Raw genomic sequence first — 45,427 nt, forward strand, 5'->3', positions numbered from 1 at the left:
CCGACGCCGTCCGCGTGGTCCGCGAGTCGGGCCTGCCCCACCGCACCGACGCGATGTTCACCTCGATCGAGGGCGACTGGGACGAGGTGATGGCCGTCGTCAAGCGTGCCGTCGCCGTCGTCGAGGAGCGCGCGCCCCGCGTCTCGGTCGTCCTCAAGGCGGACATCCGCCCCGGCGTGACGGACGGTCTCACCTCCAAGGTCGAGACGGTGGAGCGGCACCTGTCGGCATGACCCAGGGCGCCCCGCACCCGGAACCCCGGTCCACCGGACCGGGGTTCTTTCATGCCCGGACGGTGACGGTGGGAGAGGTGACGGAACCTCAGGGACCAAAGACCACCCGCCCGCCCGCCGCCGCACCCCTTCGGCCCCGCCCCGCTCGACGTGTCGTGGAAACTCCACTTATGTGTGGGTACCAGCCACCACGATCACCGGACTCGTTGAACCACGGGAGGGCGATGTGCGGCCCGCGGGCTACGACTACGACACCTACAGCCGTCTCGCCGGACCCCTGACCGAGCCGTCCGGCACCGGCTACCGGGTGCAGTACACCAAGCTCCTCTCGCGCGGGCCGCACCGAATAAGCGCCATCCTGCTGACGACCCTCGCCCCGGTCCTCACCGGCGCGCTCCTCGTCTACCTCGTGTGGCCCACCCACTGGGTGGGACGCGAGGGCGGCGCGCCCTGGCCGGCCGCCCTCGACACCACGATGCTCGTCGCCATCGGCCTGATCGAACTCTTCATGGTCGTCAACGTCATGAGCATCGCCCACGCGACGATGGCCGCCCGCGACCCCGTGCCCGTCCGTCCCGCGCACGGGACCCGGGTTGCCTTCCTCACCACCTACGTCCCGGGAAAGGAACCCCTCGCCACGGTCCGCGCCACCCTCGAAGCCGCGGCCGGGCTCACCCACACCGGCCCCCTCGACGTCTGGCTGCTCGACGAGGGCGACGACGACCAGGCCAGAGCCCTCTGCGCCGAACTCGGCGTCCGGCACTTCACGCGGTTCGGCGTGCCCGAGTGGAACCGCCCCGAGGGAAGCCACAGGGCCCGCACCAAACACGGCAACTACAACGCGTGGCTCGACCTCTACGGGCACGCCTACGATTTCTTCGCCTCCGTCGACACCGACCATGTCCCGCTGCCCGGATTCCTCGAGCGCATGATGGGCTACTTCCGGGACCCCGACGTCGCGTTCGTCGTCGGCCCCCAGGTGTACGGGAACTACGAGAACCCCGTCACCAAGGCCGCCGAGTCCCAGCAGTTCCTCTTCCACGCCCTCATCCAGCGCGCCGGGAACCGCTACGGCTCACCCATGTTCGTCGGCACCAACAACGTCGTCCGGATCGCCGCGCTCAAGCAGATCGGCGGGCTGTACGACTCCATCACCGAGGACATGGCCACCGGGTTCGAGGTGCACCGGCACCGCAACCCCCGCACCGGCCGGCACTGGCGGTCCGTCTACACCCCGGACGTGCTCGCCGTCGGCGAGGGCCCCTCCACCTGGACCGACTTCTTCACCCAGCAGACGCGCTGGTCCCGCGGCACCTACGAGACCCTGATCAAGCAGTACGGGACGGCGCTGTTCACCATGCCCCCCGGCCGGCTCCTCTCGTACACGCTGATGCTCCTCTACTACCCGATGACGGCCGTCAACTGGCTCCTGGGCATGCTGAGCTGCTTCCTGTTCCTGTGGTTCGGGGCGTCCGGGACACAGGTCACCGCGTCCGTGTGGCTGATGCTCTACAGCGACGCCGCCGCCCTGCAGATCTGCCTCTACCTGTGGAACCGGCGGCACAACGTCTCGCCGCACGAACCCGAGGGATCCGGCGGCCTGGCCGGCATGGCGATGTCGGCCCTGTCGGCCCCCATCTATCTGAAGGCGCTGGGCGAGGCGATCGTCCGGCGCCCCAGCCGCTTCGTCGTCACCCCGAAGGGCCACGACGCGAGCCCCGACCGGCTCGGGACCTTCCGCGTCCATCTCGGCTGGGCCGCGCTGCTCGCCGTCTCGCTCGGCGCCTCGGCCGTCCTCGGCCACACCGACGCGGCCGCGCGGACCTGGGCGCTGCCGGCCATGTGCATCTCCCTCGCCCCGGTCGCGGTCTGGATCCGCACCCGCGTCGGGGAACGCCGCCCCCAGCCCCCGGCGCCCGCTCCCGTCCGGGTTCCCGACCGCCGGGAATCGGTGGCGGCCACGCCCGTCACGGTCACCGGCTCCACGACAGGAGGCACCTAGGCCATGGCCCACCGGCCCTCGAAGAAGACGAGGAAGACGCTGCTCGGCATCACGGGCCTCGCCGTCCTCGCGGCACTCAACGCCCCGGCCGCGCTCGGCTTCGCCGGTGAGACGTACCACGAGTACAAGATCTCCCGGCCCGCCTACACGGCGAAGTACGGCTCCTGGAGCGGTGTCGACATCCCCGCGCGCTACCGCACCAACGCGATCCACGCGGCCCTGCTGCACACCGGGAAGGTGCTCATCGTCGCCGGGTCGGGCAACGAGCAGAAGAAGTTCGACCAGGGGACCTTCGACACGATCCTGTGGGACCCGAGGACGGACACCTTCAAGAGGATCCCCACGCCGGACGACTTCTTCTGCTCCGGACACGCCCAGCTCCCCGACGGCAGTCTGCTCGTGGCCGGAGGCACCGCCCGCTACGAGAAGCTGGACGGCGAGGTCGTACGGGCCGGCGGCGGCATGCGGGTGAAGAACGAGAACCCCGACAGGACGATCGTCCTCAAGAAGGGCACCGTCTTCCGCTCACCGGCCGGTGTCGACTACGTCAGCCAGGCCGACGTGACGGTCCCGCAGGCCGGGCGGAACCAGATCATCACCTACGACCGCAAGGGCGCCATGCAGCCCTGGCGGACCGAGGTCACCGCCGGGGAGGCCCGCGTCTTCGTCGAGGCCGAGGAGAAGGGACCGGACTCCGTCACCGACCGGCAGGCCCAGTACGAGATCGTCGGCCTGCGAGGAGAGGACGCCCGCAACACGTACGGCCTGTCGGAGAAGATCACCCTGGAGAAGCAGGACTTCCAGGGCATCAGGGCCGCCTACGAGTTCGACCCGAAGGCCGAGCGGTACATCCCCGTCGACCCGATGGACAAGGCCCGCTGGTACCCGACCCTCGTGGGGCTCGACGACGGACGCGTCCTCGCCGTCTCCGGCCTCGACGACGTCGGGGTCATCGACCCCGGCGACACCGAGATCTACGACCCGGTGACGAGGAAGTGGGGCCCCGGACCCCACCGTTACTTCCCCACCTACCCGGCCCTCTTCCTCACCCGGGGCGGCAAACTCTTCTACCCGGCCTCCAACGCCGGGTACGGACCCGCCGACCAGGGCCGCGAGCCGGGCCTGTGGGATCCGCGCACCAACACCTTCCAGAAGGTGCCCGGCCTGCGGGACGGCGACCGGACGGAGACCTCCGCGTCGGTCCTGCTCCCGCCCGCCCAGGACCAGAAGGTGATGATCCTCGGCGGCGGAGGCGTCGGCGAGTCCCGGAAGTCCACCGCCCGCACCGCCGTCGTCGACCTCAAGAAGGACAGCCCGGTCTTCGAGGACGGCCCCGACCTGCCCCAGGGCACCCGCTATCTGAACAGCGTGATCATGCCGGACGACACCGTCTTCACCACCAACGGCTCCCGGGACTACCGCGGCCGCGGCGCCAGCAACATCCTCAAGGCGCAGTTCTACGATCCCCGCACCAATACCTTCCGCGAGGCCGCGTCCCCGCGCGTGGGCCGCAACTACCACTCCGAGGCGCTGCTCCTGCCCGACGGCCGGGTCGCCACCTTCGGCTCGGACCCGCTCTTCGACGATCGGCGGAACACCAAACTGGGCCACTTCGAACAGCGCATGGAGGTCTTCACCCCGCCGGCCCTGCACCGCGACGGCGCCGGCCGTCCGGTGCTCGGAGCGGGCCCCGAGGAACTCGACGCGCAGCACCGGGCGACCTTCGCCACCGGCCACCCCGAACGGGTCGTCAAGGCCCGGCTGATGCGGCCGAGCGCCGTCACCCACACCACGGACGTCGAACAGCGGTCCATCGAGCTGGGGCTCACGAAGACGGCGGGCTCGGTCACCGTCGACGTACCGACGGATCCGGCGCTGGTGCCGCCGGGCTGGTACATGCTCTTCGTGACGGACGCGCGGGGCACGCCTTCCGAGGCGAAGTGGATCCACGTCAGGTGACGCCGGACGGGGAGTGCGGGACCGTCGCGGCCGTCAGCCGGTGGAGCCGCGCGTCAGCTCCAGCGCGTACTCCGGCCACCACCGGCCGGCCGCCGGGCCGCCCCCGCACTCCCCGTCCGACTCGCCGGGCCGCTTGATCCACAGGTAGGCGTCGAGGACGGGCTCGCCGGTGGCCGTGGTCGGCCGGGTGCCCAGCGCCCGGCCCGGCGGGTTGCACCACACCCCCTCCAGCGGGCCGTTGCCGTTGCGGCTGGTGTCGACGACGAAGTGCTTGCCGCCGAGCCGTGCGGAGAGGCGGAGGCCGTACTCCCTGCTGACCTTGTCCGTCTCGAAGTTGGACACGTTGAGCGCGAAGCCGTCGGCGTGCGCGATGCCCGCGCGTTCCAGGGGCTCGACCAGCTTCTCCGCGTCGGGGATCCAGGACGGGTTCCCTGCGTCCAGGTACACCTTGGTGCGCGGCCGGCCCTTCAGCCGGACGACCGCCTCGCTCAGCAGCCGCTCGCGCTCGTCGTGGTACTCGGCGGGAGTGCAGCCGTCCACGATGTGGGCGACCGCGTCCGGCTCCAGGACCACCAGGGCCCGGCCGCCACCGAGGGCGTCGGCGAACGCGCCGATCCACCGGCGGTAGGCGTCCGCGTCCGCCGCCCCGCCCGCCGAGTGCCGGCCGCAGTCCCGGTGCGGGATGTCGTACGCGACGAAGAGCGCCGTCCGCCCTTCCCGGGCCGCGGACGCGGTCGCCGACCGGACCGCCGGACCCGGGTCGAGTTCGCCCGCAGGCCACAGGGCGACGGGCTCGTCCGCGATCCGTTCCAGCAGCGTGGCGTCCTCGGCCCGGCCCTGCCGGCGCCACAGCTCGATCTGCCGGGCCGCCGGGCCCCGCGGGTCGACCCAGAAGGGTGAGCGGGCGGCGGGGCCCGACCGCCGCGAGGCGCCACCGGTGACCGGGACCCGGCCGGCCTCGGGCCCGGGCGTGCAGCCCGCCGTGAGCGCGAGCACTGCGATGACCGCGAAAGCGTGGATCAGCCGGGGCATGCTGCTCCCTTGCGCGAAGGTGACGACTGGTCACCAATCGTGGCACAACGGGTCATTACGGCGGGGGAGGTCGCGTGGCGCGGTGGGCACCCGCGACCCCCGTCCCGCCGACGGCCCTTCCGTCAGTCGCCGCCCGAGGCCAGCGCGATCCCGAGCGGGGTCCGCTCGTACAGCACCTGGTGCCCGTACCTGCGCGAGACGAGCAGGCCCGCGTCGCGCAGGGCGGTGAGATGCGCGGAGACCGACGACGGAGCCAGCCGCAGACGGTGCGCGAGCGAGGTCGTCCCGGCCGGTTCGTCGAGCGCGCTGAGCACGCCGGCCCGGCCGCGCCCGAGGAGTCGTACGAGCGCCTCGGGGGTGCGGTCCGCCGGCTCGGTCCACAGACCGCCGATGCCGCGCGCGGGGTAGACGAGCGTCGCCTGCCACGGAGCCTCGAAGCCGCTGATCACGTCCGGCCAGGAGAACACGCTCGGCATGAGGACCAGACCCTGGCCGGCCAGGTGCCGTTCGTGGCGGCCCCCGACCTCGACGGTCAGCGTGTGCGAGCGCCAGCCGAAACGCCGGTCGATCTCCGGCAGGAGCCCGCCCAGGCCGACCTCGGCGAGCCGCCGGGAGTGGAAGGCGACGTCGGCGTCCAGCAGGGCCCGCAGCCGCGGCCAGTCCGGTTCGACAAGGGTGTGCCAGGCCTGTTCCAGCAGGTCCGTCAGATCCCGCACCATGCGGGCCGGGTCGGCCAGCAGGGCCCGGCCGCGCGGAGAGTCCAGGGCGCCGGGGGTGTCGGCGAGTGATCGCGCGCTCTCCTCGCGGGCCACGTCCGGGTCGGCCGCGCGGATGGCGGCGATCTCCTCCTCGAAGCTCGCCGCCGGGCCCAGCGGGGGCGGTCCGAGCCAGTCGGGGGAGTAGCCGCGCTGCGGCATCAACAGCCACAGCGGGGTGAGGTCGAGTCCGGCGGCCGCCGCGCGCATGCGGCGCAGCCAGGGTGCGTGATAGCCGTGCCGCGCGGGCCGGTTGAGCGTGCGGACCGCCTCCTGCGTCTCCCACAGCGGCGACACCGCGAACCGGCAGTTGAGGAGGTCGTCCTCCCCGAAGTGCAGCAGTGACGGCATGAACGACCCCAGAAGATTCGGCTGACGCCGAAACTTTACGCGGCCGGGGCGGGGCCGGGCACGCTGTCGCCCATGCCGGAAGCAGAGACGAAGGGCACGACGACCGTGCCCACCGCGGCGCGGGCCGCCCAGGGAAACACCGCGCCGCCCGCCACGGGGAACCCGACGACACCGAGGGAGGACGTCACGGAGAAGTCCGCCGAACTCGCCTCGGAGGGCGGTGCGGAGAAATTCGCCGGGCCCGCCTCGGAGGGCGCCGTCGGGCCGGTGACGCCCCCGGCGGAGCGTGACCCGGCCCCGGCCCCGTCCCAGGCCCCGGCTCCGGCTCCGGGGGCGGCGCGGACCGGGTACGGTCCCGTGTTCGCCGTGCCCGAGTTCCGCGCCGTCTTCGTGGCACACGCGTTCTCGCTGCTCGGGCTCGTCGTCAGCGAGATCGCGCTCTCCGTCCTCGTCTACGGGCTGACGGGCTCCCCGCTGCTCAGCGCCCTGACCTTCGCGCTCGGTTTTCTGCCCTACCTGATCGGCGGGACCCTCCTCGCGGGGGTCGCGGACCGCTTCCCGGCCCGCCGGGTCCTGGTCGTGTGCGATCTGGTGTGCGCGGGCTGCGTGGCCGTCATGGTGCTGCCGGGCGCGCCCGTCGCGGTGCTGCTCGTGATGCGGGCCGCGCTCGCCCTGGTCGCCCCGGTCTTCCAGGGGACGCGGACGGCGACCCTCGCGGACGTCCTCGGCGACGGGGAACTGTTCGTGCTCGGCCGCTCCCTGCTGCGGATCCTGTCGCAGAGCGCGCTGCTCGCCGGCTTCGGGACCGGCGGCCTGCTGCTCACCGTCGTCTCCCCGCGCCACGCGCTCCTCGTCACGGTGTGCACCTTCCTCGCCTCGGCGGTCCTGCTGCGCTTCGGCACCCGCCGTCGGCCCGCGCGGGCGGACCGCGGGCAGGCGCTCGTGCGCGACTCCCTGCGCGGTGCCCGGCAGGTGCTGGCCGACCGGCGGATCCTCGTGCTGCTCCTGCTGTTCTGGGTGCCGTCGATGTTCGTGGTCGCGCCGGAGGCACTGGCGGCGCCGTACGCGGAGGAGCTCGGGGCCGGTACGGCCGGACTGGGCCTGCTGATGTGCGCACTGCCCGTCGGCACGATCGCGGGGGAGCTGTTCGCCGGTTCCCGGCTGCGGCCGGCGACCCGGGGCCGGCTCACGCTCCCGCTGGTCTGCGTCACGCTGCTGCCCTACGCCGCGTACGCGCTGCGGCCCGGTCTCGGCTGGACCCTGGTCCTGCTGGTGCTCGCCGGCGCCGGATCCGCGTACACCCTCGGCCTGGACCAGTGGTTCGTGCGGGCGGTGCCGGACGAACTGCTCGGGCGGGCCATGACGTTGAACACGGCCGGGCTGATGACCCTCCAGGGCGTGGGGATGGCCCTGTCGGGTGTGGTGGCGGAGTTCGCCGGCGTGCGGGCGACGATCGTGGGCGCGGGCGTTCTGGGCACCGCGGCCTGCGCGGCCCTGGCGATGGCGGCCCACCGCACGGACCCCGACGCGAAGCACCACGAGGAGACCCCCGGGGACAACGGAGAACGCTGAACGGGCCCAGGGGCCCCGCCCCGTCCGTCCACGGCCTCGCCGCCGAAGCCGAACCGCCGTGGCGATGCCCGGACGCGCCCCGTCCGTCCGTCCACGGCCTCGCCGCCGAAGCCGAACCGCCGTAGCGATGCCCGGACGCGCCCCGCCCGTCCGGCCGCGCCCCCGCCCGTCGCGGCCGGGGCGGGCAGGCCGGCTCCGCGGTCGCACGCGGCCCGGATTCGCCCCTGACCCCGTTCTCGCAGGGGCGGAGACCGAAAATTGAGACGGGGCTGACCACGATGTGACCGGCCGGTAAGGTCGTCGGCGTGCCGAAGCCGCTCAGCCTTGCCTTCGATCCCATCGCCCGCGCCGACGAACACTGGCGCCAGCGTTGGGGTGCCGTGCCGTCCATGTCCGCGATCACCTCGATCATGCGCGCGCACCAGATTCTGCTCGCCGAGGTGGACGCGGTCGTCAAGCCGTACGGGCTGACCTTCGCGCGCTACGAGGCGCTGGTGCTCCTCACCTTCTCCAAGGCGGGCGAGCTGCCGATGTCCAAGATCGGTGAGCGGCTCATGGTGCATCCGACGTCCGTCACGAACACGGTGGACCGGCTGGTGCGTTCCGGGCTCGTCGACAAGCGGCCGAACCCGAACGACGGCCGGGGCACCCTCGCCTCCATCACGGACAAGGGCCGTGAGGTCTGCGACGCGGCCACCCGGGACCTGATGGCGATGGACTTCGGGCTCGGGGCGTACGACGCCGAGGAGTGCGCGGAGATCTTCGCGATGCTGCGGCCGCTGCGCGTCGCCGCCCGCGACTTCGACGAGGCGTAGCCACCGCCGGCCGGCCGCGGGGGCACGGCGTCGGCGCCGGGCGGGCCGCGAGGACACGGCCTCGGTGACGGGCGCGGGGAGCCCGGGGCGACATGGCGCGGGGGCGCGTGAAGATCGGCGGAAAAGGGTGGTTACCCTCGTGCCATGAAGAAGAGCGTGTTGACCCGGTACCGCGTCATGGCCTACGTCACCGGCGTGCTGCTGGTCCTGCTGTGCCTCAGCATGATCGCCAAGTACGCCATGGGCCTGGACGGGGCCGCGGACTTCACCCGCGTCGTCGCCATCGCGCACGGCTGGCTGTACGTCGTCTACCTGATCTTCGCCTTCGACCTGGGTTCCAAGGCGAAGTGGCCGGTCGGCAAGCAGCTCTGGGTGCTGCTGGCGGGCACGATTCCCACGGCCGCCTTCTTCGTGGAGCGTGGCATCAGCCGAGAGCTGGAGTCCAAGGTCGCGGACGGTACTCCCGCGGTCGTCGAGGCCTGACCCACACCGCCGTACACACACGTACGGCGGTTTGCCATCGACATTTACTAGGACGTCCTAGTAAATTCGAGGGTATGGACGCTCACGCCATCGAGGAAGGCCGCCGACGCTGGCAGGCCCGCTACGACGCGTCGCGCAAGCGCGACGCCGACTTCACCACGCTCTCCGGTGATCCCGTGGAGCCGGTGTACGGTCCCCGGCCCGGGGACAACTACGAGGGCTTCGAGCGGATCGGCTGGCCCGGGGAGTACCCCTTCACGCGCGGCCTGTACGCGACCGGCTACCGGGGACGTACATGGACCATCCGGCAGTTCGCCGGGTTCGGCAACGCCGAGCAGACCAACGAGCGGTACAAGATGATCCTCGCCAACGGCGGCGGGGGCCTCTCGGTGGCCTTCGACATGCCGACGCTGATGGGCCGCGACTCGGACGACCCCCGTTCGCTCGGCGAGGTCGGGCACTGCGGTGTCGCGATCGACTCGGCGGCCGACATGGAGGTCCTCTTCCAGGACATCCCGCTCGGTGACGTCACCACGTCGATGACGATCAGCGGTCCCGCCGTGCCGGTCTTCTGCATGTACCTGGTCGCCGCCGAGCGCCAGGGCATCGACCCCGGCGTGCTGAACGGCACGCTCCAGACCGACATCTTCAAGGAGTACATCGCGCAGAAGGAGTGGCTCTTCCAGCCCGAGCCGCACCTGCGCCTCATCGGCGACCTGATGGAGCACTGCGCCGAGAAGATCCCCGCGTACAAGCCGCTGTCCGTCTCCGGCTACCACATCCGTGAGGCCGGCTCCACGGCCGCGCAGGAGCTCGCCTACACCCTGGCGGACGGCTTCGGGTACGTGGAACTGGGCCTGTCCCGCGGGCTCGACGTGAACGTCTTCGCCCCCGGTCTCTCGTTCTTCTTCGACGCGCACCTCGACTTCTTCGAGGAGATCGCCAAGTTCCGCGCGGCCCGCCGGATCTGGGCCCGCTGGATGCGCGACGTGTACGGCGCCACCTCCGAGAAGGCGCAGTGGCTGCGTTTCCACACGCAGACCGCCGGCGTCTCGCTGACGGCCCAGCAGCCGTACAACAACGTCGTACGCACCGCCGTGGAGGCGCTCGCTGCGGTCCTCGGCGGCACGAACTCGCTGCACACCAACGCCCTGGACGAGACGCTGGCCCTGCCCTCCGCGCAGGCCGCGGAGATCGCCCTGCGCACGCAGCAGGTGCTCATGGAGGAGACCGGCGTCGCCAACGTCGCCGACCCGCTGGGCGGTTCCTGGTACGTCGAGCAGCTCACCGACCGGATCGAGGCCGACGCCGAGAAGATCTTCGAGCAGATCAGGGAGCGCGGGCTGCGGGCGCACCCGGACGGCAAGCACCCCATCGGTCCCATCACCTCCGGCATCCTGCGCGGGATCGAGGACGGCTGGTTCACCGGCGAGATCGCCGAGTCGGCGTTCCAGTACCAGCGGTCGGTCGAGAAGGGCGACAAGCGGGTCGTCGGCGTCAACGTCCACCACGGGTCCGTGACCGGCGACCTGGAGATCCTCCGGGTCAGCCACGAGGTGGAGCGCGAGCAGGTGCGGGTGCTGGCCTCGCGCAAGGGGGAGCGTGACGAGGCGGCCGTGCGTGGGGCGCTGGACGCCATGCTCGCGGCGGCGCGTGACGGGTCCAACATGATCGCCCCCATGCTGGACGCGGTCCGTGCGGAGGCGACTCTGGGCGAGATCTGCGGAGTCCTGCGCGACGAGTGGGGCATCTACACGGAACCGGCGGGCTTCTGACCCACCCCGGGCAGCCCGGCACCCCTGCCTGCCCGGCTGCCCGGCGTCCCTGCCTGCCCGGCGTCCGGCCCGGCCCGGGGCTCCGGGCCCTAGCGGCACCAGCTAGGCCGCCCGGCGCGAGGCAGACCTCTCCTCGCCCCCTCCGCCCCTACCCGACCCGTACCCGGGGGCTCCGCCCCCGGACCCCCGCTCCTCAATCGCCGGAGGGGCTGAAATCTCGCACCCGCAGCCGAAATCCGACGCGAGGGGACGTGCCGGTACATCGATGCCCGTCGCCACCGACGGTCACGTCTTCGTCCAACGGCGACGGGCTGATGCACCGGCACGGCCCCGACCCACCCACCGGACCCGGTCAGACCCCGGCTGTCGGGTCGTCGGCCGCCGCTCCGGTCAGGCCGAACAGCAGGACCCGGGTGAACGAGCGCACCCACTCCTCGTCCGCGGGCTCCGCGCTGACCAGGGTGCGATGGACGACCGCTCCGGCGACCACGTCGAAGATCAGGGCCGCGGTGCGGTCGGCGGCGGCCGGGTCCGACTCCGGGGGCAGCTCACCGCGCGCCTGGGCACGGGCACGGCCCTCCATGACCAGACGCTTCTGCCGGTCGACGATCGACGTGCGGATGCGCTCCCGCAGCGGCTCGTCCCGGGTGGACTCCGCGACCACGGCCATCAGCGCCGTCTTCGCCTCCGGGCGGTCCAGGATCGCCGCGAACTGGAGCACCACACCCTCGATGTCGGCGGCCAGACTGCCCCGGTCGGGGAGCTCCAGCTCGTCGAAGAGCTCGGCCACCGCGTCGACGACCAGCTCGTTCTTGCCCGCCCAGCGACGGTAGAGCGTCGTCTTGGCGACCCCCGCGAGCGTCGCCACGTACCCCAACGTCAGTTTGGACCAGCCCAGTTCGACCAGGGCCGTGCGCGTCGCCTCCAGGATCGCGGCGTCCGCGGCCGCGCTGCGGGGGCGGCCCGTACGGGAGGCATGGGAGCGACATTGCATGGCAGTGACCATAACCGGCCGCATCACCGGCGATATCCGGCGGTTCTGTGAAGCCGTGAGGGAGATCACCGGAAGACGGCGCGCGGGCGTGCGTCCGTACAGTTACGCTACGACTCGTAGCGAAAGCTCGACCGCGGCGACAACCGCACAGGCGCCAGGTGGGGACCCGGCGCCGAACAGGCCTGACACAGCCTGGCTTTCACGACGCTTTTCACACGTGCGCGAGGAAGGGGGAGGATGTACTCATGCAGCCACGGAACATGTCCATGAGCGGAGTCGTCGACCTCGCCGCGGTGAAGGCGGCCCAGGAGGCCAAGTCGAAGGCGGAGCAGGCGCGCGCCGACGCGGCCAGGCAGGGCGGAGGCGGGGCCGTGACTCCCGCGAGCCTCGTCATCGACGTAGACGAGGCAGGATTCGAGCAGGACGTCCTGCAGCGCTCCACCGAAGTGCCCGTCGTCATCGACTTCTGGGCCGAGTGGTGCGAGCCCTGCAAGCAGCTCAGCCCGCTCCTGGAGCGGCTGGCCGTCGAGTACGACGGCCGCTTCGTGCTCGCCAAGATCGACGTCGACGCCAACCAGATGCTGATGCAGCAGTTCGGGGTTCAGGGGATCCCGGCCGTTTTCGCGGTGGTGGCCGGACAGGCCCTGCCGCTCTTCCAGGGGGCGGCGGCCGAGGCCCAGATCCGCGGGACCCTCGACCAGCTCGTCCAGGTGGCCGAGCAGCGCTTCGGCCTGACCGGTCTGACGGTCGACCCGGACGGCGCGCCGGGCGCGTCCCCGGTGGCCCAGGAGGTGCCGGCCGGACCGTACGACGCGCTCCTCGAGGCCGCCGTACAGGCGCTGGACGCGGGCGACTTCGGCGGTGCCGTCCAGGCGTACAAGAACGTGCTGGCCGACGACCCGGGCAACACCGAGGCCAAACTGGGCCTGGCCCAGGCCGAGTTGCTCCAGAGGGTGCAGGGTCTTGACCCGCAGAAGGTGCGCGGCGACGCCGCGGCGAAGCCCGGTGACGTGACGGCGCAGATCGCGGGGGCCGACCTGGACCTCGTCGGCGGCCACGTGGAGGACGCCTTCGGGCGGCTCATCGACACCGTGCGCGTCACGGCGGGTGACGACCGGGACGCCGTACGCCTGCGGCTGCTGGAGCTCTTCGAGGTCGTCGGTGCCGACGACCCCCGTGTGGTGGCCGCGCGCAGGGCCCTCGCCAGGGCGCTGTTCTGACCAGTCCGTAAACGCCAGGGCTTGTGATGCCCGGGTGAAAGATTGGCCGACAGGGACGGATGTGGCCGCGCTTTACCAAAACTTGGTAAACGCGGCCGCTGTTACTCGTAGTAAGTCCAAGGCGCTGAACTGTCTGTTTCCGTCCGGAATTTGACCACTGTGTCACCCCGGGCGGGACCACCCTGAGTCGCCGCCCGATACCGACGGGTCGTTCTTCGGTTATCCCGCCGTTACTAGCGAGTAACGAACCCCCTTGTGCACGCGGCGAGAATGCACCACGATCGGCGACGCTCGGTCCATTCCCCGCACCCCGACAGCCAATCGGGCCGGCGGACTTTCTGGGTCCCCACCGAGTAGAACCGACAGCAGTGCGATCGGTTCTTGGACAGGGGGGTCTTCGCCGTCAGGCGGAGCCTGTCCAGCAGGTTGTGCGTGATGTGTTCAGGCGCGACCAGTGGTTGTCGCTCGGGGGTGATCGCCGGTGATTCGGGTGCATTCGCACCATCGGGTACAGGCGCTCTCCTTCCCGAGGACGTAGCACTTCTCCCATCCCTGCCCGGCTGAGCCGCCGCAACGTGGCAGTCAGGGCCAGGAGATGTACGTCCGAGAAGGAGGAAAAATTATGTCCCAGGTGCGTGGCGGGACCAGATGGAAGCGGTTCGCCGTCGTCATGGTGCCCAGCGTGGCAGCCACGGCAGCGATAGGTGTCGCCCTCGCGCAGGGTGCTCTCGCCGCATCGTTCAGTGTCTCCGGTCAGTCCTTCAAGGTGTCCGCGGACAAGCTTGAAGGTACGGGCTTCTCGCAGTACGGAGCTCTCGACCAGGGCACCGGCCTCGACGGCAAGGCGGCACTGCACCCCGTCGCGGTGTCGGCGTTCAAGAGCGCCGACATCACCAGCATGTGTCAGTCGGTCGTCACCCCGAACATCCCGCTGCTCGGTTCCGTCAGCCTCGTGCTGAAGGCCGGTGGCGGCGGTACGCCGGTTCACGCCGACAACCTCTACATCGATGTCGAGGACCTCGGCGCCGACGCGACGTTCAAGAACATCGACATCGGTGTTGCCGCCAAGGACGCCAACAAGGGTCCGGGCATGAAGGGCGGCGGCGAGCAGGCCAACCCCTACGGGTTCGCCCAGCAGGCCGAGTCGGCCACGCTGACCGACGTGAAGCAGACGGCGTGGGCGACCACCGCCGGCACGTTCAAGCTCAGCGGTCTGAAGATGTCGGTGTCCGCGGGCACCCACGAGTGCTACTGAGCACCCCATAGGGGTGGGCGAGGAGGCTCCGGCCGCTTCGCCCGCCCCGCCGCTCCGCCCGTCGTACGCGGAGCACTCAACGCGTACTTCTCACAGCAATGCCGTTCCAGGGAGCTGTTTCCATGAGCGCCGAGACTCCTGCCGCGCCCGGCCAGAACGATGAGCACTACCTTCAGGTGTTCCGGCGGCATTTCCGCGAGTGGAGGGGCGATCGCCCGTTCTGGGCGGGTCTGTACATCGTGTTCGGTGGCTTTCCCATCGCCTACTTCCCGTACGCGCACCTGCACCTCGGTCACTTGACGCTGGCGATGTCCACCACCGCCGGAGCCGGTTCCCTGATCATCGGCGTGCTCCTCGTCGTGCTCGGGATCAGCCTCTGGTTCCAGAAGCACGTGCGGACCTTCGCGGGTGTCGCCGCGATCCTCCTCGCCCTGGTGTCCATCCCGGTGGCCAACCTGGGCGGCTTCCTGATCGGCTTCCTGTTCGCCCTGCTCGGCGGCGCCATGGCGGTCTCCTGGGTTCCCGGTGAACCAGAGGAGGGCTACGCCGTGTCGAAGTCCCTCGACGAGCAGGACGCGCCGCAGGACGCGCCGGCCGAGCCCGTCGGGTACGAGGCGGCGGACGACGCGGCCGACCCGAACGATCTGTCAGGAACGAGCCCGAACACCGGGGCGAACGGGAGGCACAGTGCCGGCTGACGAGGTGACCCATGGGACCGACGTGGAGGCGTCCCGTGTGAGAACCGGGCCGCGCCACGCGGCCCCGAGGAAGCCGCTGTTCACCAGGTTCCAGATGCCCGCCGGCAAGGTGATAGCCATAGCGGCGATGCCGACGGCGGTCCTCATGGGCATGGGCTTCACCCCGACGCTCGCCCAGGCCGACGACCACTCCACCTCCAAGAGCCTCACGGCCGAGGAGTACCAGGCCTGCGTCGAGGCCGTCACGGGTGACGAGGCGTCGCCCTCCGCCTCGGCGAGCCCGAGCCCGTCCTCGGACGAGGCCACGCCGTCCCCCTCCGCGTCGTCGGACGCCACGGACAAGGAGACGTCCTCTTCGTCGGATTCAGGTTCCGACGACAAGGCCGAGCCCTCCGCGACCCCGTCGGCCTCCGCGAGCGCGCAGGAGAAGGCGCCGGACAAGGCCGCGGACAGCAGCGCGTCCACGCCGACCCCCTCGGCTTCGGAGAGCAGCAAGAACCCGCTCGACCCGCTGGGTGTCGGCGACGCCATCAAGGACATCCTCACGCCCGACGAGACGGCGAGCTCCACCCCGGCGCCGTCCGCCTCGCCGAGCGCGAGCGCCGGCTCGGACACGTCGGACGACAAGAGCACCGCGGACACCGTCAAGGACACGACCGACAAGGTCACCGAGACGGTGGACGACACGGCGAAGACGGTCACGGACACCGCGTCCAAGGCCGCCTCGGACGCCACCGAGAAGGCCGAGGACACGGCCGCCGCGGTCACCGAGTCGCCCAGCCCCTCCGCGAGCGCCACCACGGACGCGGCGGACTGCCCGGTCGCCACCGACGACGAGGGCGGCGTGGACAACCAGGTCGCCCTGCCGACCGACCCCTGGTACCTCAACGCCAGTTCGCTGCTCCTCAAGGGCGCGGACTACCAGGGCATAGTCAAGGTGAAGACCGCCGACGGCACCGTCAAGAAGGTGCTGAAGTACGTCATATCCGACGGCACCGACATCGGCGACCTGCACCAGACGGTGAACGACAAGCAGTCCGGCAAGACCTACCACGTGCAGGCCGCGTCGGGTTCGACGTCCACCATCCGCGACGGTAAGACGATCATGTACACGGAGAGCATCTCCGGGAACCTGCTCGGGCTCATCCCGGTCACGTTCGATCCGGACAACCCTCCGCCGCTGAACATCCCGCTGATCTACTTCACCAAGGTGAAGGTCGTTCAGGCCGGCCAGTTCGGCGGAACCCTGCACGTACCCGGACTCCACCAGTACACGACCGGCTGAGTCGTCCAGAGCCCGTCCGGGAGCCGCACAAACGCTGAGGGCGCCCCCTGCGAACAGGGGGCGCCCTCAGCGGCGTTCGACGGGCGGATGTCAGGCGTGGTTGACCTCGCCCAGGTGGTGCACCCGGACCATGTTGGTGGTGCCGGGGACGCCGGGGGGCGAACCGGCGGTCATCACGACGACGTCGCCCTCGTTGAACCGCTTGAGCTTCTGCAGCTCGCGGTCGACCAGGTCGACCATCTCGTCGGTGCTGTTGACGAACGGCACGACGTGCGACTCGACGCCCCAGCTCAGCGTGAGCTGGTTGCGGGTGCCCTCGTCCGTGGTGAAGGCCAGGATCGGCTGGGCGGCGCGGTAGCGCGAGAGCCGGCGGGCGGTGTCACCGGACTTGGTGAAGGCCACCAGGCCCTTGCCGCCGAGGAAGTCGGCGATCTCGCAGGCGGCGCGGGCGACCGAACCGCCCTGCGTGCGCGGCTTCTTGCCCGGGACCAGCGGCTGCAGGCCCTTGGAGAGAAGCTCCTCCTCGGCCGCGGCGACGATCTTCGACATCGTCTTCACGGTCTCGACCGGGTACGCGCCCACGCTGGACTCGGCCGACAGCATGACCGCGTCCGCGCCGTCCAGGATCGCGTTGGCCACGTCGGAGGCCTCGGCGCGCGTCGGACGGGAGTTGGTGATCATCGACTCCATCATCTGGGTCGCCACGATCACCGGCTTGGCGTTGCGGCGGCACAGCTCCACGAGGCGCTTCTGGACCATCGGGACCCGCTCCAGCGGGTATTCGACGGCCAGGTCGCCACGGGCCACCATGACGGCGTCGAACGCCGCGACGACGCCCTCCATGTTGTCGACCGCCTGCGGCTTCTCCACCTTGGCGATGACGGGGACGCGGCGGCCCTCCTCGTCCATCACCTTGTGGACGTCGTTCACGTCGTTGGCGTCGCGTACGAAGGACAGGGCGACCATGTCGCAGCCCATCCGCAGCGCGAAGCGCAGGTCCTCGACGTCCTTCTCCGACAGCGCGGGCACGTTCACGGCCGCGCCGGGCAGGTTGATGCCCTTGTGGTCGGAGATCACGCCGCCCTCGATGACGACCGTCTTGACCCGCGGACCGTCGATCTCGACGACGCGCAGCTCGACGTTGCCGTCGTTGATGAGGATCTGGTCGCCCTTGGAGACGTCACCGGGCAGACCCTTGTAGGTCGTGCCGCAGATGTGCTTGTCACCCGGCACGTCCTCGGCCGTGATGACGAACTCGTCGCCACGCTCCAGCTCGACGGGGCCTTCGGCGAAGGTCTCCAGGCGGATCTTGGGGCCCTGCAGGTCGGCCAGGACACCGATGGCGATGCCGGTCTCGGCCGAGGCGGCCCGGACACGGTCGTACCGGCCCTGGTGCTCGGAGTGCGAGCCGTGGCTGAAATTGAAACGGGCCACGTTCATGCCGGCCTGGATCAGCGCGACAAGCTTTTCGTGGGAGTCGACCGCGGGGCCGAGAGTACAGACGATTTTCGAACGGCGCATGGGGCGATCCTATCGGTTTGTTTCGCATCGGAATATTCCGTCTGGCGGAAGATACAAATGGGCGGGCGGGTGCTCAGGCGTGGCTTTCCGGCCCGCTCAGGCGTTGCCCTTTCCGACCAGTGCGTACGTCTGTGTGGCGATCTCCAGTTCCTCGTCCGTCGGCACGACGGCCACCGCGACGCGCGCGTACGGCGGTGAGATGAGCCGGGGCTCACCGCCGCGTACGGCGTTCAGCTCGCCGTCGACCGCCAGTCCCAGTTCCTCCAGGCCCCTGATCGCGGCCTCGCGCACCGGGGCGGCGTTCTCGCCCACTCCGGCGGTGAAGGCGACGGCGTCCACGCGGCCGAGAACCGCGTAGTAGGCGCCGATGTATTTCTTCAGCCGGTGGATGTAGATGTCGAAGGCGAGCCGGGCCTTTTCGTCTCCTTCGTCGACACGGCGGCGGATCTCCCGCATGTCGTTGTCGCCGCACAGACCGATCAGACCGCTCTTCTTGTTGAGAAGAGTGTCGATCTCGTCCGTGGACATGTTGCCAACGCGCTCCAAATGGAAGATGACGGCCGGGTCCACGTCGCCGGACCGCGTTCCCATCACCAGCCCCTCCAGCGGGGTCAGCCCCATCGAGGTGTCCACGCACCGCCCGCCCCTGACCGCGGACGCCGAGGCCCCGTTGCCGAGGTGCAGCACGATGACGTTGACCTCCTCGGGTGCCTTGCCGAGGAGTTCGGCGGTCGTCCGGGAGACGTAGGCGTGCGAGGTGCCGTGGAAGCCGTACCGGCGGATGCGGTGCTCGTCCGCCGTCGCCACGTCGATCGCGTACCGCGCGGCCGCCTCCGGCATCGTCGTGTGGAACGCGGTGTCGAAGATCGCGACCTGCGGGAGGTCGGGGCGCAGCGCCATCGCGGTGCGGATGCCGGTGAGGTTCGCCGGGTTGTGCAGGGGGGCGACCGGGATCAGCCGCTCGATCTCCGCGAGGACCTCCGCGTCGATGACCGTCGGCTCGGTGAACGTCCGCCCGCCGTGCACCACCCGGTGGCCGATGGCGGCCAGTTCGGCGGAGTCCAGGCCGAGTCCGTCCACCGCCAGTTCCTCGGCCATCGCCTTCAGCGCGGCCTCGTGGTCGGCGAACGTGTCGGCCCTCTCGCGGGTCTCGCCCGTCGATCCGGTGGTGTGCCGCAGCAGGGAGGTTCCCTCGCCGATGCGTTCCACCAGCCCGACGGCCAGGCGGGTGCCGTCGCGCATGTCGAGCAACTGGTACTTCACCGACGACGAGCCGGAGTTGAGGACGAGGACCCGCACGGCCGGCGGTGCGGCGGGCTCCTCGGGCACGGCGGCCTCGGGGGACGGGTGGGCGCTCACTGACGGGCAGCCTTCTGGTCGGAGGTCTGGGACTGGATCGCCGTGATGGCGACCGTGTTGACGATGTCCTGGACGAGGGCGCCGCGGGACAGGTCGTTGACGGGCTTGCGCAGACCCTGGAGCACCGGGCCGACGGCGATCGCGCCGGCCGAACGCTGCACGGCCTTGTACGTGTTGTTGCCGGTGTTGAGGTCGGGGAAGATCAGCACGGACGCCTGCCCGGCGACCTCCGACTCCGGCAGCTTGGTCGCCGCCACCGACGGTTCGACGGCGGCGTCGTACTGGATCGGCCCCTCGATCCGCAGGTCGCCGCGGCGGGCGCGCACCAGCTCGGTCGCCGCGCGCACCTTGTCGACGTCGGCGCCCGAACCCGAGGTGCCCGTGGAGTACGACAGCATCGCGATCCGCGGTTCGACGCCGAACTGCTCCGCGGTGGCGGCCGAGGAGATGGCGATGTCGCAGAGCTGCTCGGCGTCCGGGTCGGGGTTCACCGCGCAGTCGCCGTAGACCAGGACCTTGTCGGCCAGGCACATGAAGAAGACGGACGAGACGATCCTCGACTCCGGCTTCGTCTTGATGATCTCGAAGGCGGGCCGGATCGTCGCCGCCGTCGAGTGCACGGCCCCCGACACCATCCCGTCGGCCAGGCCTTCCTCCACCATCAGCGTCCCGAAGTAGTTCACGTCCGCGACCACGTCGTAGGCCAGTTCCACCGTGACGCCCTTGTGGGCCCGCAGTCCGGCGTACTTCTCGGCGAAGGAGTCCCGCAGCGGCGACGTCTGAGGGTCGATCAGCTGGGTGGCGCTGACGTCGATGCCGAGGTCGGCGGCCTTCTTGCGGATCTGGTCGACCGGCCCGAGCAGGGTCAGATCGCACACACCCCGGCGCAGCAGCACCTCGGCGGCGTGCAGGACGCGCTCCTCGGTGCCCTCGGGCAGCACGACGCGGCGCCGGTCGGAGCGGGCCTGCTCCAGGAGCTGGTGCTCGAACATCATCGGGGTGAGGCGGTCGCTGCTGGGCGCGGAGACCCGCTTCAGCAGGTCGACGGTGTCCACATGCCGCTCGAACAGACCGAGCGCGGTCTCCGCCTTGCGGGGCGTGGCCGCGTTCAGCTTGCCCTCCAGGGCGAAGAGCGCCTCGGCGGTGGGGAAGGAGTTCCCGGCCACCGAGACGACCGGGGTGCCGGGCGCGAGACGGGCCGCGAGCGTGAGGATCTCGGTGGTCGGCTTCTCGTCCAGGGTGAGCAGGATGCCGGCTATGGGCGGGGTGCCCGCGCTGTGCGCCGCGAGCGAGCCGATCACCAGGTCGGCCCGGTCCCCCGGGGTGACCACGAGGCATCCCGGGGTCAGGGCCGCCAGGAAGTTCGGCAGCATCGCTCCGCCGAAGACGAAGCCGAGGGCGTCACGGGCGAGCCCCGCGTCGTCGCCGAGGAGCACCTTGCCGCCGAGCGCGTGGGTGATCTGCGCGACCGTGGGCGCGGAGAGCGCGGGCTCGTCCGGAAGCACGTAACAGGGCACCGGCAGACGGGAGTCGAGCCGCTCCGCGATCTGCGCCCGGTCCTCGGGGGCCACCCGGTTCACCACCATGGCCAGGACGTCGCACCCCAGCCCGTCGTACGCGCGGTAGGCGTTGCGCGTCTCGGCGCGCACCGACTCGGCGCTCTGGCCCCGGCCGCCGACGACCGGGAGCACGGACGCGGCGAACTCGTTCGCAAGCCGGGCGTTGAGCGCCAGCTCATCGGGGAGCTGGGTGGCGGCGAAGTCGGTGCCGAGGACGAGGACGACGTCGTAGTCGCGGGCGACCAGGTGGAACCGGTCGACGAGCGTGGACACCAGCTCGTCGGTACCCTGCTCGGCCTGGAGCGCGGACGCCTCCCGGTAGTCCATGCCGTACACCGTCGCCGGGTCCTGCACCAGCCGGTAGCGGGCCCGCAGGAGTTCGAAGAGCCGGTCCGGACCGTCGTGCACGAGCGGGCGGAACACCCCCACCCGGTCGACCTGGCGGGTCAGCAGTTCCATGACCCCCAGTTCGACGACCTGACGGCCGTCACCTCGGTCGATCCCGGTCACGTACACGCTGCGCGTCACGCGTGCTCTCCATCCGTTTCGTCGCCAGGCGGGTTTCTGGGCTCGGAAAAAGGGCCCACCAACGTGAGCAGAACCCTCTTGACAATACCTCCGGCGCTGGCTAAGGCGCCCGCCAGGGGAAACGTGCCGGTCAGGCGGGAGCGGCGTCCGGGGCGCGGGTGCGGCGGTGGACGGAATCGGCGAGGCATCCCGGGCCGTGAAACAATCGAAACGGCTCACACGGACCAGCAGGGAGCAGGAGACACAGCACGATGCGCATCGGAGTTCTCACCGCAGGCGGCGACTGCCCTGGCCTGAACGCAGTGATCCGGTCGGTCGTGCACCGAGCGGTCACCAACTTCGGGGACGAGGTCATCGGCTTCGAGGACGGCTACGCCGGGCTCCTCGACGGCCACTACCGCACCCTCGACCTCAACGCCGTCAGCGGCATCCTCGCCCGCGGCGGCACCATCCTCGGCTCCTCCCGGCTGCAGCGGGACCGGCTCCGCGAGGCCTGTGACAACGCCCAGGACATGGCCCGCGAGTTCGGCATCGACGCGCTCATCCCGATCGGCGGCGAGGGCACGCTCACGGCGGCCCGGATGCTGTCGGACGCGGGTCTCCCGGTGGTCGGCGTGCCGAAGACCATCGACAACGACATCTCCGCGACGGACCGCACCTTCGGCTTCGACACCGCCGTCGGTGTCGCCACGGAGGCCATGGACCGGCTGAAGACGACGGCCGAGTCCCACCAGCGGGTGATGGTCGTCGAGGTCATGGGCCGGCACGCGGGCTGGATCGCGCTGGAGTCCGGCATGGCGGCCGGCGCCCACGGCATCTGCCTGCCGGAGCGCCCCTTCGACCCGTCCGACCTGGTCGCGATGGTCGAGGAGCGCTTCTCGCGCGGCAAGCGGTTCGCCGTCATCTGCGTCGCCGAGGGCGCCCACCCCGCCGAGGGCACGATGGACTACGGCCACGGCGAGATCGACCAGTTCGGCCACGAACGCTTCCAGGGCATCGGCACGGCTCTCGCGTACGAGCTGGAGCGCCGCCTCGGCAAGGAGGCCAAGCCGGTCATCCTCGGCCATGTCCAGCGCGGCGGCTCGCCGACCGCGTACGACCGCGTGCTCGCCACGCGCTTCGGCTGGCACGCCGTCGAGGCCGCGCACCGGGGCGACTTCGGCAAGATGACCGCGCTGCGCGGCACGGACATCGAGATGGTGCCGCTCGCGGACGCGACCACGGAACTGAAGACCGTGCCGAAGGACCGGATGGACGAGGCCGAGTCGGTCTTCTAGGCCCCGGGCCCGCGGACGGAGACCGGACAACGGCCCCGCGGGCGGACGGCGGTCCGACGCCCTGGCCGGGTGTCGGACCACGGCCCCGCCCGGGGCCGCGGTCCGGGACCCGGCCGGAGCCGGGGACCTCAGTACGTACTGGCGCGGACGGCTGTCCAGAAATGGTCGACGACCCGGTCGAGGAAGTCCTGGCCGGACTCGCCGGAACCGATGGCGGCCGGACCGGCGCCCCAGTTCAGGGTGGCGGCCATCCGCCCCTGGTAGTCCGTGTGCAGTTCCTCCAGCACGGTCTCCAGGAGACCGCGGTCCAGCGGCACCAGCTTCCCGACCGGGCGCACGTAGGCCCCCCAGCGCGTCGTCACGGCGCTGCGCAGCAGATCGGCGAGCCGCCCGTCACGGCCCGTCACGGTGACGAAGTCGGGCAGCGAGAGGTCGAGGGCCTTGGCGAGCGCGGTCGACTGCCGTTCGTTGCCACGCCAGTTGCCGGACTCCTCCATGCGCTCGTAGGCGAGGAGATCGATCCCGACGGCGTGCGCCACGTCCTCCGGCGCGAGATCGCGGGCGACGCGGTGTTCGCGCAAGGTGCGCGGCGCGCCTGTGAGTTCACCCGCCGAACACCACAACACGCCTGCTAGGGCGGTGAGTTCGGGGCTGCTCGGGCGGGCGATGCCGCGTTCCCAGGCGATGACCAGATCCGGTGTGGCGTACGGCAGTCCGTACGAGGCCCTCAGGCCGTACGCGACATGCTCGGGCCCCATTCCGAGTGCGGCCCGCAGTCTTCGGGCGGCCGGGGCGTTGAAGGGCGGGGTGGGCTGTTGGGCTTGCGGTCGGTGCACGCGCACAAGCTATGGGCCGAGGGTGGCGATGACTACGGACTGTTCGGCCACAATTACAGATTGTAGGAACATACGGTTTCGGTCGCGGTCCGGAATTCGCCCTTCCGTGCGACACCACGTGCGACACCACGTGCGACACCACGTGCGACACCACGTGCGACACCACGGTCGCGCGTACGGCAGTCAGGCCTGTCGGCATCGGCCGGTGGCCCCGTCCGGCAGGTCAGCTCTTCACCCAGCGGTACTGCAGCTCCGGCCGGCCGACCGTCCCGTACTGCGGGGCGCGTGCCGCGCGGCCCGCCTCCACCAGATGTTCCAGATAACGCCGGGCCGTGATCCGGGAGATGCCGACGGCCTCGGCGACCTTGGCCGCCGTCAGTCCGCCCGTGTGGTCCCGGAGGGTGACGGTCACACGTTCCAGGGTCGGCGCGCTCAGGCCCTTGGGCAGCGCGGCGGGGCCGGGAGCCCGCAGGGCGGCCAGCGCCCGGTCCACCTCGGCCTGACCGCTCGCCTCGCCGGCCGCCGCACGGAACTCCGCGTACCGGATGAGCCGGTCGCGCAGGGTGGCGAAGGTGAACGGCTTCAGCACGTACTGGACGACCCCGAGCGAGACGCCCTCCCGTACCACCGCCAGGTCCCGCGCCGAGGTGACCGCGATGACGTCGGCGCGGTGGCCGGCGGCCCGCAGTGACCGGGCGAGCTGGAGGCCGTGCGTGTCCGGCAGATGCAGGTCGAGCAGCAGCAGGTCCACGGGCGTACGCTCCAGCGCGCGGCGCGCCTGCGCACCCGTGTGGACCTTGCCCACCGCCGTGAAGCCGGGCACCCGGCCGACATACAGGACGTGCGCGTCGGCGGCCACCGGATCGTCCTCGACGACGAGCACGCGGATCGGCTCGGTCATGCGGAGCCTCCCGGCAGAACGGGCGCGGACGGCCTGGCGGCCGGGACACCCGGCGCCGCGCCGGCGTCCGGCGCGGAACCCGGGCCGGACCTCGGGACCGGGGTCCGGCCGGAGGCGGGGTCCGGGTCGGGGTTGTCGGGTGGGGTGGGGAGCGGTAGGCGTACCTCGAACTCGGCTCCGCCGTCGGCTCCTTCGTGCAGCGCGAGCGTGCCCGCGTGCCGGTTCACCGTCTGGCGGGCGAGGGCCAGGCCGATACCGCGGCCGCCGGGGCCCGAGGGCTTCGTGGACCAGCCGTGCTGGAAGACCCGCTCGGTGTGGGCGGGGTCCACCCCGGATCCGGTGTCGGCGACCCGCAGCACCAGGGCCGCCTCCTCGGTGAACGCCGTCACCGTGACGCGTGCACCGATCGTCCCCTGCGCCGCGTCCATCGCGTTGTCGATCAGGTTGCCGAGCACGGTGACCAGGTCGCGCGGGGTGAGCGAGGCAGGGAGGAGCCCGTCGTCGATGCCGCTGTCCTCGGAGACCACGAGCTCGACCCCGCGCTCGTTCGCCTGCGCCGCCTTGCCCAGCAGCAGAGCGGCGAGGACGGGTTCGCTGACCGCGGAGACCACCTCGTCGGTGAGCGTCTGCGCCAGCTCCAGCTCGGCCGTGGCGAACTCGACGGCCTCCTCGGCGCGGCCCAGTTCGATGAGGGAGACCACCGTGTGCAGCCGGTTCGCCGCCTCGTGCGCCTGCGAGCGCAGCGCCTGGGTGAAGCCGCGCTCCGAGTCCAGCTCGCCCGTCAGCGACTGGAGTTCGGTCACGTCGCGCAGGGTGACCACCGTGCCGCGGCGCTCGCCGCCGGACACCGGGGAGGTGTTCACGACCAGCACGCGTGTGTCCGTCAAGTGGACCTCGTCCACGCGGGGCTCCGCCGACAGCAGCGCGCCCGTCAGCGCCGCGGGCAGCCCGAGGTCGGCCGGTGAGCGGCCGACCACGGCGTCCGTGACGCCGAGCAGTTCGCGCCCGCCGTCGTTCATCAGCGCAACCCGGAACTGCCCGTCCAGCATCAGCAGCCCCTCGCGCACGGCGTGCAGCGCGGCCTGGTGGTAGTCGTGCATCCGGCTCAGCTCGGCCGCGTTCATGCCGTGGGTGGAGCGCCGCAGCCGGGCGTTGATGACGTACGTGCCGACGGCGCCCAGCAGCAGCGCCCCGGTCGCGACCCCGACCAGGGGTGTGACCTGGTTCTGGACGCGTCTGGTGATCGCCTCGACCTTGATGCCGGCGCTGACCAGGCCTATGGTCCGGCCGTCGACCCGGATCGGGGTGACGGCGCGGACGGAGGGGCCGAGGCTGCCGGTGTACGTCTCGGTGAAGGAGTCGCCACTCAGCGCGGGGCCGATCGTCCCGAGGAAGTGCTTGCCTATCAGCTTCTCGTCGGGATGCGTCCAGCGGATGCCGTGTGGATCCATGATCGTCACGAAGTCGACTTCCGTGTCCCGCTGCACCCGCAGGGAGTACGGCTGGAGTTCCTCGGTGGGATGCGCGGTGCCGATGGCCGCGTGGACGGACGGGGCGTCCGCGACCGAGCGTGCGACCGCCATCGCCTGGCGGCCCGCGGCCTCCTCGGCCTGGCCGCGGTCACCGACGTAGGTGAACAGCGCGTACCCGGCGACGAGGACCGCGATGAGCACGGCCTGCATGCCGAAGAGCTGGCCGGCCAGGCTGCGCGGTCGCGGGACACGGGGGAGACGCATGCCGTTCAGTGTGCCTTCCTCTGGCGTGGGCGCCCCAGATGTGTGACGAGGGGCGCCCCAGGTGTGCGTGGCGAGGGGTGCCGCAGGGGTGTGTGACGAGGGGTGCCGCAGGGGTGCCTGGCGAAGGGGGTTTCGCAGGGGTGCGCGACCGAGGAGGTGCCCCAGGGTGTGTGACGTCGCGGATGCCCCGGGGTGGTGAAGCGGATGTCCCGGGGGCGCGTGTGAACTCAATGAACGGAAGGGTGACCGCCCTCACACGCCGGGAGATAGTCCCCTCATCCCCCCGGGAGCCCCGCCTCCCGGATCCCCCGGACGTGAGCCGCACGCCGGGTTTCCGCCGGACGTGAGCCGCACGCCGGATGATGCCGACGACGTCGTCAAGGAGGGCAGCCGTGGCCAGCACGCCGCAGACCGCACCTGCCGCACCCGCCGCCAGACGGGACCGCACGCACTATCTCTACATCGCCGTGATCGGCGCCGTGATCCTCGGGATCGCGGTGGGCCTGATCGCCCCCGACTTCGCCGTCGAGCTCAAGCCCATCGGTACGGGCTTCGTGAACCTGATCAAGATGATGATCTCCCCGATCATCTTCTGCACGATCGTGCTGGGCATCGGCTCGGTCCGCAAGGCCGCCAAGGTCGGCGCCGTCGGCGGTATCGCGCTCGGCTACTTCCTGGTCATGTCGCTGGTCGCGCTCGCCATCGGCCTGGTCGTCGGCAACATCCTGGAGCCGGGCTCCAGCCTGGCGATGACCGACGCGGTCAAGGAGGCGGGGCAGGGCCAGGTGTCGGCGGAGGCGCTGCCGCCGGTCGACTTCGTGCTGTCGATCATCCCGACCACGATGGTCTCGGCGTTCACCGAGGGCCAGGTCCTGCAGACCCTGCTCGTCGCGCTGCTCACCGGATTCGCCCTCCAGGCCCTGGGACCGGCCGGGCAGCCGGTCCTGCGCGGGGTGGAGCACATCCAGCGGCTCGTGTTCCGCATCCTCGCCATGGTCATGTGGGCCGCCCCGCTCGGCGCCTTCGGTGCCATCGCCGCCGTCACCGGTTCCGCGGGCCTGGACGCGCTCAAGAGTCTCGCCGTGCTGATGCTCGGCTTCTACGTCACCTGCTTCCTGTTCGTCTTCATCGTGCTCGGGACGCTGCTGCGTGTGGTGACGGGCCTGAACATCCTCACGTTCCTGAGGTATCTGGGCCGGGAGTTCCTGCTGATCCTGTCCACCTCGTCCTCCGAGTCCGCCCTGCCGCGGCTCATCGCGAAGATGGAACACCTGGGCGTCGGCAAGTCGGTGGTCGGCATCACCGTCCCGACCGGCTATTCCTTCAACCTCGACGGCACGATGATCTACATGACCATGGCCTCGCTGTACATCGCCGACGCGATGGGCACACCGATGTCGGTCGGGGAGCAGATCCCGCTCCTGCTCTTCCTCCTCGTCGCCTCCAAGGGCGCGGCGGGTGTCAGCGGGGCGGGCCTGGCCACGCTGGCCGGAGGCCTCCAGTCGCACAAGCCCGCCCTGGTGGACGGCGTCGGCCTCATCGTCGGCATCGACCGTTTCATGAGCGAGGCCCGGGCGCTGACGAACTTCGCCGGCAACGCCGTGGCCACGGTCCTGATCGGAACCTGGACGAAGGAGATCGACCGGGAGCGGGTGTCCCAGGTCCTCGCGGGACGGCTTCCCTTCGACGAGAACACCCTGCTGGACGACTCCGGCGCCGGCGCCGACGTCCACGCGGACGTGCCGGAACAGGGCGGCGAGAAGGAGCCGGCCACGGCCTAGGTTGTGGCCCGAAAGCTCCCGGGGCCTGTCCGGCACTCCCCGCCCGACAGGCCCCGGGATGCCGGGCGGCCGGGCATCCCCCCACGGGCCCGGCCGTCCGGCGCGGGGCTGGGAACGGCCGGGTCCCCGGGGGTCCCTGACCGCCTCCGGGGGCTCAGCCGCTCAGCTTCGCCACGAGTTCGGTGGCGCGCGAGGCGGGTACGCCCGCCGCGGTCAGCATGGTGACCGTGGCGGAGCCGCCCGCCTCCTCCGCTGCCAGGAGGCCGTCGTTCACCGCCTCCATGAGGGCGAACAGGGTCTGCTCGTGCACGTACGCCAGCGCGTACGGCGGCAGCGGCGAGGCGAACACGCCCTGCTCCAGGCCGCGCCGGAGAATCTCCGCGCAGGCCTCGCGGACCGGTGTCAGGCGCTCGCGGATGCCCTGCATGGTGACGCTGCGCTGGGCGAGGGCGACCAGCAGCCGGTACCGGTCGGCGATCTCCCAGACGGCCAGGGTCGAGCGGGCCAGCGACTCCGCCGGGTCCGCGACTCCCTCGCGGCCCGCCGCGTGCGCCGCCGCGACCGCCGCCACGGCCTCGTCGGTGAGGGTGCCGACCAGCGCCTCGCGGCTCGGGAAATGCCCGTAGACCGTACGCCGTACGACTCCCGCCGCCCGCGCGATCTGGTCCATGGACGCGTCGGGGTCACGCAGCAGTTCGGCGAGCGCGACGTCCAGGATGCGGCGGCGGTTCACATCGGCGCGGCTCGGGTTACCCGTGGTCATGGCTGTCATTCTGCCCGCCCGTCGCCGGACGGCCGCCTGTCCTGTGAGCACCGGGCTCGACCTCCTTCATTTGCACAGCTCTGTGCAATCTCGTATCTTGCACACTGTTGTGCAGTTGCACTCCACTGTGCAAGTTTCTGGCGCGGACGATCTCCGTGTCCGTCGACGAAGGAAGGGCGACCGTAGCCATGCGTCTCGTCATGAACGAACCGGTCGAGGGGATGGACCGGCCCTACGCCAGGCGGTGGTGGGCGCTGCTGGTCCTCTGCCTGAGCCTGCTGATCATCGTGATGGCGAATACCGCCCTCACGGTCGCGGCTCCCGACATGACCCAGGACCTCGGCCTGTCCAGCGCCGACCTTCAGTGGGTCATCGACGGCTACACCGTCCCGTACGCCGCCCTGATGCTGCTGCTCGGCGCGATCGGGGACAAGTACAGCCGTCGCGGCGCGCTCGTCCTCGGGCTCGTCGTCTTCGGCGGCGGCGCGATCGCCGGCTCGCTCGTCGGCAGTTCCACCGGGGTCATCGCGGCCCGTGCCGTCATGGGTGTCGGCGCCGCGCTGATCATGCCCGCCACGCTCTCCCTGCTCGCCGCGACCTTCCCGCGCGCCGAGCGGGCCAAGGCGATCGTCCTGTGGACCGCCACCGCCGGACTCGCCATCGCCGCCGGTCCGCTGGTCGCCGGCGCCCTGCTGGAGCGCCACGGCTGGTCGTCCACGTTCCTGATCAACGTGCCGATCGCCGCGCTCGCCATCGTCGGCGCGCTGGTCCTGGTGCCGCCGTCCAAGGCCGCGCACCACAACCGCATCGACTACGTCGGTGGGCTGCTCTCGGTCGTCTGGATCGGCTCGCTCGTCTACATGATCATCGAGGGTCCGCACTTCGGGTGGGGCGTCAAGGCCGTGACCGCCGCCGTGGTCGCGGGGGCCGGGCTGGTCCTCTTCGTGCTGTGGGAGCTGCGCCACCCGCGCCCGGTCGTCGACGTACGACGCTTCGCCAACCGTCGCTTCGCCGGCTCGAACCTTGCCGTCGCCCTCTTCTTCCTGGCCGTCTTCGGCGCCTTCTACTACCTCACCCAGCACCTCCAGTTCGTCCTCGGCTACGACGCGCTGGACACCGGCGTACGGATGCTGCCGCTCGCCGGTGCCGTCTTCGTGGGCTCGGCGCTCACCGGGTACCTCACCCCGCGCATCGGCATGAGGTTCACGGTCACCGCGGGCATGGTCGGCGGCACGGCGGCGCTCGCGCTGCTCACCCGGGTGGACGCCTCCTCGGCGTACGGCGACCTCGTCCTGCCCCTCGTCATGCTCGGCCTCGCCATCGGGCTGGCCCTCTCGCCCTGCACGGACGCCATCATGGGCGCGTTCCCCGAGTCCGAACTGGGCGTCGGCGGCGCGGTCAACGACACCTCGCTGGAACTCGGCGGCTCGCTCGGCATCGCCATCCTCGGCTCGGTGCTGGCGAGTTCGTACTCCTCGCACCTCGCCGACGCGACCGCGGGCAGCAAGCTCCCGGCGGGCGCCCTGACCACGGCCCAGGACTCGGTGGGCGCCGGGTACGCCGTCGCCCAGGGCATCGGCGACAAGGCCCGGGCGCTCGGCGAGCAGGCCACGCAGTCCCCGAACGCCGAGCAGGCGGCCCAGTTGAAGGCGCAGGCCGGACAACTCGCCGACGGGGCACGCCAGATGGCGGACGCGGTCGGTTCGTCCTTCTCGGACGCCGTGGCGCACACCAGCCTCGTCGGAGCGGTGATCCTGGGCGTGGGCACGGTACTGGTGGCGATCCTGCTGCCCCGCAAGTCCCGCACGGAGGGCGAGGCAGGGCACGAACCGGAGCCGCAGCCGCAGCCGCAGCCGCAATCCGAGTCCGGGTCCGAGTCCGAGTCCGAGTCCGAGTCCGGGTCCGAGTCCGAGTCCGAGTCCGGGTCCGGGTCCGGGTCCGGTTCCGAGGTCGAGGCCGAGCCCGAGTCCGAGGTCGGGTCCCAGGAGGGCGACGGTGATCACACCGGAACCGGGACCCCCCGGGCCGCCGTCTCGTAGAACATGCACTACCGTGCCGTGCCGGATCGACCGGCACGGCACGGCACGTTCTGCGGAGGACACCGAGCATGAAGATCGACTGGGACCGGCGCACCTGCGCGCGCAAGGGGCACGTCACCTACGCGCCGGACGACCCGCGCCTGCGGGTGCGGCTGCACGCCGAGACCGCGCTCGGTGAGGTCTGGCGATGCCTGCGCTGCGGCGACTTCGCGCTCGGCGCCCCGCACGGCGCCGGACCGGCCGCGGAGGCGCCCCTGGTCCCGCGCGGCAAGGTGCTCCGCGACCTGTTCATCCTGCGCTTCCTGGCGATCGAGCGGGCCGTGCGCGGGGTGTTCATCGTGCTGGTCGCGGCCGCCGTGTGGAAGTTCAGCAACAGCCAGGACGCCGTGCGCAGGCTGTTCGACGAGTACCTCGACGTCCTCAGGCCGGTCTTCCGGCACTTCCACTACGACCTCGACCACTCGCCCGTGGTCGGCACCATCCAGAAGACCTTCGGCTACAAGCACTCCACGCTGCTGCTGGTCGCGGCCCTGCTGCTGGCGTACGCGCTGATCGAGATCATCGAGGCGGTCGGACTCTGGTACGCCAAGCGCTGGGCGGAGTACCTGACGGTCGTCGCCACCGCCGCGTTCCTCCCGCTGGAGGTCTACGAACTCACCGAGCACATCAGCTGGCTGAAGATCGCGACGCTGGTCCTCAACATCCTGGCCGTCCTCTACATCGCCCTCGCCAAACGGCTGTTCGGCCTGCGCGGCGGACACAGGGCGTTCGAGGCGGAGCGGCAGAGCGCGTCCCTGCTGGAGGTTGAGGAGTCCGCCGGGGTCATGGTCTGACCCCGGCGCCCGGAGTTCCCGCGCCCGGCCCGGGTCACGGGCCGAGCCGCGCCAGATCCTCCGGGCTCAGCACCAGGTCCGCGGCCCGCGCCGAGTCCCGGGCCGTCTCGGGGCGGGTGGCGCCCGGGATCGGGATCACCGTGGGGGCGAGCGCCGAGAGCCAGGCGAGGGCCACCCGCTGAGGGCTCACGCCGTGCTCCCGGGCCACCGCGTGGAAGGCCCCGAACCGCTCCCGTGAACCGTCGGTCCCCCCGCCGGACGGGCCGTCCAGGGAACTGCGGGAGATGCCGCCCAGCGGGCTCCAGGGCAGGAAGGCGAGCCCCAGGCGGGCGCAGAGGAGCAGTTCGGGGTCGCTGTCGCGCACCGCGGGGGAGTACTGGTTCTGGACGGAGACCAGCCGGTCGCCGAGGATCGCGTGGGCCCGGCGGATCTGGTCGGCGGTGGTGTTGGAGATGCCGGCCAGCCGGATCGTGCCCGCGTCGAGCAGGTCGCGCAGGGCGCCGACGGAGTCCTCGAAGGGGACGGCGGGATCGGGCTTGTGCAGGTGGTAGAGGCCGATCGCCTCCAGGCCCAGCCGCTTCAGGGACGCCTCGGCCGCCGCCTTGAGGTGACGCGGCGAGCCGTTCACCGTCCAGGTGCCGTCCGCGGGCCTGCCGCGGCCGCCCTTCGTGGCCACCAGGACGTCCCCGGTGTCACCCCCGTAGGTCGCCAGGGCGCGGGCCACGAGCCGTTCGTTGTGGCCGGCTTCGCCGCCGGGCAGGTGGTACGAGTCCGCCGTGTCGAGGAGCGTGACACCGGCGTCGAGGGCCGCGTGCACCGTCGCCAGGGCCCGCGCCTCGTCCGGCCGCCCCTCGACGGACAGGGGCATCGTGCCGAGCCCCACCGCGCTCACCCGGAGCCCGCCCAGTGTGCGGTACCGCATGTCAGTCCTCCTCTCCGAGCGTCTCGGCCACGGCACGCGGCAGCCAGGCCCGCGCCTCGCCGAAGGGGAAACCGAGCCGCGTGGCCCGGCCGTTGTCCATGCCGTAGGAACGGCGGAAGGAGAAGGGGGAGATCTCGCCCACCTCGACGGCCTCCAGGACCGTCCGGCCGCCCGGGAGGCGCGCGCCGATCGCCTCGCACAACTCCCGTGTGGTCAGCGTTCCGTGGGAGGCCGCGTTGACCGGGCCGGTGAAGTCCTCGCCCACGGTCCAGAACAGGAAGTCGGCGATCTCCTCGACGTGGATGTAGGTCGCCGGGTGGTTCACGGCGGGCACGGCGATCGTCGCGCCGGTGCGGATCCGGTCGGCGTAGTGCTCCAGTCGGCCCGTGAAGTCGTCGTCCCCGCCCAGCACATGGGCGACGCGCACGGCCACGTACGGGAACGCGGGACCGGCCGCCGCGAACACCGCCTCGGCCTGCCGCTTGCCCTCGCCGTAGTGCGCGTCCAGGAACTCCGCTTCACCCCACGGGAGTTCGAGATCGACGGCGACCGTACGGGCGTCCACGGCGTCCTCGCCGACCGGGTCAGCCGTGTCCTCGTACTCGTACACCTCGACGGTCGACGTCATCACGTGCCGGCGCGTGCGCCCCGCGAAGACCCGGCGGGCGATCTCCGCCTGCCGCGGTGTGTAGCAGACCTGGTCGACGACGACGTCGAACACCCGTGACCCCAGCGCCTTCTCCAGCGACTCCTCGTCGTCGCGGTCGGCGATCAGATGGACCGTCCCGGCGGGCGGCGCGGACGAACCGCGGTTGACCACGGTGACCCGGTCACCCGCCGCCAGAAGCCGGGATATGAGACGTTTTCCGAAATACCGGTTCCCGCCGATGACGCAGATCTCCCGCACGTCGCCCTCCCCATTTCCCCGCACCCGTGCCGCGTGCACCCGTGCGTATCGCCCCGCGCGCCGGACACCGTTTCGCCGGGCGTTCACGGTGCTTCGGCCTGTGGTCATAATTCTCCCGTCGCAAGGGCAGGGACCGAAGGGGGAGACATGGGAGATCCGGCTGTCGTACCGAAAGAAGCACGGCATCAGCGCGCCGTCTCCGGCGAAACGCCGGTGGGCTTCGACGCGCTCGACCGGCAGATCCTGGAACTGCTCCAGAGCGAGGGCCGCATCAAGCTCAGCGAACTGGGCCGCCGCGTCCGGCTGAGCCCGGCCGCCGTCGCGGAGCGGGTGCGCCGGCTGGAGGCGACCGGAGCGATCACCGGCTACGGAGCCCAGGTGTCGGCGTCCCGCCTCGGCTACGGCATCCAGGCCTTCATCCGCGTCGATCCGCACGGCGGGTACACGCTGAAGCACCCCCGGACGCTGGAACTGCTGGCCCGCCCCGAGATCACCGAGGCCCACCACGTCGTCGGCGAGGACTGCTGGATCCTCAAGGTCGCCGTCGAGGACACCATCCATCTGGAGGACGTCCTGGAACAGACCTCCGCGCTGGGGCGGACGACGACCTCGATCGTGCTGTCGTCCCCGGTGGACCGCAAGCCGCTGCTCCCGCGCACCTCACGCTGACCCACGCCGGGACGCCCCTCGCGGACGCTTGCCTTGACGTCGGCGTCAAGGACTACCGTCGACGACATGCGAATCGGCGAGCTGGCCGCACGGGCCGGGACGACCACGCGGACCCTGCGCTACTACGAGTCGCGGGGGCTGCTCCCCGCGCGGCGGGGCGAGAACGGGTACCGCACGTACGACGAGGACGATCTGCGGCTGCTCCGGCAGATCAGGACGCTGCAGGACTTCGGGTTCGACCTGGAGGAGACGCGGCCGTTCGTGGAGTGCCTGCGGGCCGGGCATCCCGAGGGCGACGCGTGCCCGGCGTCCCTCGACGTCTACCGGCGCAAGCTCGGCGAGCTCGACTCGCTGATCGACGAGCTGCGGTCGGTGCGCGCGCAGGTCGGCGAGCAGCTCGCGCGGGCGGAGCGGGCGCGTGACGCGCTGGCGGCCGACGCGGAGGTTCCGGGTGGTCCGGAACCCGTGTGCGAACTGGGAGGGCGGACGCGATGATCAGGGCGACAGGCGTGGCCGAGGTGACGGACGCGGACTTCGGGGTGGAGGTGATCGGCTCGGATCTGCCCGTGCTGGTGGAGTTCACGGCCGACTGGTGTCCGCCCTGCCGGCAGATGGGCCCCGTGCTCAGCGAGCTGGCCTTCGAGGAGGCCGACCGGTTCAAGGTGGTCCAGCTCGACGTCGACACGAACCCGGAGACGACCCTGGCGTACGGCGTGCTCTCGATGCCGACGTTCATGGTCTTCCGCGCCGGTGAGCCCGTGAAGTCGATGGTGGGAGCCCGGGCCAAGCGACGGCTGCTCCAGGAGCTGGCCGACGTGCTCTGATCCCGTCCGGCGGAGAACCCGGCACACAAAAAATCCCCTGGACAATTGCGTCCGGGGGATTTCTCTGCGTATATTCAATGATTCACGACTTCGAAGGTTCGAGTCGCGAAGAAGTTCAGTAGGCGCAGTATATCCGGGCGGGAGCAGAATTGTCAAACAAGGGATCGCACACAGAATTCCCCGACGATGAACTGCGAAGTGAGCAGGAATTCATCGACGGGTTGTACGCGCGTGTGGACGCCCTGCGCGGTTCCACCGAGACCGCCGTCGAGGACGCGCTCGCCCAGGGCAACACACCCATGCAGGCCCGCCTCGAACGGGACGTCCTGGTCGCCGAACGCTCGGGACTGCTGGCCGCGCTGAACGCCGTGGACGGTTCGCTCTGCTTCGGCCGCATCGACCTGTCCCCCGTGGAAGGGGCGCCCGCCGCCGGCGTCAGCCACCACATCGGCCGCATCGGCATCCGCGCCGACGACATCGAGCGCACCCCGATCCTCATCGACTGGCGGGCCCCGGTCGCCCGCCCCTTCTACCTGGCCACCGGGCACACCCCGATGGGCCTGCGCCGCCGCCGGCACATCGGCACCGCCGGACGGCACGTCACCGACCTGCACGACGAGATCCTCGACCTCGGCGACCGCGAACGCACCGGCCACGAGGACCCGTCCGGCGACGCCGTGCTGCTCGCCGCGCTCAACTCGGCCCGCACCGGCCGGATGGGCGACATCGTGCAGACCATCCAGGCCGAGCAGGACCGCATCATCCGCGCGCCGCACCGGGGCGTCATGGTCGTCGAGGGCGGCCCCGGCACCGGCAAGACGGCCGTCGCCCTGCACCGCGCCGCCTATCTGCTGTACGAACACCGCGAACTCCTCGCCAAGCGGGCCGTCCTGATCGTCGGCCCCAACCCGGCCTTCCTCGGCTACATCGGCGAGGTGCTGCCCTCGCTCGGCGAGACCGGCGTGCTGCTCTCCACCGTCGGTGAACTCTTCCCCGGCGTCCACGCGACCGCCGCCGACACCCCCGAGGCGGCCGCCGTGAAGGGCCGCGCCCGGATGGCCGACGTCCTCGCCGAGGTCGTCCGGGACCGGCAGGCCCTGCCCGACCCGGTGATCGCCATCGAGCACGACCGGGACGTCCTGATGCTCGACGCGGGCCTCGTCCAGGTCGCCCGGGACCGCACCCGCGCGGCGGGTCTTCCCCACAACGCGGCCCGCGAGCACTTCGAGGGCCACATCCTCAACACCCTCACCGACATGCTCGCCGAACGCATCGGCACGGACCCCTTCGACGGCTCCAACCTCCTCGACCCCAGCGACATCACCCAGATCCGCGACGAGCTCGCCGAGAACCCCGAAGTCTGGTCGGCGATCGACCAGTTGTGGCCCAGAGTGACCCCGCGGCGGCTGGTCGCCGACTTCCTGGCCGACCCGTACGGCCACGTCCCCGACGAGGACGCGGCCGCGATCCTGCGCCCCTCGACCCGGGCCGGCGACTGGACCGCCGCGGACGTCCCGCTGCTGGACGAGGCGGCCGAACTCCTCGGCGAGGACGACCGGGTCGCCCGCGCGCTGGCCGACCGGGAACGCCGCACCCAGATCGCCTACGCGCAGGGCGTGCTGGACGTCTCCTACGCCTCGCGGACGTACGAGTTCGAGGACAAGCACGAGGACGACTCCGAGATCCTGTCCGCGCACAACATCATCGACGCCGAGCGGATGGCCGAGCGGCACGAGGAGGACGACCACCGCAGCGCCGCCGAGCGTGCCGCCGCCGACCGGACGTGGGCCTTCGGCCACATCATCGTGGACGAGGCGCAGGAGCTGTCGCCGATGGCGTGGCGGCTGCTGATGCGCCGCAGCCCCACCCGGTCGATGACCCTCGTAGGCGACCCCGCGCAGACCGCGGAGGCGGCGGGGGTCGGCTCGTGGGAGGAGATCCTCGCCCCGTACGTGCAGGACCGCTGGGAGCACACCCGGCTCGGCGTCAACTACCGCACCCCGTCCGAGATCATGGACGTCGCCGCCGGTGTCGTACGGGCCGAGCGCCCCGGGTTCGAGCCGCCGCGCTCCGTCCGGTCCACCGGAGTGCGGCCCTGGGCGCGCGAGGCCGGGGACGACCTGCCCGGCGCGGTCGCCAAGGCCGTCGCCGAACTGACCCCGGCCGAGGGCCGGCTCGCCGTGATCGCGCCGCGGGCGCTGCACTCCGCGCTCGCCGGCCGGCTGGACGGGGTGACGGCGGGCGGGGAACCCGACCTCACCCACACGGTCGTCCTCCTCGACCCCCGGCAGGCCAAGGGGCTCGAGTTCGACTCCGTCCTGGTGGTCGAGCCCGCCTCGTACGGGACGAGCGACCTGTACGTGGCCCTGACCAGGGCCACCCAGGCGCTGGGCGTCCTGTACACCGGCGAGCTGCCCGCCGCGCTGCGGGGCACCGGGCTGGAGTGAGGCGCCGACCGGTTCCCGGCGGTGTGTCCGCCGGGAACCGGGGCGCGCGTCGCCCGAAGCGGCCTCAGGCGGGCCGCAGCCACACCGTCGCGAGGGGCGGCAGGGTGAGCTGGATGCTGGCCGCGCGGCCGTGCCAGCCCGTGGGTTCCGGTTTGACGGGGTCGGGGTTGGTGACGTCGCCGCCGCCGTAGCGCCCGGTGTCGGTGTTGAGGATCTCGTGCCAGGCGGGGATCTCCTCGGGGACGCCGAGGCGGTAGCCGTGGCGGACGGCGGGGGAGAAGTGGGAGACGGCGAGCAGGGGGGTGCCGTCGGCGGCGTGACGCAGGAAGGCGAAGACGTTGTCGTCGGCCGAGTCACCGGTGATCCAGGCGAAGCCGGACGGGTCCGTGTCCCGTTCCCACAACGCGGGTTCGTGCCGGTAGACGGTGTTGAGGTCGCGGACGAGGTCCCGCACGCCACGGTGGTCGGGCTCGGCGCCGTACGCCGGGTCGAGGAGCCACCAGTCCGGTCCGTGGGCCTCGGACCACTCGGCGCCCTGGGCGAACTCCTGTCCCATGAAAAGCAGTTGCTTGCCGGGATGGGCCCACATGAAGGCGAGGTAGGCGCGGACGTTGGCGCGCTGCTGCCACCAGTCGCCGGGCATCTTGGAGACCAGGGAGCGTTTGCCGTGCACGACCTCGTCGTGGGAGATCGGCAGGACGTAGTTCTCGCTGTAGGCGTACACCATCGAGAAGGTCATCTCGTCGTGGTGGTACTTGCGGTGCACCGGGTCGTGGGACACGTAGTCCAGCGAGTCGTGCATCCACCCCATGTTCCACTTCAGCCCGAACCCCAGACCGCCGAAGCCTCCGGGGCCGGTGTGGTGGGTGGCCCGGGTGACGCCGTCCCAGGCGGTGGACTCCTCGGCGACGGTGACGACACCGGGGTTGCGCCGGTAGACGGTGGCGTTCATCTCCTGGAGGAAGGCCACGGCGTCCAGGTTCTCGCGGCCGCCGTGCTCGTTGGGGACCCATTGGCCCGGTTCGCGGGAGTAGTCGAGGTAGAGCATGGAGGCGACGGCGTCGACCCGCAGGCCGTCGATGTGGAACTCCTCGCACCAGTAGGTGGCGTTGGCGACGAGGAAGTTGCGGACCTCGCGGCGGCCGTAGTCGAATTCGAGGGTTCCCCAGTCGGGGTGGTCGGCGCGCCGCGGGTCGGCGTGCTCGTACAGCGGGCGGCCGTCGAACTCGGCGAGGGCCCACTCGTCGCGGGGGAAGTGCGCGGGCACCCAGTCCATGAGGACGCCGACCCCGGCGCGGTGCAGGGCGTCGACGAGGTACTTGAAGTCGTCGGGGGTGCCCAGGCGCGCGGTGGGCGCGTAGAACCCGGTGACCTGATACCCCCACGAGCCGCCGAAGGGATGCTCGGCGACGGGCATCAGCTCGACATGGGTGAAGCCGAGGTCGGTGACGTAGGCGGGGAGCTGGTCGGCCAGTTGGCGGTAGGTCAGGCCCGGTCGCCAGGAGGGGAGATGTACCTCGTACACCGAGAACGGCGCCTCATGGGCCGGCCGGTCGGCCCTCCGCTCCATCCACTCGGCGTCGCGCCACTCGTGGTGGGAGGCGTGCACGACCGACGACGTGGCGGGCGGCGCCTCGGTACGGCGGGCCATCGGGTCCGCGCGCAGGGTGCGGGATCCGTCGGGGCGGGCGATGTCGAACTTGTACAGCTCGCCCTCCCCGATCCCCGGAACGAACAGCTCCCACACTCCGGAGGAACCCAGCGACCGCATCGGATGGCCCGTGCCGTCCCAGAAGTTGAAGCCGCCGGCCAGCCGCACACCGCGCGCGTTCGGGGCCCACACCGTGAACCGCGTTCCGGTGACGCCCTGGTGCTCCATCGGCTCGGCGCCGAGCGCCCGCCACAGTTCCTCGTGCCGGCCCTCGCCGATCAGATGCAGGTCCACCTCGCCGAGCGCGGGCAGGAACCGGTAGGCGTCCTCGGTCTCCAGCACCGTCCCCTCGTAGGCCACGACCAGCCGGTACGTGTCGGGAACCGCGCGCAGCGGCAGCAGCCCCGAGAAGAACCCGTCCCCGTCGTCGCGCAGTTCCGCGCGCAGATCGTCCGTGACGACCGTGACCCCGAGCGCGTACGGGCGAAAGGCCCGGAAGGCGACGCCGTCCGGCATCGGATGGGCGCCCAGCACCCCGTGCGGATCGTGGTGCGTGCCGTCGAGAAGCCGGCGGCGGTCCGCCGGGCCGAGACCGGCGGGATGCGTCGGCGCGACGGGGACATCCCCGCCGGCCGCCGGCCTCCCGGCGGGCTTCCTGTCTTCGGGAGCCGGTTCGTTCGCGCTGGTCTTCTTCGGAGTGTCGTCGGACCGGGGGCGGGACGTCACGGGCGGAGCCTCCTCGGGCGGGTGAGCTGGGGGCGGGGCACAGGGGGATCAGGGGGACGCGGCCAGCCGCCGTACCGCCGCGAGCGGAACCGGCAGCCAGTCCGGTCGGTGCCGGGCCTCGTACACGACCTCGTACACCGCCTTGTCCGTCTCGAAGGCACGCAGTAATACGGGGTCCGTGCGCGGGTCGAGGCCGCTGACCTCGGCGTATCCGGTGCAGTAGGCGGCCCGGCAGATGTCGGCCCAGCCGGACTCCGCCGGTGCCCCCGCCGCGCCCGGAGCCCGGGGCACGGAGTGGGCCGCGTAGTCGAAGGAGCGGAGCATGCCCGCGATGTCACGTGCCGGGGGCTGGGGCATACGGCGCTCGGCGAGCGGTTTCGACGGCTCGCCCTCGAAGTCGATGAGCGACCACTCCCCGTCCGGGGAGCGCAGGCACTGGCCGAGATGCAGATCGCCGTGGACGCGCTGGGCCGTCCACGTGTGGCCCTCGGCGGACAGGCCGGCCAGCGCCTCGAACGCGGTCCGCAGACCGGGTGCGTGGGGCCGGAGCACGGGCACCGCACGCGCGGCGGCGTCCAGCCGTTCGGTCATCGCGTCGACGAGCGGCCGCACCTGGGCGTTGCCCAGGGTCACCACGGGCAGCGCGCGGGCCAGCGCCGTGTGCACCTCGGCGGTGGCCCGCCCGAGGGCGCGCGCCTCGGCGGCGAAGTCCTCGCCCTTGGCGAGCTCGCGCAGCGCCAGCTCCCAGCCGTCCGAGGCGCCCTGCACGAACGGCTGGAGCACGCCCAGGACGTACGACTGCCCGGACAGCTCGGTCCGCATCCAGGCGGTGGGCGCCGGAACCCGGGCACAGCCCTCGCGGGCCAGGGCCAGCGGCAGTTCGAGGTCGGGATTGATCCCGGGAACGATCCGGCGCAGCAGCTTGAGGATGAACGTGTCCCCGTACACCACGGACGAGTTGGACTGCTCGGCGGTCATCATGCGCGGCACGAGACCGGGCCGTATCTCCCGCCCGGTGTCCCGCTCGAAACGCAGCCCGCCGATGCGGGCCCGGGAGCGCAGGGCCTCCAGGAGCACATCGGCGGGCTGGGGGTCGTACAGGGCCTCGTACACCGTGTGTCCGGCGAGGGGCCCCTCGGTCAGGTGCCCGATCAGCGCCGGAGCGAGCCTCGGCGGCAGCGCCTCGCGTACGCCGATCAGTAACTGGTAGCAGTCGCCGGGGACGGCCGGGGCGCCCGGCACGGGCGGCTGATGGGCCCGCGTCAGCAGGTGGAACAGGCCCAGTTGGCCCTTCGCCGGCAGCAACTCGGTGGCGGCGACCGGCGATAGGCCGGTGACGGGCCGTCCCTTGCCGGCGAACCAGCGCTGCCGCGGCAGCCAGTCGCGCAGCAGGGGATCGAGGGACGCCAGAAGGCCGGGACCTGGGGGCGCGGTGCGTGTGACGGCTTCCGACATGGGTCGCGTCCTTTCCCCGGGGTCGGGGTGTTACGTATGCGTGCCCCGGGCGCAGCCGTGGAAACCGCCCCGCCCGGGGGCCTTTTCAGTCGGCCGGGTCCTGGAGATTTCCTGCGGACATGGCACAAGGGTGTCCAATTCCGGTGTGTGACACCAGACCTGGACACCCTTGCGGTGTTCACTCCCGGCCGCGCGTGCCGCGTGGGATCCGAGCCGCGGGCTCGGGTCAGACGGCGGAGGCGACGAAGGTGATCTTGATCTTCTGCGCGTCGTCCTTGGAGATGGTGTAGCCCGACGTCTTGGGCGTGAGCCAGAACTCGTACGTCGCGGAGTCGACCTTGCCCTTCGCCTTGCCCTTCAGTTCGGCCGTTCCCTTGACCAGCCTGAGCTCCGCCGTGACCTTCCCGCTGAGCGCGGTCGGCAGAGTGACGTTGGTCGTGACCTTCAGATCGGTCTCACCGGTGTTCTCCGCCGTGAAGACTCCGAGCTTCTTGGCGGTGACGTCGGTGAATCTGATCTCCTTCTTGTACGTGCAGACCGTGTCGTCCGTGGACCAGTTGCTGTGGTCATCGGGGTCGACCGTCAGCTTGGGGGGCTTGGCGGGTGTGGACGTGGGCGTCGGCGTGGGGGTGGCGGATCCGGAGCCCGAGGGGCTCGGACTCCCCGTTCCCGGGTCGTCGGACTTCCCCGGAGTCGGCTCGGTGGGTTCGGCCGTTGCCGTTGCCGTTGCCGTTGCCGTTGCCGTCGCCGTTGGCGTCGGAGTGGGAGGGAGGTCCGCGCTGACGGTGATAGAGCCCGTCACGGTATCGGTGAACGTGGCACCGCTGCTCACGCCGATGAGGCCAAAGCCACCCGCGGCGAGCGTGAACGCCGCCACGATCTTTCTCCGGTCGGAGATGGCCATGGGGGTAGAGCCCTTCTGATAGAGCCGGGTTCGTCTCGTGTTCCGGGCGGCGCGGCCGCAGGGCGGTCACAGCGGACGCCCGGGTGCGAGCGGTGGTGGAAATGCCTGGGCCCACCCGGTCCGACCGGCGTCTCGCCAGGTCGGGTCGGGTGGGCTGTCGGCGGACCGTTCAGATTCCTGCCGTGACCGGCGAGGATCAGGCGGTACCGGTCAGGCTGAAGACGACGTTGGCCGACTTGCCGGAGACGTCGTTGCCGAGGTCCGTGGCCGTGAGGACGACCTGGTACTGGACGTAGCCCTGCGCGGGAACGTGCGGCTGGCCGTCGCCGGCGCTGCCGCCGACACGCTCCAGCGTGGCCGTCAGGCCCTCGATGCCGGTGGGCGTCACCGTGGCCTTGAAGGGCAGGTCGATGTCGCCGTCGTTGTGGACGGTGATGATCGGGGTCCGGTAGGTCATCGTCGACTTGTCGAAGAAGACCTGCTGGGGGAGGGTGGCCTTGTGGCCGTCGGTCCCGGGCGTGATGGTCCAGCCGTTGTAGTCCTCGATCCGCAGCTTGGCGGTGCCCGTCTTGACGGACGAGGTGGCGGTCACGGTGTCGGTGAACACGGCGCTGCTGCCGATGCCGACGAGGCCGATGCTGCCGGCGACGATCGCCGCGACGGCGATCGCCTTCTTCTTGTTGGAAATGGCCATGTGAAGGACCTTTCAGGAGCGGGGCTCCGGCGTACGGGGGCGTCTGCCCGACCCGGCCGGTGGACCCGTAGGGTGGCCGCAGCGCCTGAACCCGCCGCGGGAGGGCAATCCCGCGGCGGGTCGGTGGTCACTGGACCAGGGCGTTTTTGCGGGGTGGGCCGGAGGTTCCGGCCGATGGAAGCGGTCGGAACCGCTCCGGCCCACTCACGCGGGGGTGGATCAGGAGGTGGCGGTGACCTTGACGGCGACCGAACCGGTCAGGTTCTGCCAGGAGTTGTCGAGGTTCTTGACCTCGATCTCCACCTTGTAGGTGGCCTTGGCACCCTTGTTCAGCCAGGTCGAGTCGGTGGCGGCGTCGACGCGCGTGACCTTCACGTTGAGGGCGCCGCCCAGGTCGCCGCTCTTCACGACGTCGAACGCGACGCCCGCACCGGCGGTGCCGTCGTTCTCGACCGTGAAGTTGGTGACCAGACGGCTGGTGGAGGAGCCCAGGAGCTGCTCGCCCTCGAGAACGGCGTAGTTGCCGGACACGATGTTCCAGGCCGAGGTGCCGCCCCAGGTGTAGGTGGCGTGCGGGGCGACACCGTCGTACGCCGAGGTGGTGCCTTCGGCCTTGACGATGTTGAGGTCGGCGTGGCCGGAGCGCAGGTCCGTCTGCGCGGTGACCGTGTCGGTGAAGGTGGCGCCGGCGCCGGCGCCGATGAGGGCGAGGCTGCCGACGGCGATCGCGGCGGCCGCGATCGTCTTCTTCTTGGAGGAAATGGCCACGGTGTTGGGCCCTTCTGTTGGATGGGTTGAGACTCGGGCGTGCGCCCAGGGCACGACACGGCCCTCCCGGCGGCCCATTGGCTGGGTGCCGCCCGGTGACGTGTCACGGGAAGGAGTCCCGTGGCCCTTATGGGGTGGTGGTCTGTGGGGTGGGCTTCTTCGGGCGCCACAGCAGGACGACGACGCCGCCCACGATCAGCACGGCGGCCGCGCCGAGCAGCACCCTGAAGCCGGTTTCGGTGCGGATCGAGGTGGTGACGTAGCCGATGTACGGCACGTCGTGACGGACGATCCAGGCGGTGTCGCCCTCGGGGCGGACGTGCCAGGGGTCCTGGGTCCGGTTGGCGTCGCCCTTGGTCTCCAGGACGGGTCCGTCCGCGGAGGGCGTGATCTTCACGATCCGGTGGACGACCTGGCGTTCCGGCTCGTCAGGGCGGTGGAAGATAACGATGTCACCGACCTTCAGCGACGTGACCGGAGCCCGCTGCGCGATCACGACACTGCCGGTGGGCAGCTTCGGCTCCATGCTGCCGCTGAGAACCGAACTGGCCTCCCATTTACCGGACTTGACCGCGACCGCGGCCACGGCGAAGCCGACGGCGAGCAGGACGACCACGAGGCTCAGCAGGGCCGAGAGGACCCGGTGGGCCCAGTGCCGACGCCCGGGCGGCCGCTCGGCGGCCGGCGTCTCGGCGGGTTCCGCCGTCGCACTGCGTACTGCCAGCTTCAACTGTTCTCTCCTGCGGACGAGTTCGGGCCTGCGGGGCGTGCGGAAGGCACGGTTGCCGGGCCACCGGGGGAGGCGCGGGGGAATGTCGCTCGGGGGCTTGCGCATCCCCCGCGCCCGTCTGGGGGAAGAGCCGCGGAGTCCGCGGGACTTCCGTGTCCGAGTGCGGGTCGGAAGGAGGGCGGCGACAGGACGGGCCTTTGGTCCGGAGACAGAGCGGGTCCCCGGGTCGCCCCGTCGCCGCGGTCTTCACAGGACACGCACAACGTCGGGTCGGAGGCCGGCCGACCGTGAGGTCACCCGTCGGTACGGGGCGCCGGTCCGCCGATAAGGAGAGCCGCTATAAAGCGGTGCCTGACCTGGACAATCTCATCCACTCCCGCGCTGTGCGCATGCCATGAACTCCCCCCCAGGGAGTGGCCTCCGTCGAGGTGGCCAAGATCAGATTAGGGGTGTGTGCGCATGGTGGGAAGTGTGTGGATGAAGTGTGGAGGTCGCGTTATCGAAACGTGATACTGGAGTGGTTTAAAGGTGGCGAGACGGCCGCTGTTGCGGCTTCCGGGGGGTGTGCCCGGATCTGGCGGGTGCCGGGCCGAACGCCGCTATTCAATGGGCATGTCATGGCGTGACCCGGCATCAACGGTCGTGTCCGGGCGTCAACGGACGTGTCCGGAACCCTGGTTGGGTTCCGGACGGCGTCCTTCGCGCGGAACGCGGCTCGTCAGACGGATTCCTTCCGGAGCCGGAACCAGTAGAAGCCGTGGCCGGCGAGGGTGAGGAGGTAGGGCAGTTCGCCGATGGCCGGGAACCGCACGCCACCGATGAGCTCGACGGGGTGCCTGCCGTTGAACTCGCGCAGGTCGAGCTCGGTGGGCTGGGCGAAGCGCGAGAAGTTGTGCACGCACAGGACGAGGTCGTCGTCCTCCTCGCCCTCGACCGAGGGTGCCTCGCGCAGGAAGGCGAGGACGGCGGGGTTGGAGGAGGGGAGTTCGGTGTAGGAGCCGAGTCCGAAGGCCTTGTTCTGTTTGCGGATCTCGATCATGCGGCGGGTCCAGTGGAGCAGTGAGGAGGGCGACGACATGGACGCCTCGACGTTGGTGACCTGGTAGCCGTAGACGGGGTCCATGATCGTGGGGAGGAAGAGGCGGCCGGGGTCGCTGGAGGAGAAGCC

38 protein-coding genes (1 of these 38 only partly in view) are annotated in these 45,427 nt (G+C 71.2%); 19 read left to right on the top strand and 19 right to left on the bottom strand.

Going from position 1 to position 45,427, the window contains the following annotated elements:
- From ACIQ7M_RS35090 to ACIQ7M_RS35100, 3 genes are all read left to right on the top strand, one after another.
- A protein-coding gene (locus ACIQ7M_RS35090; RefSeq protein ID WP_389505491.1) for an MTH1187 family thiamine-binding protein crosses the window boundary here: on the top strand, positions 1–233 show its 3' portion. Its footprint begins 61 nt before the window's first position; only the last 233 of its 294 coding nucleotides appear in the window; its start codon lies off the left edge, out of view; its stop codon occupies positions 231–233.
- A 226-nt stretch (positions 234–459) separates the two neighbouring features.
- Positions 460–2,235 (top strand): glycosyltransferase family 2 protein, encoded by a 1,776-nt coding sequence (locus ACIQ7M_RS35095; RefSeq protein WP_403651840.1) that lies wholly within the window; start codon positions 460–462, stop codon positions 2,233–2,235.
- Between the two features lie 3 nt (positions 2,236–2,238).
- On the top strand, positions 2,239–4,194 hold the full coding sequence (locus ACIQ7M_RS35100; RefSeq protein ID WP_403651762.1) for a galactose oxidase-like domain-containing protein: 1,956 nt from the start codon (positions 2,239–2,241) through the stop codon (positions 4,192–4,194).
- Between the two features lie 33 nt (positions 4,195–4,227).
- Here ACIQ7M_RS35100 and ACIQ7M_RS35105 read toward each other — a convergent pair whose 3' ends face one another.
- A complete protein-coding gene (locus ACIQ7M_RS35105; protein WP_403651765.1) occupies positions 4,228–5,226 on the bottom strand; it encodes a glycoside hydrolase family 6 protein in 999 nt (332 codons plus the stop codon).
- Between the two features lie 122 nt (positions 5,227–5,348).
- The gene (locus tag ACIQ7M_RS35110) at positions 5,349–6,332 is read right to left on the bottom strand and encodes a DUF5937 family protein (protein WP_386982794.1); all 984 of its coding nucleotides are present in this window, start codon (positions 6,330–6,332) and stop codon (positions 5,349–5,351) included.
- Positions 6,333–6,404: 72 nt separating this feature from the next.
- Between ACIQ7M_RS35110 and ACIQ7M_RS35115 the strand changes: the two genes are divergently transcribed.
- The 4 genes from ACIQ7M_RS35115 (at position 6,405) to ACIQ7M_RS35130 (ending at position 10,977) form a co-directional block, all read left to right on the top strand.
- Positions 6,405–7,904, top strand: a complete 1,500-nt coding sequence (locus tag ACIQ7M_RS35115) for an MFS transporter (RefSeq protein ID WP_403651769.1) — start codon at positions 6,405–6,407, stop codon at positions 7,902–7,904.
- A 305-nt stretch (positions 7,905–8,209) separates the two neighbouring features.
- On the top strand, positions 8,210–8,719 hold the full coding sequence (locus tag ACIQ7M_RS35120; RefSeq protein ID WP_355760371.1) for a MarR family transcriptional regulator: 510 nt from the start codon (positions 8,210–8,212) through the stop codon (positions 8,717–8,719).
- Between the two features lie 144 nt (positions 8,720–8,863).
- Positions 8,864–9,202, top strand: coding sequence for a DUF3817 domain-containing protein (locus tag ACIQ7M_RS35125; RefSeq protein ID WP_355760368.1), 339 nt, complete (start codon positions 8,864–8,866; stop codon positions 9,200–9,202).
- A gap of 74 nt (positions 9,203–9,276) precedes the next feature.
- A complete protein-coding gene (locus ACIQ7M_RS35130) occupies positions 9,277–10,977 on the top strand; it encodes a methylmalonyl-CoA mutase (RefSeq protein WP_386989555.1) in 1,701 nt (566 codons plus the stop codon).
- 352 nt (positions 10,978–11,329) lie between these two features.
- Here the strand turns inward: ACIQ7M_RS35130 and ACIQ7M_RS35135 are convergent, their stop codons facing one another.
- A complete protein-coding gene (locus ACIQ7M_RS35135; RefSeq protein ID WP_403651774.1) occupies positions 11,330–11,971 on the bottom strand; it encodes a TetR/AcrR family transcriptional regulator in 642 nt (213 codons plus the stop codon).
- Positions 11,972–12,216: 245 nt separating this feature from the next.
- Between ACIQ7M_RS35135 and ACIQ7M_RS35140 the strand changes: the two genes are divergently transcribed.
- The 4 genes from ACIQ7M_RS35140 (at position 12,217) to ACIQ7M_RS35155 (ending at position 16,429) form a co-directional block, all read left to right on the top strand.
- Positions 12,217–13,191: a tetratricopeptide repeat protein gene (locus ACIQ7M_RS35140; RefSeq protein ID WP_403651777.1), complete on the top strand. Its 975-nt coding sequence runs from the start codon at positions 12,217–12,219 to the stop codon at positions 13,189–13,191.
- A 619-nt stretch (positions 13,192–13,810) separates the two neighbouring features.
- Positions 13,811–14,446 carry a DUF6230 family protein gene (locus ACIQ7M_RS35145; protein WP_355769458.1) on the top strand — a complete coding sequence of 212 codons (636 nt, stop codon included), beginning with the start codon at positions 13,811–13,813 and terminating at the stop codon, positions 14,444–14,446.
- A 122-nt stretch (positions 14,447–14,568) separates the two neighbouring features.
- On the top strand, positions 14,569–15,144 hold the full coding sequence (locus tag ACIQ7M_RS35150; RefSeq protein WP_403651780.1) for a DUF6114 domain-containing protein: 576 nt from the start codon (positions 14,569–14,571) through the stop codon (positions 15,142–15,144).
- Positions 15,134–16,429 (top strand): hypothetical protein, encoded by a 1,296-nt coding sequence (locus tag ACIQ7M_RS35155; RefSeq protein WP_403651783.1) that lies wholly within the window; start codon positions 15,134–15,136, stop codon positions 16,427–16,429. Before ACIQ7M_RS35150 ends, ACIQ7M_RS35155 begins: the two co-directional genes overlap by 11 nt.
- 90 nt (positions 16,430–16,519) lie before the next feature.
- Here the strand turns inward: ACIQ7M_RS35155 and pyk are convergent, their stop codons facing one another.
- The 3 genes from pyk to pta all read right to left on the bottom strand — a co-directional run bounded on the left by pyk (position 16,520) and on the right by pta (position 21,396).
- Positions 16,520–17,950, bottom strand: a complete 1,431-nt coding sequence (gene pyk, locus ACIQ7M_RS35160) for a pyruvate kinase (RefSeq protein ID WP_355769438.1) — start codon at positions 17,948–17,950, stop codon at positions 16,520–16,522.
- A 96-nt stretch (positions 17,951–18,046) separates the two neighbouring features.
- A complete protein-coding gene (locus ACIQ7M_RS35165; protein WP_386985612.1) occupies positions 18,047–19,279 on the bottom strand; it encodes an acetate kinase in 1,233 nt (410 codons plus the stop codon).
- 26 nt (positions 19,280–19,305) lie between these two features.
- Positions 19,306–21,396, bottom strand: a complete 2,091-nt coding sequence (gene pta / locus ACIQ7M_RS35170; RefSeq protein ID WP_355769441.1) for a phosphate acetyltransferase — start codon at positions 21,394–21,396, stop codon at positions 19,306–19,308.
- A 251-nt stretch (positions 21,397–21,647) separates the two neighbouring features.
- On the opposite strand from pta, the gene ACIQ7M_RS35175 reads away from it, so the two are divergent.
- Complete coding sequence (locus ACIQ7M_RS35175; protein ID WP_355769444.1) at positions 21,648–22,673, top strand: ATP-dependent 6-phosphofructokinase; 1,026 nt, start codon at positions 21,648–21,650, stop codon at positions 22,671–22,673.
- A 128-nt stretch (positions 22,674–22,801) separates the two neighbouring features.
- On the opposite strand, the gene ACIQ7M_RS35180 is transcribed toward ACIQ7M_RS35175, so the two are convergent.
- The 3 genes from ACIQ7M_RS35180 to ACIQ7M_RS35190 form a co-directional block, all read right to left on the bottom strand.
- The gene (locus ACIQ7M_RS35180) at positions 22,802–23,515 is read right to left on the bottom strand and encodes a helix-turn-helix domain-containing protein (protein ID WP_403651787.1); all 714 of its coding nucleotides are present in this window, start codon (positions 23,513–23,515) and stop codon (positions 22,802–22,804) included.
- Between the two features lie 217 nt (positions 23,516–23,732).
- Positions 23,733–24,410, bottom strand: coding sequence for a response regulator (locus tag ACIQ7M_RS35185; protein WP_386985590.1), 678 nt, complete (start codon positions 24,408–24,410; stop codon positions 23,733–23,735).
- Positions 24,407–26,146 (bottom strand): ATP-binding protein, encoded by a 1,740-nt coding sequence (locus tag ACIQ7M_RS35190; protein ID WP_403651791.1) that lies wholly within the window; start codon positions 26,144–26,146, stop codon positions 24,407–24,409. The genes ACIQ7M_RS35185 and ACIQ7M_RS35190 overlap by 4 nt, the downstream gene beginning before the upstream one ends.
- Positions 26,147–26,508: 362 nt before the next feature.
- On the opposite strand from ACIQ7M_RS35190, the gene ACIQ7M_RS35195 reads away from it, so the two are divergent.
- Positions 26,509–27,927 carry a cation:dicarboxylate symporter family transporter gene (locus ACIQ7M_RS35195; protein ID WP_389847063.1) on the top strand — a complete coding sequence of 473 codons (1,419 nt, stop codon included), beginning with the start codon at positions 26,509–26,511 and terminating at the stop codon, positions 27,925–27,927.
- Positions 27,928–28,081: 154 nt separating this feature from the next.
- Here ACIQ7M_RS35195 and ACIQ7M_RS35200 read toward each other — a convergent pair whose 3' ends face one another.
- Positions 28,082–28,699, bottom strand: a complete 618-nt coding sequence (locus ACIQ7M_RS35200; protein WP_355769452.1) for a TetR/AcrR family transcriptional regulator — start codon at positions 28,697–28,699, stop codon at positions 28,082–28,084.
- 179 nt (positions 28,700–28,878) lie between these two features.
- Between ACIQ7M_RS35200 and ACIQ7M_RS35205 the strand changes: the two genes are divergently transcribed.
- Positions 28,879–30,729, top strand: coding sequence for an MFS transporter (locus tag ACIQ7M_RS35205; RefSeq protein ID WP_403651794.1), 1,851 nt, complete (start codon positions 28,879–28,881; stop codon positions 30,727–30,729).
- Between the two features lie 68 nt (positions 30,730–30,797).
- Positions 30,798–31,562, top strand: coding sequence for a DUF2127 domain-containing protein (locus ACIQ7M_RS35210; protein ID WP_355762312.1), 765 nt, complete (start codon positions 30,798–30,800; stop codon positions 31,560–31,562).
- Between the two features lie 34 nt (positions 31,563–31,596).
- On the opposite strand, the gene ACIQ7M_RS35215 is transcribed toward ACIQ7M_RS35210, so the two are convergent.
- Positions 31,597–32,484, bottom strand: a complete 888-nt coding sequence (locus tag ACIQ7M_RS35215) for an aldo/keto reductase (protein ID WP_403651797.1) — start codon at positions 32,482–32,484, stop codon at positions 31,597–31,599.
- A 1-nt stretch (position 32,485) separates the two neighbouring features.
- Positions 32,486–33,391 (bottom strand): NAD-dependent epimerase/dehydratase family protein, encoded by a 906-nt coding sequence (locus tag ACIQ7M_RS35220; RefSeq protein WP_403651800.1) that lies wholly within the window; start codon positions 33,389–33,391, stop codon positions 32,486–32,488.
- A 147-nt stretch (positions 33,392–33,538) separates the two neighbouring features.
- On the opposite strand from ACIQ7M_RS35220, the gene ACIQ7M_RS35225 reads away from it, so the two are divergent.
- From ACIQ7M_RS35225 to ACIQ7M_RS35240, 4 genes are all read left to right on the top strand, one after another.
- Positions 33,539–34,060, top strand: coding sequence for an Lrp/AsnC family transcriptional regulator (locus ACIQ7M_RS35225; protein WP_403651803.1), 522 nt, complete (start codon positions 33,539–33,541; stop codon positions 34,058–34,060).
- A gap of 66 nt (positions 34,061–34,126) precedes the next feature.
- Positions 34,127–34,555 carry a MerR family transcriptional regulator gene (locus ACIQ7M_RS35230; protein WP_355762302.1) on the top strand — a complete coding sequence of 143 codons (429 nt, stop codon included), beginning with the start codon at positions 34,127–34,129 and terminating at the stop codon, positions 34,553–34,555.
- A complete protein-coding gene (locus ACIQ7M_RS35235; protein ID WP_403651807.1) occupies positions 34,552–34,884 on the top strand; it encodes a thioredoxin family protein in 333 nt (110 codons plus the stop codon). The genes ACIQ7M_RS35230 and ACIQ7M_RS35235 overlap by 4 nt, the downstream gene beginning before the upstream one ends.
- A 131-nt stretch (positions 34,885–35,015) precedes the next feature.
- Complete coding sequence (locus ACIQ7M_RS35240; RefSeq protein ID WP_386985616.1) at positions 35,016–37,331, top strand: HelD family protein; 2,316 nt, start codon at positions 35,016–35,018, stop codon at positions 37,329–37,331.
- Between the two features lie 64 nt (positions 37,332–37,395).
- Here the strand turns inward: ACIQ7M_RS35240 and glgB are convergent, their stop codons facing one another.
- The 7 genes from glgB to ACIQ7M_RS35275 form a co-directional block, all read right to left on the bottom strand.
- Entirely contained in the window at positions 37,396–39,708 is a 2,313-nt protein-coding gene (gene glgB, locus ACIQ7M_RS35245; RefSeq protein WP_403651810.1) for a 1,4-alpha-glucan branching enzyme, read from the bottom strand.
- Positions 39,709–39,756: 48 nt separating this feature from the next.
- Positions 39,757–41,163, bottom strand: coding sequence for a maltokinase N-terminal cap-like domain-containing protein (locus ACIQ7M_RS35250; RefSeq protein ID WP_386985607.1), 1,407 nt, complete (start codon positions 41,161–41,163; stop codon positions 39,757–39,759).
- A 226-nt stretch (positions 41,164–41,389) separates the two neighbouring features.
- On the bottom strand, positions 41,390–42,067 hold the full coding sequence (locus tag ACIQ7M_RS35255; protein WP_403651814.1) for a hypothetical protein: 678 nt from the start codon (positions 42,065–42,067) through the stop codon (positions 41,390–41,392).
- Positions 42,068–42,263: 196 nt separating this feature from the next.
- Positions 42,264–42,761 carry a hypothetical protein gene (locus tag ACIQ7M_RS35260; protein WP_403651817.1) on the bottom strand — a complete coding sequence of 166 codons (498 nt, stop codon included), beginning with the start codon at positions 42,759–42,761 and terminating at the stop codon, positions 42,264–42,266.
- Between the two features lie 219 nt (positions 42,762–42,980).
- The gene (locus ACIQ7M_RS35265) at positions 42,981–43,529 is read right to left on the bottom strand and encodes a hypothetical protein (RefSeq protein ID WP_403651820.1); all 549 of its coding nucleotides are present in this window, start codon (positions 43,527–43,529) and stop codon (positions 42,981–42,983) included.
- Between the two features lie 127 nt (positions 43,530–43,656).
- A complete protein-coding gene (locus ACIQ7M_RS35270) occupies positions 43,657–44,259 on the bottom strand; it encodes a signal peptidase I (protein ID WP_355762284.1) in 603 nt (200 codons plus the stop codon).
- A gap of 718 nt (positions 44,260–44,977) precedes the next feature.
- On the bottom strand, positions 44,978–45,427 hold a 450-nt coding region (locus tag ACIQ7M_RS35275), incomplete at its 5' end, for an alpha-glucosidase C-terminal domain-containing protein (protein WP_403651823.1).

Source organism: Streptomyces sp. NPDC096324 (genome assembly GCF_044763015.1).
Taxonomy (GTDB): domain Bacteria; phylum Actinomycetota; class Actinomycetes; order Streptomycetales; family Streptomycetaceae; genus Streptomyces.

Bases quoted from the DNA above. Each gene is read 5' to 3' on its own strand.
- ACIQ7M_RS35115 (WP_403651769.1), top strand. From the start codon at position 6,405: ATGCCGGAAGCAGAGACGAAGGGCACGACGACCGTGCCCACCGCGGCG.
- ACIQ7M_RS35260 (WP_403651817.1), bottom strand. From the start codon at position 42,761: ATGGCCATTTCCAACAAGAAGAAGGCGATCGCCGTCGCGGCGATCGTC.
- ACIQ7M_RS35125 (WP_355760368.1), top strand. From the start codon at position 8,864: ATGAAGAAGAGCGTGTTGACCCGGTACCGCGTCATGGCCTACGTCACC.
- ACIQ7M_RS35250 (WP_386985607.1), bottom strand. From the start codon at position 41,163: ATGTCGGAAGCCGTCACACGCACCGCGCCCCCAGGTCCCGGCCTTCTG.
- ACIQ7M_RS35110 (WP_386982794.1), bottom strand. From the start codon at position 6,332: ATGCCGTCACTGCTGCACTTCGGGGAGGACGACCTCCTCAACTGCCGG.
- ACIQ7M_RS35130 (WP_386989555.1), top strand. From the start codon at position 9,277: ATGGACGCTCACGCCATCGAGGAAGGCCGCCGACGCTGGCAGGCCCGC.
- ACIQ7M_RS35235 (WP_403651807.1), top strand. From the start codon at position 34,552: ATGATCAGGGCGACAGGCGTGGCCGAGGTGACGGACGCGGACTTCGGG.
- ACIQ7M_RS35140 (WP_403651777.1), top strand. From the start codon at position 12,217: ATGCAGCCACGGAACATGTCCATGAGCGGAGTCGTCGACCTCGCCGCG.
- ACIQ7M_RS35255 (WP_403651814.1), bottom strand. From the start codon at position 42,067: ATGGCCATCTCCGACCGGAGAAAGATCGTGGCGGCGTTCACGCTCGCC.
- ACIQ7M_RS35200 (WP_355769452.1), bottom strand. From the start codon at position 28,699: ATGACAGCCATGACCACGGGTAACCCGAGCCGCGCCGATGTGAACCGC.
- ACIQ7M_RS35230 (WP_355762302.1), top strand. From the start codon at position 34,127: ATGCGAATCGGCGAGCTGGCCGCACGGGCCGGGACGACCACGCGGACC.
- ACIQ7M_RS35190 (WP_403651791.1), bottom strand. From the start codon at position 26,146: ATGCGTCTCCCCCGTGTCCCGCGACCGCGCAGCCTGGCCGGCCAGCTC.
- ACIQ7M_RS35100 (WP_403651762.1), top strand. From the start codon at position 2,239: ATGGCCCACCGGCCCTCGAAGAAGACGAGGAAGACGCTGCTCGGCATC.
- ACIQ7M_RS35150 (WP_403651780.1), top strand. From the start codon at position 14,569: ATGAGCGCCGAGACTCCTGCCGCGCCCGGCCAGAACGATGAGCACTAC.
- ACIQ7M_RS35195 (WP_389847063.1), top strand. From the start codon at position 26,509: ATGCCGACGACGTCGTCAAGGAGGGCAGCCGTGGCCAGCACGCCGCAG.
- ACIQ7M_RS35185 (WP_386985590.1), bottom strand. From the start codon at position 24,410: ATGACCGAGCCGATCCGCGTGCTCGTCGTCGAGGACGATCCGGTGGCC.
- ACIQ7M_RS35135 (WP_403651774.1), bottom strand. From the start codon at position 11,971: ATGCAATGTCGCTCCCATGCCTCCCGTACGGGCCGCCCCCGCAGCGCG.
- pyk (WP_355769438.1), bottom strand. From the start codon at position 17,950: ATGCGCCGTTCGAAAATCGTCTGTACTCTCGGCCCCGCGGTCGACTCC.
- ACIQ7M_RS35215 (WP_403651797.1), bottom strand. From the start codon at position 32,484: ATGCGGTACCGCACACTGGGCGGGCTCCGGGTGAGCGCGGTGGGGCTC.
- ACIQ7M_RS35175 (WP_355769444.1), top strand. From the start codon at position 21,648: ATGCGCATCGGAGTTCTCACCGCAGGCGGCGACTGCCCTGGCCTGAAC.
- ACIQ7M_RS35210 (WP_355762312.1), top strand. From the start codon at position 30,798: ATGAAGATCGACTGGGACCGGCGCACCTGCGCGCGCAAGGGGCACGTC.
- ACIQ7M_RS35105 (WP_403651765.1), bottom strand. From the start codon at position 5,226: ATGCCCCGGCTGATCCACGCTTTCGCGGTCATCGCAGTGCTCGCGCTC.
- ACIQ7M_RS35225 (WP_403651803.1), top strand. From the start codon at position 33,539: ATGGGAGATCCGGCTGTCGTACCGAAAGAAGCACGGCATCAGCGCGCC.
- ACIQ7M_RS35205 (WP_403651794.1), top strand. From the start codon at position 28,879: ATGCGTCTCGTCATGAACGAACCGGTCGAGGGGATGGACCGGCCCTAC.